Source organism: Achromobacter sp. SX5 (assembly GCF_056711425.1).
In genome coordinates this window covers 3,260,462-3,315,893 of sequence record NZ_CM160041.1, presented here as the reverse complement: position 1 = coordinate 3,315,893, position 55,432 = coordinate 3,260,462, and the positions used below count along the sequence as shown (strand labels likewise).

At 69.7% G+C, this 55,432-nt stretch carries 53 protein-coding genes (2 of these 53 cut by a window edge); 31 read left to right on the top strand and 22 right to left on the bottom strand.

Annotated elements, in window-relative coordinates; genetic code table 11:
• Positions 1–156, top strand: the 3' portion of a protein-coding gene (locus tag AC1M14_RS15575) for a hypothetical protein (RefSeq protein ID WP_102770809.1). It extends 72 nt beyond the left edge of the window; the window shows 156 of its 228 coding nt (coding positions 73–228); its start codon lies beyond the left edge, outside the window; it ends in the stop codon at positions 154–156.
• A gap of 18 nt (positions 157–174) precedes the next feature.
• Positions 175–393: a hypothetical protein gene (locus tag AC1M14_RS15570; protein ID WP_146196854.1), complete on the top strand. Its 219-nt coding sequence runs from the start codon at positions 175–177 to the stop codon at positions 391–393.
• Between the two features lie 35 nt (positions 394–428).
• On the opposite strand, the gene AC1M14_RS15565 is transcribed toward AC1M14_RS15570, so the two are convergent.
• Positions 429–1,211, bottom strand: coding sequence for a 3-oxoacyl-ACP reductase (locus AC1M14_RS15565; RefSeq protein ID WP_209166260.1), 783 nt, complete (start codon positions 1,209–1,211; stop codon positions 429–431).
• 16 nt (positions 1,212–1,227) lie between these two features.
• Positions 1,228–2,031: a FadR/GntR family transcriptional regulator gene (locus tag AC1M14_RS15560; RefSeq protein ID WP_102771794.1), complete on the bottom strand. Its 804-nt coding sequence runs from the start codon at positions 2,029–2,031 to the stop codon at positions 1,228–1,230.
• Between the two features lie 244 nt (positions 2,032–2,275).
• On the opposite strand from AC1M14_RS15560, the gene AC1M14_RS15555 reads away from it, so the two are divergent.
• Positions 2,276–3,709, top strand: coding sequence for an aldehyde dehydrogenase family protein (locus tag AC1M14_RS15555; RefSeq protein ID WP_102770812.1), 1,434 nt, complete (start codon positions 2,276–2,278; stop codon positions 3,707–3,709).
• 96 nt (positions 3,710–3,805) lie between these two features.
• Positions 3,806–4,510, top strand: coding sequence for a riboflavin synthase subunit alpha (locus AC1M14_RS15550; protein WP_479729962.1), 705 nt, complete (start codon positions 3,806–3,808; stop codon positions 4,508–4,510).
• An 11-nt stretch (positions 4,511–4,521) separates the two neighbouring features.
• On the opposite strand, the gene AC1M14_RS15545 is transcribed toward AC1M14_RS15550, so the two are convergent.
• From AC1M14_RS15545 to AC1M14_RS15535, 3 genes are read right to left on the bottom strand one after another with little or no spacing between them, the layout of a single operon-like run.
• Positions 4,522–5,043 carry a 2'-5' RNA ligase family protein gene (locus AC1M14_RS15545; RefSeq protein ID WP_479729961.1) on the bottom strand — a complete coding sequence of 174 codons (522 nt, stop codon included), beginning with the start codon at positions 5,041–5,043 and terminating at the stop codon, positions 4,522–4,524.
• 53 nt (positions 5,044–5,096) lie between these two features.
• Positions 5,097–6,590, bottom strand: a complete 1,494-nt coding sequence (locus AC1M14_RS15540) for a M81 family metallopeptidase (protein WP_102770815.1) — start codon at positions 6,588–6,590, stop codon at positions 5,097–5,099.
• Positions 6,591–6,614: 24 nt separating this feature from the next.
• Positions 6,615–7,916: an MFS transporter gene (locus AC1M14_RS15535; protein WP_479729960.1), complete on the bottom strand. Its 1,302-nt coding sequence runs from the start codon at positions 7,914–7,916 to the stop codon at positions 6,615–6,617.
• Between the two features lie 183 nt (positions 7,917–8,099).
• On the opposite strand from AC1M14_RS15535, the gene AC1M14_RS15530 reads away from it, so the two are divergent.
• Together AC1M14_RS15530 and speG are read left to right on the top strand one after the other, a co-directional pair.
• Complete coding sequence (locus tag AC1M14_RS15530) at positions 8,100–9,014, top strand: LysR family transcriptional regulator (RefSeq protein WP_102770817.1); 915 nt, start codon at positions 8,100–8,102, stop codon at positions 9,012–9,014.
• Positions 9,015–9,059: 45 nt separating this feature from the next.
• Positions 9,060–9,644 carry a spermidine N1-acetyltransferase gene (speG, locus tag AC1M14_RS15525; protein WP_102770818.1) on the top strand — a complete coding sequence of 195 codons (585 nt, stop codon included), beginning with the start codon at positions 9,060–9,062 and terminating at the stop codon, positions 9,642–9,644.
• 21 nt (positions 9,645–9,665) lie between these two features.
• On the opposite strand, the gene AC1M14_RS15520 is transcribed toward speG, so the two are convergent.
• The gene (locus AC1M14_RS15520) at positions 9,666–12,041 is read right to left on the bottom strand and encodes a heavy metal translocating P-type ATPase (protein ID WP_479729959.1); all 2,376 of its coding nucleotides are present in this window, start codon (positions 12,039–12,041) and stop codon (positions 9,666–9,668) included.
• 114 nt (positions 12,042–12,155) lie between these two features.
• Here AC1M14_RS15520 and cadR point away from each other — a divergent pair, with 114 nt between their 5' ends.
• The gene (gene cadR / locus AC1M14_RS15515; RefSeq protein ID WP_111825566.1) at positions 12,156–12,590 is read left to right on the top strand and encodes a Cd(II)/Pb(II)-responsive transcriptional regulator; all 435 of its coding nucleotides are present in this window, start codon (positions 12,156–12,158) and stop codon (positions 12,588–12,590) included.
• A 114-nt stretch (positions 12,591–12,704) separates the two neighbouring features.
• Positions 12,705–13,298, top strand: a complete 594-nt coding sequence (locus AC1M14_RS15510) for a nitroreductase family protein (RefSeq protein ID WP_111825335.1) — start codon at positions 12,705–12,707, stop codon at positions 13,296–13,298.
• Positions 13,299–13,358: 60 nt separating this feature from the next.
• Here the strand turns inward: AC1M14_RS15510 and AC1M14_RS15505 are convergent, their stop codons facing one another.
• Positions 13,359–13,952 carry a MarR family winged helix-turn-helix transcriptional regulator gene (locus tag AC1M14_RS15505; RefSeq protein WP_479729958.1) on the bottom strand — a complete coding sequence of 198 codons (594 nt, stop codon included), beginning with the start codon at positions 13,950–13,952 and terminating at the stop codon, positions 13,359–13,361.
• A gap of 203 nt (positions 13,953–14,155) precedes the next feature.
• Between AC1M14_RS15505 and AC1M14_RS15500 the strand changes: the two genes are divergently transcribed.
• From AC1M14_RS15500 to lpdA, 12 genes are all read left to right on the top strand, one after another.
• Complete coding sequence (locus tag AC1M14_RS15500) at positions 14,156–15,190, top strand: ABC transporter substrate-binding protein (RefSeq protein ID WP_102770822.1); 1,035 nt, start codon at positions 14,156–14,158, stop codon at positions 15,188–15,190.
• Positions 15,191–15,215: 25 nt separating this feature from the next.
• Positions 15,216–16,307: an ABC transporter ATP-binding protein gene (locus AC1M14_RS15495; protein ID WP_102770823.1), complete on the top strand. Its 1,092-nt coding sequence runs from the start codon at positions 15,216–15,218 to the stop codon at positions 16,305–16,307.
• Complete coding sequence (locus AC1M14_RS15490) at positions 16,304–17,212, top strand: ABC transporter permease (RefSeq protein ID WP_479729957.1); 909 nt, start codon at positions 16,304–16,306, stop codon at positions 17,210–17,212. Before AC1M14_RS15495 ends, AC1M14_RS15490 begins: the two co-directional genes overlap by 4 nt.
• Complete coding sequence (locus AC1M14_RS15485) at positions 17,209–18,000, top strand: ABC transporter permease (protein ID WP_102770825.1); 792 nt, start codon at positions 17,209–17,211, stop codon at positions 17,998–18,000. Before AC1M14_RS15490 ends, AC1M14_RS15485 begins: the two co-directional genes overlap by 4 nt.
• A 9-nt stretch (positions 18,001–18,009) precedes the next feature.
• Positions 18,010–18,828 carry a polysaccharide deacetylase family protein gene (locus AC1M14_RS15480; RefSeq protein ID WP_479729956.1) on the top strand — a complete coding sequence of 273 codons (819 nt, stop codon included), beginning with the start codon at positions 18,010–18,012 and terminating at the stop codon, positions 18,826–18,828.
• Positions 18,825–19,571, top strand: coding sequence for an SDR family NAD(P)-dependent oxidoreductase (locus AC1M14_RS15475; RefSeq protein ID WP_479729955.1), 747 nt, complete (start codon positions 18,825–18,827; stop codon positions 19,569–19,571). The genes AC1M14_RS15480 and AC1M14_RS15475 overlap by 4 nt, the downstream gene beginning before the upstream one ends.
• Positions 19,568–20,311: an SDR family NAD(P)-dependent oxidoreductase gene (locus tag AC1M14_RS15470; RefSeq protein ID WP_479729954.1), complete on the top strand. Its 744-nt coding sequence runs from the start codon at positions 19,568–19,570 to the stop codon at positions 20,309–20,311. Before AC1M14_RS15475 ends, AC1M14_RS15470 begins: the two co-directional genes overlap by 4 nt.
• Positions 20,312–20,363: 52 nt before the next feature.
• Positions 20,364–21,746, top strand: coding sequence for an amidase (locus AC1M14_RS15465; protein ID WP_479729953.1), 1,383 nt, complete (start codon positions 20,364–20,366; stop codon positions 21,744–21,746).
• Positions 21,747–21,975: 229 nt separating this feature from the next.
• Positions 21,976–23,208, top strand: coding sequence for a thiamine pyrophosphate-dependent enzyme (locus AC1M14_RS15460; protein WP_479729952.1), 1,233 nt, complete (start codon positions 21,976–21,978; stop codon positions 23,206–23,208).
• A gap of 2 nt (positions 23,209–23,210) precedes the next feature.
• Complete coding sequence (locus tag AC1M14_RS15455) at positions 23,211–24,254, top strand: alpha-ketoacid dehydrogenase subunit beta (RefSeq protein WP_102770831.1); 1,044 nt, start codon at positions 23,211–23,213, stop codon at positions 24,252–24,254.
• Positions 24,255–24,257: 3 nt separating this feature from the next.
• Complete coding sequence (locus AC1M14_RS15450; RefSeq protein WP_479729951.1) at positions 24,258–25,577, top strand: dihydrolipoamide acetyltransferase family protein; 1,320 nt, start codon at positions 24,258–24,260, stop codon at positions 25,575–25,577.
• Positions 25,578–25,579: 2 nt separating this feature from the next.
• Positions 25,580–26,980 carry a dihydrolipoyl dehydrogenase gene (gene lpdA, locus AC1M14_RS15445; RefSeq protein ID WP_479729950.1) on the top strand — a complete coding sequence of 467 codons (1,401 nt, stop codon included), beginning with the start codon at positions 25,580–25,582 and terminating at the stop codon, positions 26,978–26,980.
• Positions 26,981–26,996: 16 nt separating this feature from the next.
• Here the strand turns inward: lpdA and AC1M14_RS15440 are convergent, their stop codons facing one another.
• From AC1M14_RS15440 to AC1M14_RS15430, 3 genes are all read right to left on the bottom strand, one after another.
• Positions 26,997–28,988, bottom strand: a complete 1,992-nt coding sequence (locus AC1M14_RS15440) for a PEP/pyruvate-binding domain-containing protein (RefSeq protein WP_479729949.1) — start codon at positions 28,986–28,988, stop codon at positions 26,997–26,999.
• Positions 28,989–29,034: 46 nt separating this feature from the next.
• Complete coding sequence (locus AC1M14_RS15435; protein ID WP_479729948.1) at positions 29,035–30,204, bottom strand: CaiB/BaiF CoA transferase family protein; 1,170 nt, start codon at positions 30,202–30,204, stop codon at positions 29,035–29,037.
• Positions 30,205–30,318: 114 nt separating this feature from the next.
• Positions 30,319–31,221: a LysR family transcriptional regulator gene (locus AC1M14_RS15430; RefSeq protein WP_102770836.1), complete on the bottom strand. Its 903-nt coding sequence runs from the start codon at positions 31,219–31,221 to the stop codon at positions 30,319–30,321.
• A gap of 145 nt (positions 31,222–31,366) precedes the next feature.
• On the opposite strand from AC1M14_RS15430, the gene AC1M14_RS15425 reads away from it, so the two are divergent.
• Entirely contained in the window at positions 31,367–32,350 is a 984-nt protein-coding gene (locus tag AC1M14_RS15425) for a tripartite tricarboxylate transporter substrate binding protein (protein WP_479729947.1), read from the top strand.
• Between the two features lie 16 nt (positions 32,351–32,366).
• The gene (locus tag AC1M14_RS15420; RefSeq protein WP_102770837.1) at positions 32,367–32,831 is read left to right on the top strand and encodes a MaoC family dehydratase; all 465 of its coding nucleotides are present in this window, start codon (positions 32,367–32,369) and stop codon (positions 32,829–32,831) included.
• Positions 32,832–32,898: 67 nt separating this feature from the next.
• Here AC1M14_RS15420 and argH read toward each other — a convergent pair whose 3' ends face one another.
• Positions 32,899–34,320: an argininosuccinate lyase gene (gene argH / locus AC1M14_RS15415; RefSeq protein WP_479729946.1), complete on the bottom strand. Its 1,422-nt coding sequence runs from the start codon at positions 34,318–34,320 to the stop codon at positions 32,899–32,901.
• Positions 34,321–34,449: 129 nt separating this feature from the next.
• On the opposite strand from argH, the gene AC1M14_RS15410 reads away from it, so the two are divergent.
• From AC1M14_RS15410 to AC1M14_RS15400, 3 genes are all read left to right on the top strand, one after another.
• Positions 34,450–35,775 carry a mechanosensitive ion channel family protein gene (locus AC1M14_RS15410; protein WP_479729945.1) on the top strand — a complete coding sequence of 442 codons (1,326 nt, stop codon included), beginning with the start codon at positions 34,450–34,452 and terminating at the stop codon, positions 35,773–35,775.
• 41 nt (positions 35,776–35,816) lie between these two features.
• Positions 35,817–37,877 carry an NAD(+) synthase gene (locus AC1M14_RS15405; protein ID WP_479729944.1) on the top strand — a complete coding sequence of 687 codons (2,061 nt, stop codon included), beginning with the start codon at positions 35,817–35,819 and terminating at the stop codon, positions 37,875–37,877.
• 171 nt (positions 37,878–38,048) lie between these two features.
• A complete protein-coding gene (locus tag AC1M14_RS15400; RefSeq protein ID WP_102770840.1) occupies positions 38,049–38,387 on the top strand; it encodes a P-II family nitrogen regulator in 339 nt (112 codons plus the stop codon).
• A 23-nt stretch (positions 38,388–38,410) separates the two neighbouring features.
• Here the strand turns inward: AC1M14_RS15400 and gspF are convergent, their stop codons facing one another.
• The gene (gspF, locus tag AC1M14_RS15395) at positions 38,411–39,616 is read right to left on the bottom strand and encodes a type II secretion system inner membrane protein GspF (RefSeq protein ID WP_209166275.1); all 1,206 of its coding nucleotides are present in this window, start codon (positions 39,614–39,616) and stop codon (positions 38,411–38,413) included.
• Between the two features lie 179 nt (positions 39,617–39,795).
• Between gspF and gspD the strand changes: the two genes are divergently transcribed.
• Together gspD and gspE are read left to right on the top strand one after the other, a co-directional pair.
• A complete protein-coding gene (gene gspD / locus AC1M14_RS15390; RefSeq protein WP_479729943.1) occupies positions 39,796–42,375 on the top strand; it encodes a type II secretion system secretin GspD in 2,580 nt (859 codons plus the stop codon).
• Positions 42,372–43,799, top strand: a complete 1,428-nt coding sequence (gene gspE / locus AC1M14_RS15385; RefSeq protein ID WP_479729942.1) for a type II secretion system ATPase GspE — start codon at positions 42,372–42,374, stop codon at positions 43,797–43,799. The genes gspD and gspE overlap by 4 nt, the downstream gene beginning before the upstream one ends.
• A gap of 5 nt (positions 43,800–43,804) precedes the next feature.
• On the opposite strand, the gene gspN is transcribed toward gspE, so the two are convergent.
• The 9 genes from gspN to AC1M14_RS15340 all read right to left on the bottom strand — a co-directional run bounded on the left by gspN (position 43,805) and on the right by AC1M14_RS15340 (position 49,469).
• A complete protein-coding gene (gspN, locus tag AC1M14_RS15380) occupies positions 43,805–44,554 on the bottom strand; it encodes a type II secretion system protein N (RefSeq protein ID WP_479729941.1) in 750 nt (249 codons plus the stop codon).
• A gap of 1 nt (position 44,555) precedes the next feature.
• Complete coding sequence (gene gspM, locus AC1M14_RS15375; protein WP_209166278.1) at positions 44,556–45,149, bottom strand: type II secretion system protein GspM; 594 nt, start codon at positions 45,147–45,149, stop codon at positions 44,556–44,558.
• Positions 45,146–46,150: a GspL/Epsl periplasmic domain-containing protein gene (locus tag AC1M14_RS15370; protein WP_479729940.1), complete on the bottom strand. Its 1,005-nt coding sequence runs from the start codon at positions 46,148–46,150 to the stop codon at positions 45,146–45,148. The genes gspM and AC1M14_RS15370 overlap by 4 nt, the downstream gene beginning before the upstream one ends.
• The gene (gene gspK, locus AC1M14_RS15365) at positions 46,129–47,064 is read right to left on the bottom strand and encodes a type II secretion system minor pseudopilin GspK (protein ID WP_479729939.1); all 936 of its coding nucleotides are present in this window, start codon (positions 47,062–47,064) and stop codon (positions 46,129–46,131) included. The genes AC1M14_RS15370 and gspK overlap by 22 nt, the downstream gene beginning before the upstream one ends.
• Positions 47,061–47,666 carry a PulJ/GspJ family protein gene (locus tag AC1M14_RS15360; protein ID WP_479729938.1) on the bottom strand — a complete coding sequence of 202 codons (606 nt, stop codon included), beginning with the start codon at positions 47,664–47,666 and terminating at the stop codon, positions 47,061–47,063. The genes gspK and AC1M14_RS15360 overlap by 4 nt, the downstream gene beginning before the upstream one ends.
• A gap of 2 nt (positions 47,667–47,668) precedes the next feature.
• Complete coding sequence (gene gspI / locus AC1M14_RS15355) at positions 47,669–48,070, bottom strand: type II secretion system minor pseudopilin GspI (RefSeq protein ID WP_479729937.1); 402 nt, start codon at positions 48,068–48,070, stop codon at positions 47,669–47,671.
• Complete coding sequence (gene gspH, locus AC1M14_RS15350; protein ID WP_209166282.1) at positions 48,057–48,545, bottom strand: type II secretion system minor pseudopilin GspH; 489 nt, start codon at positions 48,543–48,545, stop codon at positions 48,057–48,059. The genes gspI and gspH overlap by 14 nt, the downstream gene beginning before the upstream one ends.
• Positions 48,517–48,888 carry a type II secretion system major pseudopilin GspG gene (gene gspG / locus AC1M14_RS15345; protein ID WP_246842432.1) on the bottom strand — a complete coding sequence of 124 codons (372 nt, stop codon included), beginning with the start codon at positions 48,886–48,888 and terminating at the stop codon, positions 48,517–48,519. Before gspG ends, gspH begins: the two co-directional genes overlap by 29 nt.
• A 131-nt stretch (positions 48,889–49,019) precedes the next feature.
• Positions 49,020–49,469, bottom strand: coding sequence for a general secretion pathway protein GspC (locus AC1M14_RS15340; RefSeq protein WP_111825316.1), 450 nt, complete (start codon positions 49,467–49,469; stop codon positions 49,020–49,022).
• Between the two features lie 171 nt (positions 49,470–49,640).
• On the opposite strand from AC1M14_RS15340, the gene AC1M14_RS15335 reads away from it, so the two are divergent.
• The 3 genes from AC1M14_RS15335 to AC1M14_RS15325 are packed head-to-tail and all read left to right on the top strand — an operon-like array spanning position 49,641 to position 54,064.
• Positions 49,641–51,641, top strand: a complete 2,001-nt coding sequence (locus AC1M14_RS15335; protein WP_479729936.1) for a LamG-like jellyroll fold domain-containing protein — start codon at positions 49,641–49,643, stop codon at positions 51,639–51,641.
• A 20-nt stretch (positions 51,642–51,661) separates the two neighbouring features.
• Positions 51,662–51,856, top strand: coding sequence for a hypothetical protein (locus AC1M14_RS15330; protein ID WP_102770853.1), 195 nt, complete (start codon positions 51,662–51,664; stop codon positions 51,854–51,856).
• 36 nt (positions 51,857–51,892) lie between these two features.
• Entirely contained in the window at positions 51,893–54,064 is a 2,172-nt protein-coding gene (locus tag AC1M14_RS15325; protein WP_479729935.1) for a phosphocholine-specific phospholipase C, read from the top strand.
• Positions 54,065–54,088: 24 nt separating this feature from the next.
• On the opposite strand, the gene AC1M14_RS15320 is transcribed toward AC1M14_RS15325, so the two are convergent.
• Positions 54,089–54,991, bottom strand: coding sequence for a LysR family transcriptional regulator (locus AC1M14_RS15320; RefSeq protein ID WP_209166287.1), 903 nt, complete (start codon positions 54,989–54,991; stop codon positions 54,089–54,091).
• Between the two features lie 105 nt (positions 54,992–55,096).
• On the opposite strand from AC1M14_RS15320, the gene ggt reads away from it, so the two are divergent.
• Positions 55,097–55,432 carry the 5' portion of a gamma-glutamyltransferase gene (gene ggt, locus AC1M14_RS15315; protein ID WP_102770856.1) on the top strand. 1,293 nt of this gene lie beyond the right edge of the window, so the window shows 336 of its 1,629 coding nt (coding positions 1–336); the start codon lies at positions 55,097–55,099; its stop codon lies beyond the right edge, outside the window.

The following is a 55,432-nucleotide window of genomic DNA, read 5'->3' as shown; positions in this document are numbered from 1 at the left end:
CCCGAGTTCACCGACGTGATCAGCATCGCGCGGCGATGGATGGTCGACGGTCAACGCGTCACAGAGGTGGTGCGGGCGGAGAATGATCCACAGGGGGCCATGGCTGCTTCGGGAACTTCCATCATGCGCGCCTGCGGCATCGCGGGCCGGAGCTGAGAGGCGGAGGAGTCGGCTATGACTACAGGTGTGATCAGGCTCAACGGCTATCGCCTCGAATACGAACTGCGGCCGCTGGCGGCGCGCCAGGGTTTCGAGGCGTGGGTACGGACCGCGCCGCATCATCAATGGACGCGCATCGGCGTGGGCGATTCGGCCTTCATTAGCGAGGACGCCGCGCTCAAGGGCATCCGCTACGCCGCCGGCGAGATCAGCGCCCGCCGGCTGCAGGCATAGCGTCCACAAGCCGGTTTCACGCGGCCGGTTCCGTTTTATCCCTTCACCAGGCCGCCGTCGACGATCAGGTTCTGGCCGGTGACGGCGCGCGACCACGGGCTGGCGAAGAACAGCACCGCGTCGGCGAACTGCGCCGGCGTGGTGACTTCGCGCAGCGGCGTGCCGGCGGCGATCATGTCGAACACCGCGTCCGGCGTGGCGGCCGAGGCGTCGGTGGTGCGCAGCAGGCCGCCCGAAACCATGTTGACCGTGATGCCGTCGGCGCCCAGTTCGTGCGACAGGGTGCGGGTGAAGGCCAGCAGCGCCGCCTTGGCGGCGGTGTAGTCGTGATAGGGCACGACCGGATTCTGGACCAGGTTGGTGCCGACGTTGATGATGCGTCCGCCGCCGGCGGCGCGCATGGCGGGCAGGACGGCCTGGGTGGTGTTGAGCGCGGCGCGCACGCTGCCTTCGAGCTGCGCGTTCATGCGGCTCCAGTCCAGCGTGTCGGCATGCGGGCGCAGGTCGCCGTCGAACTGGAAGGCGGGCAGGGCGTTGTTGACCACGGTGCTGACGGGCATGCCGAAATGTTCGCTGGCCTGGGCGACCAGGGCGGCGACGGCGGCCGGGTCGCGCACGTCGGCCTGCAGCGCCAGCGCGCGGTCGGGGGCGGCGGCGGCCAGGGCCTGGGCGCGGTCGGCGCTGTTCAGGTAGTTGATGACGACCCTGGCGCCTTCGCGCAGGAAGGCCTGGGCGATGGCGGCTCCCAGGCCGCGGCTGGCGCCGGTGACGATGACGAGTTGCTGGTCGAGGTTCAGGGGCGTGCGTTGCGATGACATGGGTGAGGCTTCCTGCTCAGTGTTCCGGGCCGCTGTTGAGCATGCGGCTGCGGGCTTTTTCGATATGGGCGCGCATGACGTTGCGCGCGCCTTCGGCGTCCTGTTCCTGGATCAGCCGGTAGATGTGGCGGTGTTCGTCGATGGCGGCGCGGGTGCGTTTCCAGGGCTCGCTGTGGACCAGGTGGCGCATGACGTTGACCGCGTGGCTGACGTCGTATTCCAGCGATTTCAGCACCTGCACGAAGCGCTGGTTGCCGGTGGCCGCGGCGATGGCGCGGTGGAATCCGTAGTCGTGGTGGTGGGCGATGGCGCCGGAGGCGTCGGCTTCTTCGTAGCCGGTCAGCATGCGGTCCATTTCGCCCAGGTCGTCGGAAGTGCGGCGCAGCGCGGCCAGGTAGGCGCATTCGGGCTCGATCACCATGCGCAGCTCCAGGCCTTCGAGGATGTGGCCGACCCGGCGGGCCGGGTCGACCGCGGGCATGCCGCCCATCAGGTCGGGCTTGGCGCGCACGTAGGAGCCCGAGCCCCGGATGGAGTCCACCAGCTGGTCTTCGCGCAGCCGGTCCAGGGCCTGGCGCACCACGGGGCGCGAGACCTCGAAGAGGGCGGCCAGTTCCAGTTCGGTGGGCAGTTTGCTGCCGGGCGCGATCTTGCCGGTGGCGATTGCGTAGAACAGGCTTTCGTAGACGCGCTCGGCGAAGCGTTCGGCGCGCACGTAGCCCAGGCCGGACGCCACTTCGGCCAGCACGTCCAGTTCGGGACGGGGGCGGTTGGCGGCTTCCAGCAGCGAGGCCAGCTGCGGGTCGCGCACGTTGCTTATCGGCACGCCGCGGGTGCGCGCCGGATCGGGTTTGTCAGTGGCCATAACAAGTTTGAGGCGGTGCTAAGCCGTTGGAATGTTAGGGATAACCCGAGATGACGGAAAAATATCCTGACTCTTGGGACAAAGGCTGTCAATTCAATTGACAAGTTTTTGGCGGCTCTCATAATGGGATCTGATCGCTCGATCCGATCGCTCACCATTTCGCAACCGGCCGTCCGGCCGCTACTTTACTCCGCACATCGTGACTCAGAAGAACTTTATCGCCAACCAATGGGTGGCGGCCGCTACCGGCGAAACCATAGATGTCCTGAACCCGTCCGATGGCAAGCCGTTCGAGGCGATTGCGCGCTCGGGCCAAGCCGACGTGGACCGCGCCGTGAAGGTGGCGCGCGAGGCTTACGAAGGCGAGTGGGGCCAGATGGCGCCCGCCGCGCGCAGCCGCCTGCTCATGCGCATCGCGTTCGCGCTGCTGGATCGCCAGGAAGAACTGGCGCAGCTGGAATCGGCCGACACCGGCAAGCCCATCAAGCAGGCGCGCGCCGACGCCGCCGCGGTGGCCCGGTACTTCGAGTTCTATGCCGGCGCGGTCGACAAGCTGCACGGCGAGACCATTCCCTACAACCCGGGCTTCACCGTGCTGACGGTGCGCGAACCGCACGGCGTCACCGGCCACATCGTGCCCTGGAACTACCCGCTGCAGATCTTCGGCCGCAGCGTGGGCGCGGCGCTGGCCGCCGGCAACGCCTGCGTGGTCAAGCCGGCCGAAGACGCCTGCCTGTCGCTGCTGAAGCTGGCGGAGATCGCCGCCGAGGCGGGCCTGCCCGCCGGCGCGCTGAACATCGTCACGGGTTACGGCCACGAGGCCGGCGCGGCGCTGTCGGCGCATCCGGGCATCGACCATATTTCCTTCACCGGCTCGCCGCAGACCGGCAAGATGGTGGCGCACGCCGCCGCCGAGAACCACGTGCCGGTCACGCTGGAACTGGGCGGCAAGTCGCCCCAGATCGTGTTCGACGACGCCGACCTGGACGCCGCGCTGCCGGTGCTGCTGGGCGCCATCATCCAGAACGCGGGCCAGACCTGCTCGGCCGGCAGCCGCGTGCTGATCCAGCGCGGCGTGTACGAAACCGTGCTCAAGCGCCTGTCCGAGGCCTTTGCGGCCACGGTCACCGGCCCGGCCGCGGCCGACCTCGACGTGGGCCCGCTGATCAACGCCCGCCAGCAGGATCGCGTGCGCGGCTTCGTGAGCGAGGCCGAAGCCGCCGGCATGAAGGTCGCCGCGCGCGGCAAGCTCAAGGAAGGCACGCCGGAGGCGGGCTTCTACCAGCCGCCGGTGCTGTTCCGCGACGTGCCGTCCGACAGCCGCCTGGCGCAGGAGGAAGTGTTCGGCCCGGTGCTGGCGGCCATGCCGTTCGACACCGAGGAAGAGGCGCTGGCCATCGCCAACGGTACGCTCTACGGCCTGGTGGCCGGCGTCTGGACCCGCGACGGCGGCCGCCAGCTGCGCCTGGCCCGCAAGCTGCGCGCCGGCCAGGTGTTCATCAACAACTACGGCGCCGGCGGCGGCGTGGAGCTGCCGTTCGGCGGTTCGCGCCAGTCCGGCTACGGCCGCGAAAAGGGCTTCGAGGCCCTGTATGGCTTCACCACGCTGAAGACCATCGCCATCAAGCACTGAGCCTGTAATCCGCAGGGCCGCCGCGGCGGTCCCTGGCAAAATATCGGTTAACGTTGATGTTTTGCCAGGGGCCGCCGCGCCCGCTTCAGGATTCACATGTTCACAGGAATAGTCCAAGGCACCGCGAAGATCGCCGAGATCTCCGACCGCGAGGGCCTGCGCACGTTTACGCTCGATTTTCCGCCCGGGTTCTGCGTGGACCTGGCGGTGGGCGCCAGCGTCTCGACCGACGGCGTCTGCCTGACGGTCACCGAGCTGCTGGGCGAGAACCGGGCCCGCTTCGACGTCATGCAGCAAAGCCTGGCCATCACCACGCTGGGCGGCCTGCGCACGGGCGACCGCGCCAACGTCGAGCGCGCGGCCAAGGACGGCGCCGAGATCGGCGGCCATCCGCTGTCGGGCCACGTGGACTTCACCTCCGAGGTGCTGACGGTGCAGTCCTCGGACACCAACCGCCTGATGCGCTTCAGCATTCCCGCCGATTTCCGCAAGTATGTTTTCGCCAAGGGCTATATCGCCATCAACGGCGCCAGCCTGACGGTATCCGAGGTCAATCGCGCCGAAGGCTGGTTCGAGGTCTGGCTGATTCCCGAAACCCGCCGCATGACGGTGTTCGAGGACAAGCAGGCCGGCGATTTCGTCAATATCGAGATCGAGCGCAGCACCCAGGTGGTGGTCGACACGGTGCGCGAAACCGTGCAGGAAAGCCTGGGCAAGCTGCAGCCGCTGCTGGAAGCCATCCTGAAGGAAAAAGGCCTGACGCTGGAGGATTTCGTCAGCCCGCAGGCCAGGCTGAAATAACCCGGGCCGCTTCAGCCGCCCAGCGGATACGAGACCAGGTCGGTCAGCACGCTGTTCTCCAGCGCCGCCACGGTCAGCCGTTCGACCGAGCCGCGGATTTCCAGGTCGCCCTGGTTCAGCTCGTCGCACAGGGATTTCATCAGGGCGCGGTTGCTCGATGAAGCGACCGCGATGTGCGGCACATAGGGAAGGTCCAGCCGCAGCGTAGGCGCCAGCAGTTGGCGGTACAGGGCGTCATGCAGGCGCGACAGCTGGCTGTAGCCTTCGTCGGGAACCAGGTAGGCATAGGCCTGCGCCGCGTCGCCGGCCAGCATGGCGTAGCGGCACGCGAAGGCGATGGGTCGCGCCGCGCGGGCGGTTTCTTCCACGTGCTTCAGGTAGGCATGTTCGTCGATGCCGGCGCTGCCGAACGCCATCGTGAAGTGCGCCTTGGCCAGCCGGTGCTGGCCGTCGTGCTGTTGGCGGAACGCTTCGATGAATTCGGCGTCCGGCCCGGACAGGCGGGGATAGGCGAGCGTGAGGATCTTCTTCATGCCGCCAGTCTGCCATCGCCGGGCGCGTACGCCAATCCGGCGGGCGTCGGCCTTCAGTAAGAGAAGGCCGGCCCCAGCGGCCGGATGCGCATGCCCGGCTGCAACCGGGTCCAGGGCAGGTCGGCGGGGTCGGCCTGCATGGGGCCGGGGGCCTTGGCCACCAGCACCTCGTGCGCGATGGGCTGGAAGTCGGCGCGGAAGTGCACCGAACTCTTGACCACCAGGATGCCCATTTCCTCGGGCTGCACGCCGCCGACGCGGAACAGGTTGCGGTCCAGCATCTGCGACTTGGTGGCGCTGACCACCACGCGCACGCCGCCGATGCGCAGGCCGGCCACGCCTTCCAGGTCCACGTCCATGCCGTTCATCATCGGGCCGTCGAAGCGCAGCTTGCCGGCCGACAGGGTCTCGACCGTGAATTCCCCTTCGAACGCGGCGTCGCCGGCCACGCCGGACTGTCCGCCCAGCTTCAGCCGGACCCGGTTGCCCAGCCCGGCCTCGGTGGCCAGGCGCACGGCCTCGGGGTCGTAGAACAGGCCCAGCGCGGCGTTCTGCGCGTCGGCCTCGACCAGCGCGCGCAGCATGCCGGTGGTGTTGGCGTCGCCGCCCGCACCGGGATTGTCCTGCGTGTCGGCGATGACCACCGGACGCGAGGCGCCGGCCGCCAGCGCTTGCGCGCGGCGCACGGCCTCGGCCGGCTCCAGGAAGTCGGGCGACCATTCGGGCTCCAGCTCCAGCACGCGCCGGTAGAGCATTTCGGTTACGCGCTCGACCGCGGCGGGGTCGGTGCCGTAGGCCCACACCACCGGGCCGCATTCCGGGAAGTCCGCGGCCGGAAAGCCCGGTGCGAACGAGATCGAGGCCACGCCCGGCGTCTGTTCCAGCTGCGCCAGCAGGTCGTAGACGCCGCGGGACGGCTCCAGCAGCGTGCACATGCCGTTGATCGGGATCAGGAAGGGCAGGCGGCGCTCGCTGCGGCACCAGGCGGGGCCGGCGGCGTTGCGGGCCTGCAGCAGCCGCGCCGCATGCGCGCCGGTGTCGGCCATGTCCACGTGCGGATAGGTACGGAACGCAGCCAGGCCGTCGGCGGCCTGCAGCATCTGCGCGGTGACGTTGGCATGCAGGTCCAGGCTGGCGATCACCGGCACGTCCGGCCCGACGATGGCGCGCATGCGGGCCAGCAGCTCGCCTTCGCCGTCGTCCAGGTGCTGCGCGACCATGGCGCCGTGCAGGTCCAGGTAGACCGCGTCGTAGCCGCCGGCGCGCGCCGCGTCCAGGATCTCGCCGGCGATACGCTCGTAGGCGTCGCGGGTCACGTGGGCCGAGGGGCTGGCGCCCGCCCAGATCACGGTCTGCACGGTATGGCCCTGGGCCAGGACCGCGTTGATGAAGCCGCCGGCGGGAATATTGACCTCGCGCAGGGCCAGCATGTCCTCGCCGCGCACCATGGCGGGGAAGCCTTCGCCGCGGACGAAGTTCTCGTACCCGGCCAGCGACGGCGCGAAGGTGTTGGTCTCGTGCTGAAAACCGGCAACCAGTATGTGCATGATGGGTTTCCTGTGGGTTGGAGCTCAGGCGCCTGCGGGCGCGGGACGGGGCGGGCGGTTCACCAGCAGCAGCAGGGCGCCGGCCACCAGCAGGGCGGAGATGACGTAGAGGCCGCCCGCCAGCGAGCCGGTGACCTGCTTGGACCAGCCGATGATCGAGGGGCTGAGGAAGCCGCCCAGGAGGCCGATGCTGTTGATGAGGGCGATGCCGCCGGCGGCCGCCTGGCCCTTCAGGTACTGCGACGGGATGGCCCAGAATACCGTGTATGCGGCCCACATGAAGCCGGTGGCCAGCGTGATCGCGGTCAGGGAAAGCGCGAATTGCGTCGGCGCGGCGGTGGCCACGCACAGCGACAGCCCGGCCATCAGGGCGGGCGCCAGGGTGTGCCAGCGCCGTTCCTGCATGCGGTCCGAGCTGTGCGCGAACCACAGCATGAACACGGCCGCGGCCACGTACGGAATGGCCGAGTACAGGCCGATCTCCATTGTGTCCTGCACGCCCGCCAGCTTCAGCAGGGTGGGCAGCCAGAAACTCACGGCGTAGATGCCGCAGATCAGGCAGAAGTAGGTCAGCGCCATGCCGTAGATGGCGGGGTCGCGCAGCACCTGCGAGAAGGCGTGCTTCTGCTGCGCGCCGCGCGTGTCCAGGTCTGCGGCGAGCAGGGCCTTTTCCTCGGCGCTGAGCCAGCGGGCCTCGGCCGGCCGGTCGTCCAGGAAATAGAAAGCCACCGCCCCGAGCGCCACACAGGGCAGGCCTTCGAGCAGGAACATCCATTGCCATCCGTCCAGGCCGTGCGCGCCCGAGAAGGCGGTCATGATCCAGGCCGACACCGGCCCGCCCACGATGCCGCCGATGGGGCCGGCCAGCATGACCACCGCCATGACGCCGGCCATGCGCGACTGCGAGTACCAGTAGGTCAGGTAGAAGATCATGCCGGGCGCGAAGCCGGCTTCGAACACGCCCAGCATGAAGCGCAGGACGTAGAAGCTCCATTCGCCCTGCACGAACAGCATCGAGGCCGAGGTCAGCCCCCACAGCACCATGATGCGGCTGATGGTGCGGCGCGCGCCGATGCGCGTGAGCAGCAGGTTGCTGGGCACCTCGAACAGTACGTAACCCAGGAAGAAGATGCCCGCGCCCAGGCCGTAGACCGCGTCGGAAATGCCCACGTCCTGCTGCATCTGCAGCTTGGCGAAGCCGATGTTGATGCGGTCCAGGTAGGCGAACACGTAGCACAGCAGCAGAAAGGGCAGCAGGCGCCAGGTGATCTTGCGGTACAGCGGGGCCAGGCGCGGGTCCGCGCCCGGCGTGGTCGGATTTGGCATTGCATGTCTCCTCGCGCGGGTCTGCGCCCGCGATGGATGGGGATGGCGCCGGAACACCGGCGCCGCCATTATTGGAAGATCACGCGTTGCAGACAATAACCGGAAAGATGAATTATCGTTGCCTGTTGGGCAACACAAGCCCGGTCATTGCGGCGCATCGCCAGCGCAGGGGAACAAGGGGATATGCAGGAAATCAACCAGGTCCGCCTGAAGTACTTCCACGAGGTCGTGGCCTGCGGTTCGATACGCGGAGCGGCCGACAAGCTGGACACGGCCGCTTCCGTCATCAGCCGCCAGATCCAGCTGCTGGAAAAGGAGCTGGGCGTACAGCTTTTCGAGCGGCGCCCGCGCGGGCTGGCGCCCACCGAGGCCGCCGACATGCTGCTGGAGTACTACCGCGGCTGCCGCGCGCAGCAGGAACACCTGAACGCGCGCCTGCAGGAATGGCGCGGCATGCAGAGCGGCAGCGTGCAGCTGATGATCAGCGAGGGTTTCATCGACAGCCTGATGGAGCACGTGGTCGGCCCGTTCTGCATCGAGCATCCGCGCATCAAGCTCAGCGTGGACGTGGGCTCGGTCAACGAGGTGGTCGAGGCGGTGGCCAGCGACGCCGCGCACATCGGCCTGGCCTACAACCCGCCGGTGGACCCGCGCTTGCGCTGCCGCGCCAGCCGCAAGCACCCGGTATGCCTGATCGCCGGGCGCGGCCACGCGCTGGCCGCGCGGCGGGCGCCGCTCACCATCAACGACATCCTGCCGTATCCGTTCGCGCTGATGGCTTCGCCCTACGGGCTGCGCCAGGCGGTGGACCTGCTGGAATTCACCGAGCGCGTGCACCTGACGCCCAGCCTGACCACCAATTCGCTGCGCGTGCTCAAGCAGTACGCCATGACCGGCGCGGGCGTGACGCTGATGCCCAATCTCGGCGTGCACCATGAACTGGCCAGCGGCGAGCTGGTCGCCATTCCCATCGAGCATCCGATCCTGAGCGCGCCCGAATGCCAGGCGCTGCTGCGCCTGGGACGCCCGCTGTCGTCGGCCGCCAACGAGGTCATGCGGCGCATCGCGCTGCGGCTGCCGGCCTTCGCGCTGCCGTGACGGCAGGGCGCGCGGCATACAATGGATCGACTTGCGGAGGTAAACATGTCGGTCACATCCGATATCCGAATTCGCCCCCTGGAGCGCGGCGATCTGCACTTTGTGCACAAAATCAACAATAACGACGTCATCATGCGTTACTGGTTCGAAGAGCCCTACGAGGCCTACGACGAACTCGTCGCACTGTACGACCGCCACCTGCACGCGCAGAACGAGCGGCGATTCATCATCGAGCACGACACCGGCCAGCCGGCCGGCCTGGTCGAACTGGTGGAAATCGACTACATCCACCGGCGCGCGGAATTCCAGATCATCATCGCGCCCTCGTACCAGGGCCGGGGCTACGCCAAGGCCGCGACCCGCATCGCGGTGGGCTATGCCTTCCGCGTGCTGAACCTGCACAAGGTCTATCTGGTGGTCGACAAGGACAATCGCGCCGCCGTCCATATCTACGAGCGCTGCGGCTTCACCATCGAAGGCCTGCTGAAGGAAGAGTTCTTCTCCAACGGCTCCTATCGGGACGCCTATCGCATGGCGTTGTTGCAGAAAGACCATCTGCGCGAGAACGGACCGGGTGCGCCGGACGCGCCGGTGTTGCGCGACTGGCCGCAGGAAGAGCAGGCGGGTTAGGCCTGCTCGTGGCGACAGCCCCTACCGCGCTCCGACAGGCGCCGCCCGCAACAGCCGCAGCCCGTTGAACACCACCAGCAGGCTGGCGCCCACGTCGGCGAACACCGCCATCCACAGCGTGGCGTTGCCGGTCATGGCCAGCGCCAGGAATACCGCCTTGATGCCCAGCGCCAGCACGATGTTCTGCACCAGCACGCTGTGCGTGGCGCGCGACAGGCGCAGGAAGGTGCCGATCTTGCGCAGGTCGTCGTCCATCAGCGCCACGTCGGCGGTCTCGATGGCGGTGCCGGTACCGGCCGCGCCCATGGCGAAGCCGATGTCGGCGCGGGCCAGGGCGGGGGCGTCGTTGATGCCGTCGCCCACCATGCCGACGCGACCGCCGGCGGCCAGCTTGCTTTCGATGGCGCTCAGCTTGTCCTCGGGCAGCTGGTCGCCGCGCGCCTCGTCGATGCCAACCTGGCGCGCGATGGCCTGGGCCGTGTGAGTGTTGTCGCCGGTCAGCATCAGCGTGCGCACGCCCAGGGCATGCAGGTCGGCGACGGCCGCGGCGCTGGTGGGCTTGACGGTGTCGGCCACGGCGGCCAGCGCCAGCACGCGGCTGCCGTCGGTCAGCGCGATCACGCTCTTGCCCTGGCGTTCCAGCTCGCCCATGCGGGTTTCCAGCGCGTCGCTGGAAACGCCGGCTTCGCGCATCAGGCGCAGGTTGCCCAGCTGGTAGGTCACGCCGTCGACCACGCCGGACACGCCACGCCCGGCCAGCGCCGTGAAGCCGTCGACGTCGAGCAGGGTCTTGCCGGCCTCGCGCGCCGCGTTGGCCACGGCCAGCGAGACCGGGTGGTCCGACCGCGCGGCCAGGCTGGCGGCGACCAGCGCGGCGGGCTGGCGGCCGGCGCCGGCGGGTTCCCAGTCCAGCAGGTCGGTCTGCACCGGCTTGCCGTGGGTCAGGGTGCCGGTCTTGTCCAGCGCCAGCCATTTGAGGTTGCGGCCTTCTTCGAGATAGACGCCGCCCTTGACCAGGATGCCGCGCCGCGACGCCGCGGTCAGGCCGCTGACGATGCTGACCGGCGTTGAGATGACCAGCGCGCAGGGGCAGGCGATGATGAGCAGCGCCAGCGCGCGGTAAATCGCGTCGAACCAGGGCTGGCTCCACAGCAGGGGCGGCACCACGGCCACCAGCAGCGCCACCACCACCACGGTGGGCGTGTAGATGCGCGAGAAGCGGTCGATGAAGCGCTGGGTGGGCGCGCGGGCGCTCTGGGCCTGTTCCACCGCGTGGATGATGCGCGCCAGCGTGGTGTTGCCGGCCGCCGCCGTGACGCGGTATTCGAACGAGCCCGAGGCGTTGACGGTGGCCGCGTAGACCGGGTCGTCCTGCGCTTTTTCCACGGGCAGGCTTTCGCCGGTGATGGGCGACTGGTCCACCGCCGAGCTGCCGCTGACGATGATGCCGTCGGCGGCGATGCGCTCGCCCGGCCGGACCCGCACGATATCGCCCGGTTGCAGGCCGGCGGCGGGCATCACGGCCCAGCTGCCGTCGGCCTGGCGCACCGTCGCCGTTTCCGGCGCCAGGTCCAGCAGTCCGCGGATGGCGTTGCGCGCCCGGTCCAGCGAGCGGGCTTCGATCAGTTCGGCCACATTGAACAGGAACATCACCATGGCCGCCTCGGGCCACTGGCCGATGAGCACGGCGCCGGTCACGGCCAGGCTCATCAGCGCGTTGATGTTGAGGTTGCCGTTGCGCACGGCGATCCAGCCCTTGCGGTAGGTGCCGATGCCGCAGGCGATGATGGCGGCCACGGCCAGGCCGGCGGTGACGGCCAGCGGCCAGCTGGCGAAATGCGAAATCTCGGACATCGCCGCCAGCAGGCCGGCGCCGCCGATCTGCCACCAGTTGACCGGCTTGGCCGCGGGCGCGGCTTGCTGCGGCGCGTCCGCGGCCAGCGGCTCGGGGGTCATGTCCAGCGAACGGATGGCGGCCATGATGCGGTCCAGCGCGCCTTCGGCGTGTACCACCGTCAGGACGCGCTGCATCAGGTTGAAATCCAGCGCGTGCACGCCGTCCATGCCGCCCAGCTTCTTGCGGATCAGCGTTTCCTCGGTGGGGCAGTCCATCTGCCCGATGCGCAGGCGCGCCAGCGCCTGGCCGGGGCCGGCGACGAGCGTGGCCGCGCCGCCGCCAGACAGCGTGAAGGGCTGCGCCGCGTGGTCGTGGCCGCAGCAGGCGCCGGCGGCATGGTCGTGCCCGGCGTGGTCATGCCCCGGATGATCGTGGCCCGGGTGATCGTGACCGCAGTGGTCATGTCCGGCGTGATCGTGGTGCGAGTGATCGTGTCCGGCATGGTCATGGCCCGCATGGTCGTGCGCGTGGCCATGTGCATGTTCGTGTTGCTTGACCATAGGTAAAGACATCGCCTTCTGCCTTGAAATATGCTTGGTGACGCTATTGCACACCTTGGAGTTACTATAGGGTCAACCCCTCATTACGAAACGGACATGATCCAGGAGGCAACCATGCGCATAGGCGAACTGGCCACGGCCACCGGCACCACGGTCGAAACCATCAGGTACTACGAGCGCGAAGGGCTGTTGCCGGCCCCGGAACGGGGCCTGAACAACTACCGCAGCTACGGCCAGCCCCATCTGGAACGGCTGCGGCTGATCCGCAACTGCCGGGCGCTGGACATGACGCAGGACGAGATCCGCGCCATCCTGTCGCTGGCGGACAATCACCAGACTGGCTGCGGCCCCATTAATGAGCTGTTCGACGAGCACATCGCCCACGTGGACGCGCGCATCGCCGAGCTCACCCAGCTCAAGTCCCAGCTGGCCGAACTGCGCCAGCGCTGCCTGTCGGCCCGGCCCGACGCGGAGGACTGCGGCATCCTGCACGGTCTCAGCGAAATGCAGGTCGAAGAGCGCCAGGAACGGCATACGCACCTGGGCTGAAATCCGGGCCGAACCCTCCCGCCATACCCTTGCCGCGTGGCGGGGGATCGGCGCGCGCGCCGCGCCCATCGCGTACTATGAGAATATGTTTCTTTCCTATTTGCGCAGGAACCCATGACCCTTACCCAGACCGCCACGCCGCTGCACGCCCTGACCTCCCGCCGTTCCTTCAAGTTTCTGCGCGCCCCGGCGCCCAAACCCGAGGAACTCGAACAGATCCTGCAGGCCGCCATGTCGGCGCCCGACCACGGCGCGCTGCGTCCGTGGCGCTTCGTGGTGATCCGCGGCGAGGCCATCGGCAAGCTGGCCGACCTGGCGCTCGACGCCGTCAAGCGCAGCGGCGATCCCCGCATGACGCCCGAAAAGGAAAAGTCGGTGCGCGAATGGATGGCCGGCGTGCCGCTGTTCGTTGCCGTGGCGCAGAAGATCGCGCACGACAACACCAAGATTCCCGAGCAGGAGCAGCTGCTGGCCACCGGCGCGGCCACCATGAACATGCTGAACGCCGTGCACATGCTGGGCTACGCCGCGTTCTGGAGCACCGGCATCGGCACTTACGTGGAAGACGTGCAGAACGCGCTGGGCCTGGACGCGCTGGATTACCGTTTCCTGGGTTTCCTGGCCATCGGCACGCCGGCTTGCGCGGTGCCGCCGGCCAACCGCCCGGATTTCCGCGAGTTCGTCACGGAATGGAACGGCCCGGCCTGATCGGCCAGCCCGCCACGAACCGGCCCGCTGGGCCGGTTTTTTCATGCCCGCGGGCAAGCCTCAGGCCTGGGCCTCGGCCTCGGGCGCGCGGCCCAGCTCGGGAGCGTTGACCACCAGCATCCGGCTGAGCAGGCGCGCCAGCACCTCGCGCTCCTGCGGCGTGAACATGGCCAGCAGTTCCTGTTCGGCGCGCGCGTGCGCAGGCATGGCCTTGTCGGCCAGGTGCCTGCCCTTGGTGGTCAGCGTGACCAGCACGCCGCGGCGGTCGGCCTTGTCCACCTCGCGGCGCACCAGGCCCTGGCCTTCCAGCCGCTTGAGAATATTGGACAGCCCGCCCGAACTGCACAGCAGCCGCGCCTGCAATTGCGAGGGCGCCAGACAGTAGGGCGCGCCGTCCACCCGCAAGGTGGTCAGCACGGCGTACTCGATGTACTTCAGGCCGTAAGGCTCCTGCGACGCGTTGATGGCGCGCAGCACCACTTCTTCCAGCCGGATCAGCCGGCCCACGACTTCCTTGCCCGAGCTGTCGATGTCCGGCCGTTCGCGCCGCCATTGGGCAATGCCGCGGCCGATGAGGTCGTCGTCGGGGTCGAGATGGGAATAGGGCGCGGCGGTGTCGGCCGCGGTCTGCGTAGGGGTGTCGCGATGCTTCATGGATGCGTCCGGGATCGCCGGGTCTGTCCTGTCTGGAGAAGCATTTAACGCATTCCCGCCAGCCTTTGCAAGCAGCGTGAAAACCCTCATTGATGATATCTTTTCAAAAAGATAAATTCCTCGTAAGCACCAAATACCGAGGGCTGCGCTTGGCAATTTTTGTCACGACGAGGGCCCCGGCCATCTTCCCGCGAGGAGGTTTCATGGACGTCAGGATTTCCAAGGCGCTTGCATGCGCCGCCGTGGTGGGCATGTTCGCTTGGGCAGGGCAGACGCACGCGGCCGATCTGGTGGTGGGGCTTTTCGGCGGTTCGTTCCTGGACGCCTCGCGCGAATGCCAGATCAAGGCCTTCGAGAAGAAAACCGGCGCCCGGGTGCGCACCAAGCTGGGCAGCTCGGCGCAGTTCGCCGCCGCGGTCCGCGCCACCGGCGGCAAGTCGGACTTCGACGTGGTGTACCTGGACAATTCGCTGGCCACCCAGCTCAGGAACGAGAAGCTGCTCGAACCCATCGACCGCGCCCGCCTCGCCAACGCCAAGTCGGTCGCGCCGTCCGCCTTCGACGGCGAATCCCCCTACTACGTGAGCTTCATGACGGGCTCGACCGTCATCGTCTACGACACCACCCAGGTCAAGACGCCGCCCAAATCCTGGAACGACCTGGCCGATCCGGCCTATGAAGGCAAGCTCGCGATAGGCGACATCAGCGGCACGGCCGGCTCGCAGTTCCTGCTGGCGCTGAACCGGATGCGCGGCGGCACGCTGGACAATCTGGACCCCGGTTTCGCGGCCATCGCGCCGCTGGCGCGGGCCTCGGCGCTGCTCTACACCCAGGCCGACCAGATCGTGTCGCTCTTCGAGCGCAAGGAAATCGCGGTGGCGGTCTGGTATTCGGACCGCGCCGGTTCCGCCATAGACAGCGGCCTGCCGTTGGCCGTGGTCTATCCCGAAGAGGGCGCGGTGGGCATCCTGCCGTCGGTGGCGATTCCCAAGGGCAGCAAGCAGACTGAACTGGCCACGCAGTACATCGACGCGCTGCTGTCCAAAGAGGTGCAGACCTGCTTTGCCGAGAAAAAGTACGCGGGGCCGGTCAACACCGAGGTGCGGTTGTCGGAGAAGGCCTCGCGCATCGTCGCGGTGGGCAAGCATTTCGACGAGCTGTGGCTGCCCGATCCGGCGGCGGTGGCGCGCGGCATGCCGGCCTGGGTCGGCCGCTGGCAGCGCGAGGTCGCGCGCTGAAGCGCCGCAACACGGGGATCCAATCATGCCTGCATTGACACTGGAGCGCCTGGAAAAGCGCTATGAGGGCCACACGGCTGCCGCCGGCATATCGCTGTCGGTCAAGGACGGCGAGTTCGTCTCCCTGCTGGGCCCGTCGGGCTGCGGCAAGACCACCGTGCTGCGCATGGTGGCGGGCCTGATCGCGCCGACCAGCGGCCGCATCCTGGTCGACGACCGCGACATCACGCGGCTGCCGCCCAACCGGCGCCAGGTGGGGCTGGTGTTCCAGTCGTACGCGCTGTTTCCGCACATGACCGTGTTCGAGAACGTGGCCTTCGGCCTGCGCCGCCAGGGCATCGACGGAGCCGGCCTGCGCGCCCGCGTCGAACAGGCCCTGGCCAGCGTGCGCCTGTCGGGCCTGGGCGAGCGCATGCCGCGGCAGCTCTCGGGTGGCCAGCAGCAGCGCGTGGCGGTGGCGCGCTCGATCGCGCCGCGTCCCAGCATCCTGCTGTTCGACGAGCCGCTGTCCAACCTGGACGCCGTGCTGCGCGACGAGATGCAGATCGAGCTCAAACGCCTGCAGCGCGAAGTCGGCATCACGACGCTGTTCGTCACGCACGACCAGACCGAGGCCATGAGCATGTCCGACCGGGTCTGTGTGCTGGCCGGCGGCGTGGTGCAGCAGTTCGACACCCCCGAGGCCATTTACCACCGGCCCGCCACCGGCTTCGTGGCCGGCTTCATCGGCCGGCCCAACCGGTTGCAGGGCCGCCTGGCGATGGACGGCGGCGGCCCGCAGGCCGAGCTGCCCGGCGGGCACCGCCTGCCGGTGGAACGCGCCGAGGGCCTGGCGGCCGGCGATGCGCTGGACGTGGTGCTGCGCCAGGAGGACATTTCCATACAGCCCTTGAAAAACGCCGCCGGCGCCGGCCTGCCGGGCACCATCGCGCTGCGCTCGTTCGTGGGGGCGCGGGTCCAGTACGTGGTGGCGCTGCGCGGCGGCGGCGAAATCATCGCCGACACGCCGACCAACGGCCCGCAGTCCGGCCTGGAGGCCGGCGTGGAGGTATGGCTGGGCGTGCGGCCGCAGCACGTGTACGCCACGCGCCGCGCCGGCGCGGAGGCCGCGGCATGAACCTGTCCGGCCGTCTGGAGGGCGGATACCCGCAAGCGCGGCGCGAAGGCGCGGCGATCAGCCGGCGTTCGGCGGGCGCGCTGCTCGCGTCGCCCCTGCTGCTGGTGCTGCTGCTGGCCTTCGTCGGGCCCGCGCTGTTCATGCTGCCGCTCAGCCTGCGCGAATACGTCCCGGGTTCAGGCATCGGCGAGGGCTACACGCTGGGCAACTACACCCGGCTGGTCACCGACCCGTTCTACCGCGAAGTCATCCTGCGCAGCCTGGGGCTGGGCCTGGGCGTGACGGCGCTGTGCCTGCTGCTGGGCTATCCGCTGGCCTGGGTCATCGCGCATGCGCGGCCGCGCCTGAAGCTGGCCCTGACCCTGCTGGTCATCTTTCCCATGCTGCTGAACCTGGTGGTGCGCTCGTTCGGCTGGATCGCGCTGCTGTCGAACCGCGGCCTGCTGAACAACGCGCTGATCGACCTGGGGCTGATCGAGCGTCCGCTCAAGCTGATGTTCAACCTGACCGGCGTGCTGGTGGGCATGACCCATATCTTCCTGCCCTTCATGGTGCTGATGCTGGTGCCCGTGATCCAGGCCGTGCCGGGCGACCTGCGCGACGCGGCCTACACGCTGCAGGCCGGCCGGCTGCGCACCTTCGTGTCGGTGACGCTGCCGCTGACGGCGCACGGCATCCTGGCCGGCTCCATCATGGTGTTCGTGCTGACCATCAGCGCCCTGGTCACGCCCCGCATGCTGGGCGGGCCGACCTACAAGGTCATGGCCACCATGATCTACGACGATTTCCTGCTGACGCTGGACTGGCCGTCCGGCGCGGCGATGGCGTTCACGCTGACGGCGCTGACGCTGGCGGTGATAGCCGTGTCCAGCCGGATGCTCAAGCGCTGGGGAGGCGAATCATGAACGAACGCCGCGCCAGCGGGCCGGTGCTGACCGGCGTCGCCTTCCTGGTCGTGCTGTTTTTGCAGGTGCCGGTGCTGGTGGTGGTGCTGGCCGCCTTCAGCGACACGGCCTACCTGACCCTGCCGCCGAAAGGGCTGACCTTGAAATGGTTCGATGCCGCCCTGAGCGATCCCGACTACCTGGAGGCGGCCTGGACCAGCCTGTGGCTGGCGGCCGGCTCGACCGCCGCGTCGCTGGCGCTGGGCCTGGCCGGCGCCTGCGCCATCCAGCGCCGCATGGTGCCGGGCGCGGCCTGGCTGAATTCGCTGTTCATGGCCCCGCTGGTGCTTCCGTCGGTGGTGCTGGGCGTGGCGCTGCTGCAGTACTACGCGGCCGTGGGCCTGCGCGGCAGCGGCGTCGGCCTGTGGCTGGCTCACGTGGTCATCACCGCGCCCTACGTGGTGCGCGCCAGCCTCGCCAGCCTGGCGTCGGCCGACGAGGCCCTGGAGGACGCGGCCTGCGTGCTCGGCGCGGGGCGCCTGGAGGCGTTCCGGCTGGTCACGCTGCCGCTGCTCAAGCCGGGCCTGGTGGCCGGCGGCCTGTTCGCCTTCATCACCTCGCTGGACAACGTGCCGGTGTCGGTATTCCTGCTGTCGGCCAGCCAGAACACGCTGCCGGTCAAGATTTTCACGTCGGTGGAGCAGGGCGTGGACCCGTCGGTGGCGGCGGTCTCCGCGCTGCTCATCCTGGTGACGGGCGTCGCCCTGGTGCTCGCCGAGCGCTGGACGGGTTTTCACAAGCATGTGTAAGGAGCGGCAATGTCCGTGACGAGTAAGGGTTTCCCTTTGTTCCTGACGTTCGACGTGGACGCCGAGACCATGTGGACGGCGCGCGACGCCGCCTACGCCAAACGCCCCATCCTGATGTCGCAGGGGGCGTACGGCTGGAAGGTCGGCGTGCCGCGCGTGCTGGCGCTGCTGGCGCGCCACGACGTCCGCGCCACGTTCTTCGTGCCGGGCGTGGTGGCGCTGGCGCATCCGGACATGGTCCGCGCCATCGTCGACCAGGGCCACGAGGTGGCCCACCACAGCCATACGCACCGCTGGATCGTCAACCTGACGCCGCAGGAAGAGCGCGAGGAAATGGAGCGGGGCATGGACGCGCTGGTGCGCACCGCCGGCTACCGGCCGCGCGGCTGGCGCTCGCCGGCGGCCGAGTTCAGCGAAATCACGCTGGACCTGATCCGCGAGTACGGCTTCGATTATTCGTCGAACTTCTTCGACGACGATTCTCCCTACCTGCTGGAGATCGGCGGGCAGTCCACGGATATCGTGGAGCTGCCGTTTCGCTGGGTGCTGGACGATGCGCCGTTCTTTCAGTATTCGATCGTGCTGCCGGGGCGCACGATGCAGTCGCCTTCGGCGGTGCTGGAGGCCTGGAAGCGCGAGTTCGACCTGCTGTACGCCGAGGACCGCATGATGATGCTGGGCATGCATCCCGAGATCATCGGCCAGCCCTCGCGCCTGTACGTGCTGGACGAGATGATCCGCTACGCCAAGGCGCACGAGCGGGTCTGGATAGACCGCTGCGACGTGATCACCGACGACATCCGGCCGCGGCTGCGGAGCGCGGCATGAGCGCGCGGCGGCGCTACCTGGTGGCGGGCGGGGCCAGCGGCATCGGGCTGGCGTTCGCGCGCCTGGCCGCGGACCAGGGCGCGGCGGTGGCGATCCTGGACCGCGACGCCGCGGCGCTGGCCGAGGCCGGCCGCGAACTGCCCCTGGCCGCCGCGCTGGCCTGCGACGTGACCGACAGCGCGGCCGTCGAGCAGGCCGTGCGCGAGGCGGCCGGCGCGCTGGACGGCATCGACGGCGTGGTCAACTGCGCCGGCATAGACCTGCGCGCGGACCTGGAATCCATGCAGGACGCGGACTGGAACCGGGTGCTTTCCGTGAACCTCAGCGGCCCCATGCACGTGTGCCGCGCCAGCGTGCCCTACCTGAAGCAGGCGGGCGGCGGCAGCATCGTCAACGTGTCTTCGGCGGCCGGCCTCAGCCCCTTGTCCGGGCGCAGCGCCTATTGCGCCGCCAAGGCCGGGGTCAATATGTTCGGCAAGGTGCTGGCGATGGAGCTGGCCGCCTACGGCATCCGGGTCGCCACCGTCTGCCCGGGCGCGGTGGACACGCCGCTGTTCCGTTCCAGCTACGAGGACCAGCCCGATCCGCAGGCCGGCCTGGCCGCCATCCGGGCGCGCTACGCGCTGGGGCGCATCGCGCGGCCGGAAGAGCTGGCCGAGGCCATCCTGTTTCTCAGCGGAGCCGGCGCAAGCTACATCACCGGGGCGACCCTGGCGGTGGACGGCGGCCGGAGCTTCCATTGAAGCCCGGCGCGCAGTTCGAAGGCAGGACGGTCGTCGTGACCGGCGGCGGGCAGGGCATAGGCGCGGCCGCGGTCCGGCGTTTCGCGGCGCTGGGCGCGCGGGTCGCGGTGCTCGATCTCGATGTGGAAGAGGCCAGGCGGGAAGGGCGCGCCAGCCTCGCCGTCGAGGGCGACTGCACCTCGGGCGCGGTGATGGAGGACTTCTTCGCCCGCGTCGAGGCCGGGCTGGGGCCGCCGGACGTGCTGTTCAACAACGTGGGGCAAAGCGCGCGCGAGCGCTCCGGGCCGTTCGCGCAATCGGAGGAAGCGACCTGGCGCTTCGTGCTGGAGGTGTCGCTGCTGACGGCGATGCGCGCCTCGCGGCTGGTCGCCCCGGGCATGCGGGCGCGCGGCTACGGGCGCATCGTGAACATGAGCAGCGACGCCGCGTTCGCCGGCGACGCCGGCCTGGCCGACTACGCGGCCGCCAAGATGGGCGTGGTCGGATTCACGCGCTCGCTGGCGCGCGAACTGGCGCCCGCCGGCGTCACGGTCAACGCCGTGTGTCCCGGGGCGGTGCGCACGCGCGCGCACGAGCGCCTGTCGCCGGCCATCCTGGCGCGCATCGTGGCGCAGACGCCGGCGGGCTTCGTCGGCGAGCCGGGCGACGTGGCGGCGGCCGTGGCCTTCCTGGCCTCTGACGAGGCGCGCTTCATCACGGGACAGACCTTGCTGATCGACGGCGGCCGCTGGATGGTCTAGGGCCTGTGCGTGGATCCTTTTAGTGTGAACAGGCCCTAGAGGAGAGAAGGCGATGGACGAATTGACTGGCATGGACGCGGTGGCCCTGGCCGCGGCGATCCGCGGCGGGCAGGTATCCCCGGTGGAGGCCGTGACGGCGGCGCTGGACCGCATCGCGGCGCGCGCGGACCTGAACGCCTTCATCACCGTGACCGCCGAATCGGCGCTGGCCGCCGCCCGCGCGGCCGAGGCGGCGGTGCGCCGCGGCGACGCGCTGGGGCCGCTGCACGGCGTGCCGTACTCGGTCAAGGACCTGACCCTGACCGCCGGCGTGCGCACCACGATGGGCTCGGCCCTGTACGAGGAGTTCGTGCCGCGCGAAGACGCCGTGGCCGTGGCGCGCGTGAAGGCGGCGGGCGCGATCCTGATCGGCAAGACCACCACGCCGGAGTTCGGCCACAAGCAGAGCACGGACGCGCCGCTGTTCGGGCGCACGCTCAACCCCATCGACCCGCGCTACACCTGCGGCGCTTCCAGCGGCGGCGCGGCGGTGGCCGTGGCGGCCGGCATGGGGCCGCTGGCGCTGGGCACCGACGGTGGCGGCTCGATCCGGATTCCGGCCTCGTGCTGCGGCATCGTGGGCATGAAGGCCACGCTGGGCGCCATTCCCAATCTGCAGCCGGCCGACCTGTTCGGCGCGAATTCCTACGTGGGGCCGATGGCGCGCAACGTCGCCGACACCGCCTTGCTGTACGGCGTGCTGCAGGGCGCGGACCGGCGCGATCCCTATGGCCAGCTCGACCTGCCGGCAGCCGCCCCGGCGCGCGCCACGCTGGCCGGCCTGCGGGTCGCCTATCTGCCTTCCTGCGGCAATCCGGTGGCCCCGGAAGTGCTGGCGGCCACCGACGCGGCCGTGCGCCTGATGCAGGAAGACGGCGCGCACGTGGAGCCGGTGTCGCTGGATTTCGTGTCGCTGGAAAAACACTTCCTGGTCATCCTGGAGGCGGTGACGGCGTCGCGCGTGGGCGACCGGCTGGAGGCCTTCCGCGACCGCCTCGACCCCTCCCTGGTGGCGACGGTGGAGCGCGGCCGGCGGCATGGCGCGGCCGCGCTGCTGGAAGCGGTGGCGGCGCGCACCCAGGCCTTCGGCGCGCTGCAGGCCGTGTTCGAGCGGCACGACGTGCTGGTGTCGCCCACGGTGTCCGCGCCGCCGCTGCCGGTGGAGCAGGACCCCAACGGCATCGTCGAGATCGCCGGCAAGCCGGCCGGCACCATCCGCGGGGCCTGGTATCCGTACACCTATCCCATGAACCTCACGGGCCATCCGGCGCTGTCCATGCCTTGCGGCCGTTCGCCGGGCGGCTTGCCGATAGGCCTGCAGCTTTGCGGCCGCTGGCACGAAGACACCCGGCTGCTGGGCGTGGCCGCAAGGCTGGAGCGCCTGCTCGCCGGCTAGCGGAGCGCCGCCCGCCGCCGCCATTGGGTTGCGGGGCAAAAACGGCCTGCAACGCCAGTCTTCATGCGGGTCTGTCTATGGCGCGGGCGGCTGTGCTATTGTCTTTAACCGGCTGGCTGCGATCATCACTGCGCAGCCAAGCCGGCGATGACGCGGTCCGAGGCTACCTCCTTGGGCGGCGTCCGTGGCAAAAATAAACGCATGACACGATCAAGCGTGGAGACATTACATGAGCCAGTACGGGCCATTGAAGTTGCACGTCCCGGAGCCCACGGGGCGGCCGGGTTGCAAGACCGACTTTTCCTATCTACGCCTGTCGCCGGCCGGCGACGTGCCCAAACCCCCCATTGACGTTGCCGCGGTCGACACCGGCGGGCTGGCCTACAGCCTGATACGGGTCATCGACGACGAAGGCCGCGCCGTCGGTCCGTGGGCGCCGGAGGTCAGCGACGATCTGCTGCGCGCCGGCATGCGGACCATGCTGAAGACGCGCATCTTCGACGGGCGCATGCTGACCGCGCAGCGCAAGAAGAAGATCTCGTTCTACATGCAGAGCCTGGGCGAGGAGGCCATAGGCTCGGCGCATGCGCTGGCGCTGGAACAGGGCGACATGTGCTTTCCGACGTACCGCCAGCAGAGCATCCTGCTGGCGCGCGACGTCTCGCTGGTCACTATGATGTGCCAGCTCATGTCCAACGAGCGCGATCCGCTCAAGGGCCGCCAGCTGCCGGTGATGTACTCGGACCGCGAACGCGGCTTCTTCAGCATCTCGGGCAACCTGGCCACGCAGTTCATCCAGGCGGTGGGCTGGGGCATGGCCTCGGCCATCAAGGGCGACACGCGCATCGCCTCCGGCTGGATCGGCGACGGCGCCACGGCCGAGGCCGACTTCCACACCGCGCTGACCTTCGCCCATGTGTACCGCGCGCCGGTGATCCTGAACGTGGTCAACAACCAGTGGGCCATTTCCACCTTCCAGGCGATCGCCGGCGGCGAAGGCGCCACCTTCGCCGGCCGCGGCGTGGGCTGCGGCATCGCTTCGCTGCGGGTGGACGGCAACGATTTCCTGGCCGTGTATTCGGCCTCGCGCTGGGCCGCCGAACGCGCCCGCCGCAACCTGGGCCCGACCCTGATCGAATGGGTCACCTACCGGGCCGGTCCGCACTCCACTTCCGACGATCCTTCCAAGTACCGCCCCGGCGACGACTGGAGCCACTTCCCGCTGGGCGATCCGATCGAGCGCTTCAAGAAGCACCTGATCCTGCGGGGCATCTGGTCCGACGCCGAGCATGACGCCGTGCGCGTCGAACTCGACGCCGAGATCCTGGCCGCCCAGAAGGAAGCCGAAAGCTACGGCACGCTGGTCGACGGCCACGTCCCCAGCGCCGCCAGCATTTTCGAAGACGTGTACAAGGACATGCCGGAGCACCTGCGCCGGCAGCGCCAGCAGCTCGGAGTCTGACCATGGCAATCGATAACAAAATCGGTCCGGCGTCCGCGTCGATGACCATGATCCAGGCTTTGCGCTCGGCCATGGACGTCATGCTGGAGCGCGACAACAACGTGGTGGTGTTCGGCCAGGACGTGGGTTATTTCGGCGGCGTGTTCCGCTGCACCGAAGGCCTGCAGGCCAAGTACGGCAGTTCGCGCGTGTTCGACACGCCGATCTCCGAAGGCGGCATCGTCGGCGTGGCCGTGGGCATGGGCGCCTACGGCCTGCGTCCGGTCTGCGAGATCCAGTTCGCCGACTACTTCTATCCGGCTTCGGACCAGATCGTGTCCGAGGCCGCGCGCCTGCGCTACCGCTCGGTGGGCGAGTTCATCGCGCCCATGACCATCCGCATGCCCTGCGGCGGCGGGATCTACGGCGGCCAGACGCACAGCCAGAGCCCCGAGGCCATGTTCACGCAGGTCTGCGGCCTGCGCACCGTGATGCCCTCCAATCCCTACGACGCCAAGGGCCTGCTGATCGCGGCCATCGAGAACGACGATCCGGTGATCTTCCTGGAGCCCAAGCGCCTGTACAACGGCCCGTTCGACGGCCACCACGACCGTCCCGTCACGCCCTGGACCGGGCGTCCCGGCAGCGTGGTGCCCACCGGCTACTACACCGTGCCGCTGGACAGCGCCGCGGTGGTGCGCCCGGGCGCCGAACTGACGGTGCTGACCTACGGCACCACGGTGCATGTGTCGGTGGCCGCGGCCGAGGAGACCGGCATCGACGCCGAAGTGATAGACCTGCGCAGCCTGTGGCCGCTGGACCTGGACGCCATCGTCAATTCGGTGAAAAAGACCGGCCGTTGCGTGGTGGTGCACGAGGCCACGCGCACCTGCGGCTTTGGCGCCGAACTGATTTCGCTGGTGCAGGAGCACTGCTTCCATCACCTGGAGGCGCCCGTCGAGCGCGTGACCGGCTGGGACACGCCGTATCCGCACGCCCAGGAATGGGCCTACTTCCCCGGCCCGCGCCGCGTAGGGGAAGCATTCAAGCGCGCGATGGAGGGTTGAGCGATGGGTATTCATATCATCAAGATGCCCGACATCGGCGAAGGCATCGCGGAAGTCGAACTGGTGGGCTGGCACGTCAAGGTCGGCGACAGCGTCGCAGAGGACCAGCCGCTGGCCGACGTGATGACCGACAAGGCCACGGTGGAGATCCCGTCGCCGGTGGTCGGCCGCGTGGTGTCGCTGGGCGGCGAAGTCGGCCAGGTCATGGCCGTGGGCGGCGAACTGATCCGCCTGGAAGTGGAAGGCGAAGGCAACGTCAAGCCGGGCGCGGAAATGCCGCCGGCCAAACCCGCCGCGGCGCCGCAGGCGGCTGCCGCCGAGGCGCCCCGCGAAACGGCGAAACCGGCGGTTGAAACGGCGCCGGCCGCGCCCAAGCCGCCGGCCGCTCAGCCGGCCGCATCCCGGCCGGCGCGCCAGGCCGGCGCCGCCGTCGCGCGCCAGCCCGGCGAGAAGCCGCTGGCTTCGCCCGTGGTGCGCAAGCGCGCCTGGGATCTCGGCATAGAACTGCGCTACGTGCCGGGCAGCGGCCCGGCCGGCCGCATCCTGCACGAAGACCTGGACGCGTACCTGCAAGGGCAGGGCGGCGCGACCCTGGCCCGCGGGGGCGCGGCGTACGCCGAGCGCAACGACGAAGAGAACGTGCCGGTCATCGGCCTGCGCCGCAAGATCGCGCAGAAGATGGCGGAGTCCAAGCGCCGCATTCCGCATTTCAGCTACGTCGAGGAAATCGACGTGACCGAACTCGAAGACCTGCGCGCGCAGCTCAACCAGAAATGGGGCGAGTCGCGCGGCAAGCTCACGCTGCTGCCGCTATTGGCGCGCGCCATGGTGGTGGCGCTGCGCGACTTCCCGCAGATCAATGCGCGCTACGACGACGAGGCCGGCGTGGTGACCCGCTACGGCGCCGTGCACATCGGCATCGCCACGCAAAGCGACGGCGGGCTGATGGTGCCGGTCATGCGCCACGCCGAGGCGCGCGACCTGTGGTCGATGGCGGCCGAGATCGCGCGGCTGGCGCAGGCCGTGCGCGACGGCAGCGCCGGGCGCGACGAACTGTCGGGCTCGACCATCACCATCACCAGCCTGGGGCCGCTGGGCGGCATCGTGACCACGCCGGTCATCAACCATCCCGAGGTCGGCATCGTGGGCGTGAACCGCATCGTCGAACGCCCGGCCATCCGCAACGGCGCAGTGGTGGCGCGCAAGCTGATGAACCTGTCGTCGTCCTTCGACCACCGCGTGGTCGACGGCATGGACGCCGCGCGTTTCATCCAGGCCGTGCGCGCGCTGCTCGAGCAGCCCGCTATGCTTTTCGTGGAGTAAGCATGAGCCAGACAACCAAGACGACAACCCTGCTCGTGATCGGCGGCGGCCCGGGCGGCTACGTGGCCGCGATCCGCGCCGGCCAGCTCGGCGTGCCCACCATCCTGGTGGAGGGCGAGCGCCTGGGCGGCACCTGCCTGAACATCGGCTGCATTCCGTCCAAGGCGCTGATCCACGCGGCCGAGGAATACGAAAAAGCGCGCCATTACGCCGACGGCTCGGCGCTGGGCATCTCGGTCTCCAATCCGTCCATCGACGTGGCGCGCACCGTGGCGTGGAAGGACGGCATCGTCGGCAGGCTGACCGGCGGCGTGGCCGCGCTCCTGAAGAAAAACGGCGTGGAAGTGGTGCAGGGCTGGGCGCACCTGGTGGACGGCAAGACCGCCCAGGTCGAGACCGCCGCGGGCAGCGTGCGCATCCAGTGCGAACACCTGCTGCTGGCGGCCGGCTCCGAGCCCACACCGCTGCCTTCCGTGCCGTTCGGCGGCATGGTGGTCTCGTCCACCGAGGCGCTGTCGCCCGCCGACATCCCCAAGAAGCTGGTGGTGGTCGGCGGCGGCTATATCGGGCTGGAACTGGGCACCGTGTACCGCAAGCTGGGCGCGGAAGTGGCCGTGGTCGAGGCGCAGGACCGCATCCTGCCCACCTACGACGCGGAGCTCACCAAGCCCGTGGCCGCCGCGCTGGCGAAGATGGGCGTCGAACTGCACCTGGGCCGGAAGGTGCTGGGCCTGAACGGCGCGGGCAACGCCGTGCGGGTGCAGGACGCCGCCGGCGCCGAAACCCAGCTGCCGGCCGACCGCGTGCTGATCGCGGTGGGACGGCGTCCGCGCACGCAGGGCTGGGGGCTGGAAAGCCTGCAGCTCGACCGCAAGGGCAATGCGCTGCGCATCGACGACCAGTGCCGCACTTCCATGCGCGACGTCTGGGCCATCGGCGACATCGCCGGCGAGCCGATGCTGGCGCACCGCGCCATGGCGCAGGGGGAGATGGTCGCGGAAGTGATCGCGGGCAAGCGCCGCCACTTCACGCCGGCCTCGATCCCGGCCGTGTGCTTCACCGATCCCGAGGTGGTGGTGTCGGGCCTGTCGCCGGCCGAGGCCGAGCGCGCGGGGCTCGACTGTCTGTCGGCGTCGTTCCCGTTCGCCGCCAACGGCCGGGCCATGACGCTGGAATCCACCGACGGTTTCGTGCGCGTGGTGGCGCGGCGCGACAACCACCTGGTGGTGGGCTGGCAGGCCGTGGGGCGCGGCGTATCCGAACTGGCGGCGGCGTTCTCGCAGTCGCTGGAAATGGGCGCGACGCTGGAAGACGTGGCCGGCACCATCCACGCCCATCCCACCCTGGGCGAAGCGGTCCAGGAGGCGGCGCTCAAGGCCCTGGGGCACGCGCTGCACATTTAGCGGGAAGGCGCGGCGGCTAGCGGCCGCCGTCGATATACGGCCGCGCCTGCAGGACCAGGATGTCGTCGCCCACCACGGCCCATTCGATGTCCTGGTCGGCGCGGCCGCCCAGCGCCTGCTTGACCCGCCGGCCCACGGCCGCCAGGCGCGCGACCAGCGCGTCGTCCAGCACCTGGCGGTCGCCGGCCACCGGCACTTCGCGCACGCCGCCGGCGGCGTCGGCCACCAGCTTGGTGTCTTCGGCCGAACGCGTCAGCACCTGCACCGCCTTGGACCAGCTCGAATACATCACCTGTTCGGCCTGGCGCCTGCCTTCGACCACCTTGATGCCCAGCCCGCGCTTGGCGGAGATATAGGTCACGTGGCGCCTGCCGGCGTCGAACGGGTCGCGCGTGATCATCACGCCCGAGCTGTCCGAGGGCGCGGCCAATTGCACCAGCACCGCCATCGTCACCGCGTCGTCGCCGATGCCGGCGGCGCGGCGCGCCTCGTAGGCCTCGAAGTTGTAGACCGAGGCCCAGACCGCCAGCACCGCGCGCGTGAGCGCATCGGCCTGCGTCACGTTGGGCACGGTGGTGTACAGCCCCGCGCCGCTGAAGCCGGGCAGGTCTTCGGAATTGGACGAGCTGCGCACGAACACGCCGCGGCCTTGCAGGCGGGTCTGCCAGAGCTTGCGCCAGGCTTCGGCCTGCGCGGCGTCGGGCCGGGCCTGCTCGATGTATTGCCGCAGCGCGGCCAGTTCATTGCGCCGGACCTGGGCGTCGCCGGCGAAATCGGCGCGCCGTTCCAGCGCGGCGACGCGGCCGGGGACGTCCAGCTGCGCCATGAAGGCGGCGTACTGGGCATAGGGAATGCAATAGCCGTCGGGCACGCCGGCCAGGGGCGGCAGGGCTTTCTTCAGGGCGCCGAGGTTGGCCGCCTTGACGCCGCAATAACGGCTGTCGCGCGCGGCCAGCGCGTCCAGCGGCTGCGGCGCGCGCACCGTCAGGTCGGGCCTGGGCAGGGCGCGGGCCGCCCGCGGGCGCTCGACCGCGGCCGGCGCCTCGATGGGCGTGACCTGGTAGCCGTTGCCCGCCACCGTCAGTTCGACCCACTGGCCGTCGTGCTTGCGCAGCGCCGCGACGGCGTCGCGCACGTAGGCGTTGGGGATGCGCCAGCCCTTGGCCAGCAGGTTGACGTGCGAGAGCAGGGTGGAGGGCCGTTGCGTGACCAGTCCGGCCACCGGCGGCAGCGCCACGGGCACCTCGTCCAGCACCACGATGTCGGTGGGCGAGAGGTCCGTGGCCCGGTCCACCGACGCGACGATGCGCAGCCGGCCCTGCGCGCGGCCGGTGTTCAAGGGCAGGAAGGTCTGTTCGCGCAGCAGCGTTTCCTGCGTGACGTAGTCCAGGCCGGCGCGCCGGGCCGTGTCCTCGTGCAGCGTGGAATTGGTCTTGAAGCGCAGCGCCTCGTAGAAGGCCGGGCGCAGCGTGGCGTCGGCCAGGGCCAGCAGCTCGGGCGTGAGCCGGTCGCCTTCCCAGAATTCGTAGGTGTAGCCGGGCAGGTCGCGCTGCCAGCTCAGCGTGCCGAAAAGGAAACGCCGCTTCGGGTCCTTGTATTGCGCGATCAGGGTCGCCCTGTCCATACCCGGCATCAGGCCGCGCTGGCGCACGAAATTCTCGTGCAGCGCGTAGCGCGGCGTGTCGATGAAGTAGAGGCGGTTGGCGCGTTCGCGGTCGATCACGAACAGCACGTGGGGGATTTCCAGCGGCGTGCCGGGGTTGTAGACGCGGGCCAGGCCGGCGAATTCGGCCTGGTCGCCGATTCTGGCGAGCGCCGGCGGCCCGGCCCGGGGCGCCTGGACGGCCGGCGTGGGCGCGCCCTCTATGCGCAGCTGCTGCGGGTTCTCGTAGGGCGAGGGCTTGCGGGCCGTCTGGGCCTGGGCCGGCGGCAGCGGCGCGAGCAACAGGCAGGCGATGAGGGAGGTAGACAGCGGACCACGCCCGGGTCGCGCACGCGGCAAGCCCATGCTTTGCGCACCATGAATACGGAAAGCCGGGATGATAATGCAGACTTCAGCCGGCGGACTCGCCGTCGCCCAGCCCGAGCTCCGCCAGGATGGCGGCGGTGTGCTGGCCCAGGGCCGGCACGGCGCCCATCGCGGCGGCCGCGCCGGACAGCGTGGCCGGCGGCAGCAGGGCCTGGATCGGGCCGCCCGGCGTGGCCACCTCGCGCCACCGGCCGCGCGCCGCGAACTGGGGATGGTCCCAGACTTCGTGCATGGTGTTCAGGGCGGAGTTGGCGATGCCGCCGCGGTCCAGCCTGGCCAGCACTTCCTCGCGCGAAAGCGGCGCGAAGCACCGCGCGATGCGCGCGTCCAGCGCTTCGCGGTTGCGCACGCGCTGGACGTTGGTGGCGTAGCGTTCGTCGTCGGCCAGCGCCGGGTCCAGCAGCACCTCGGCGCAGAAGCTGCGCCATTCGCGGTCGTTCTGCAGGCCGAAGATCACCGGCTTGCCATCGCCCGCCAGGTATTGGCCGTAGGGCGCGATCGCGGGATGGGCCACGCCGTTGCGGGCCGGCGGCGTGCCGCCGTAGTGCGCGAAGTTCAGGGCGTAGGCGGTCCATTCGGTCAGCGCCTCCAGCATGGTGACCTCGACCCGCAGCCCCGCGCCGGTGCGCGAGCGCTGGATCAGCGCGGACAGGATGCCGGAATACGCGTACATGCCGGCGGCGATGTCGGCGATGGAGATGCCGGTGCGCGCCGGGGCCTCGGGCGTGCCGGTCAGGGAAATCAGGCCGGCGGCGGCCTGGATCAGCAGGTCGTAGGCCTTCTTGTCGCGGTAGGGGCCGTCGTCGCCGTAGCCGGAGATGTCGCACACGATCAGCCTGGGAAATTCCGCCAGCAGCGTTTCATGATCCAGGCCCATGCGGCGCGCGGCGCCGGGCGCCAGGTTCTGAATGAAGACGTCGGCCCGGGCCAGCAGCCGCCGCAGCACGTCGGGCGCGCCGGGCGCCTTGGTGTCCAGCGCCAGGCTTTCCTTGCCGCGGTTGGCCCACACGAAGAACGAGGACTGGCCGTGCACGGTGTCGTCGTAGCCGCGCGCGAAATCGCCGGCCTGCGGCCGTTCGATCTTGATGACGCGCGCGCCCAGGTCGGCCAGCTGGCGGCTGGCGAAGGGGGCGGCGATGGCGTGCTCTAGCGCGACGACGGTGATGCCGTCTAGGGGGCGGGATGCTGCGGTCATATCGTCCTGGGGAGTAGGCCGGGGCGCGTGCCGGACCCGGCGGCGGCAAAGCATTATGGGATGCCTTGCGCGCGCGCGGCCAGTCGATATTTTCAAAGCGGGATTCGAGGTTTTCTAATCGCCGTCCGGCGCGGGATCGGCCTGTGTCACGTAGCTGACGAAGGCCTGCGCGTAGCCCGGAAGCGCGTCCTGGCTGCGCATCACGACGCGCTGTTCGCGCACGGCCCAGGACTCCTCGATCTGCACGCACTCGACCTTGCCCTGCGCCAGCGCCGGGGCGGCCACCGAGCGCGGCACCAGCGAGATGCCGGCGCCTTCCTGCACGCAGCGCAGCACGGCGTCGAAGTTGGGCGCGTGCACGCGCACGCGGGGCTCCAGCCCCATCTGTTCGGCCATCTGCTGCAGGTACAGGAAATTGCTGGTCTTGCGGCCGATGGCGACCAGGTCGTGCGACAGCGCGGTTTCCAGCGAAACGCGCGGGTGCAGCGTCAGCGGATGGCGCGGCGGCACGATGAAGACCAGCTCGTCCTGGCCGTAGCTGATGTATTCCAGCCCGCGCATTTCGATCGCGCCAGCCACCAGGCCGACGTCGGCGCGGCCGTCGAGCACCGCCTTCACGGTCTCCTCGCTGAGGTGCTCTTCGAGGTTGACGTTGACGTTGGGGTAGGCGGCCAGGAAGCGGCTCAGGGCGCCGGGCAGGCTGCTCAGCGTGCTGCTGTTGGCGTAGACGCGGATATTGCCTTCGACGCCGTCGGTATGGCGGCGCATTTCCGCCTGCAGGCGTTCGACGTTGCCCAGGATGGTTTGCGCGTAGCGCAGCACGGTCATGCCGGCGGCGGTGAGCGACATGCCTTTCTGGGTGCGCACGAACAGCGGCACGCCCATGGCCTGTTCCAGGTTCTTGAGCCGGTAGCTGGCCGACGGCGCCGTCAGGTGCAGTTCGGAAGCGCCGCCGGTGAGGCTTTTGGCTTCGGCAATGGCGACAAACACGCGCAGGTCGGTCAGTTCGTAACGCAAGAGGGCACCTGGGTTGCGGGCGGCGAAAGCGCCGGGGCGGGCCGCTGTTAGAAGGACTCTAAGCCGGATAAGAAACTTTCGACTGGTCCTGGGTTCGGCCTCGTCTCTATATTGTGCCGCACACACAAGACCTATGGAGACAGGCATGAAGCATGGATTTCCCTGGCGCGCCCTGGCGGGCGCCGCCATCGCAGCGGGCATGTTGGCCGGGGCCGGCGCCGCGTCGGCGCAGGACTATCCCGCCAAACCGGTGCGCCTGGTGGTGCCGTATGCGGCGGGCGGGCCCACCGACACCTTCGCCCGCGCGCTGGCCGAGAGCTGGAGCCGCAAGCTGGGCGCGACGCTGGTGGTGGAGAATCGCACCGGCGCCGGCACGCTGGTGGGCACCGAGACCGCGGCCAAGGCCCCGGCCGACGGCTACACGCTGCTGCTGACCACGGTGGCGCACGCGGTCAATCCCAGCATCCACGCCAGCCTGCCGTACCGCACGGTGGAGGACTTCGCGCCCGTGGGCCTGGCCGCCAAGGCGCCGCTGGTGCTGGTGGTGAACAAGAACGTGCCGGCGCGCACCCTGCCGGAGTTCATGGCCTACCTCAAGGCCAACCCGGGCAAGGTCAATTACGGATCGGCCGGCATCGGCAGCGCGCCGCACCTGGGCGGCGAACTGTTGAACTACATGGCGGGCGTGCGCGCCATGCACGTGCCGTACCGCGGCAGCGCGCCGGCCATGGCGGACGTCATCGGCGGGCACCTGGAATTCATGATCGACAGCGCGCCCACGGGCCTTGCGCAAGTGCAGGCGGGCACGGTGCGGCTGCTGGCCACCTCCATGGCGCAGCGCCTGCCGCAGACGCCGGACACCCCGCCCATCGCCGACGCGGTGCCCGGCTACGAAGCCTATACCTGGAACGCCGTGTTCGCGCCCGCCGGCACGCCGGCCCCGGTCGTGGAGAAGCTCAACGCCACGCTGCGCGCCGCGCTGGCCGATCCCGACCTGAAGCGGCGCGCCTACGACATGGGCCTGGTGCTGCAGCCGGACACGACGCCGGCGGAATTGTCGGCGTTCCTGCAAAGCGAATTGAAAAAGTGGAGCGAAGTCGCCCGCGCCGCCAACATGAGCGCCAACTAGGATAAGGAAACCCGATATGCCCAAGCATCAACTGTGCGCCCAGCGCTATTTCGAGGACTTCGAGGTCGGCGAGGTCTTCGTGCTGCCTTCGCGCACCATGACCGACGCGCTGTTCGCGGCCTTCCAGCTCGCCAGCGGCGACAACCATCCGGTGCACTACGACGTCGAATACTGCCGCGCCCACGGCATGCCCCACATGCTGGCGCACGGATTCCAGGTGGCGATCCAGACGGCCGCCGGCGCCGGCCTGTTCCCGCACATGGTGGAGGATTCGCTCAAGGCCTTCCTGGAACAGAGCAGCCGCTTCCTCAAGCCGGTGTACGTCGGCGACACGCTTTATGCGTCGCTGACGGTGTCGGAGCTGGCGCCCGGGCGCAGCACCGGCGTGCTGGTCATGCAAAGCCTGGTGCGCAACCAGCGCGACGAAACCGTGATGGACGGCGTGCAGAAGTACCTGCTGCGCAAGCGCGAGGCGCAGTAGCGCCGGGTGCGGATACGACAAGGCCCCCATGATGGGGGCCATTTGCTGCAAGCAGGCGGCGGAGGAATCAGCCCGCGGCCGTTTCCTGCAGCACGCGCTGGGCTTCTTCCTTGACGCGTTCCGGTGCGGTGCCGCCCACGTGCTTGCGCGCGGCGACCGAGCCTTCCAGGGTCAGGACCTCGTGCACGTCCTCGCCGATGCTGGCGTGATAGGCCTGCAGGTCGGCCAGCGACAGGTCGGCCAGGTCGCAGCCGCGCTGTTCGCAGTCGCGCACCGCGTGCGCCACCACTTCGTGGGCGTCGCGGAACGGCACGCCGCGCTTGACCAGGTAGTCGGCCAGGTCGGTGGCGGTGGCGAAGCCCTGCAGCGCCGCGGCGCGCATGTTCTCGGCCTTGACCTTGATGCCGCCGGCCATGTCCGCGAAGATGGTGAGCGTGTCGCGCAGCGTGTCGGCCGTGTCGAACAGGCCTTCCTTGTCTTCCTGGTTGTCCTTGTTGTAGGCCAGGGGCTGGCCCTTCATCAGGGTCAGCAGGGCCACCAGGTGGCCGTTGACGCGGCCGGTCTTGCCGCGGGCCAGCTCGGGCACGTCGGGGTTCTTCTTCTGCGGCATGATCGAGCTGCCGGTGCAGAAGCGGTCGGCCAGGTCGATGAAGCCCACGCGCGGGCTCATCCACAGCACCAGCTCTTCGGACAGGCGCGAGACGTGCGTCATGATGAGCGCGCCGGCGGCGCAGAATTCGATGGCGAAGTCGCGGTCGGACACGGCGTCCAGCGAATTGCGGCACACGCCGTCAAAGTCCAGGGTCCGGGCCACGCGTTCGCGGTCGATCGGGAACGAGGTGCCGGCCAGCGCGGCGGCGCCCAGCGGCAGGCGGTTGACGCGGCGGCGGCAGTCGGCCAGGCGCTCGGCGTCGCGGCCGAACATTTCGGCGTAGGCCAGCAGATGGTGGCCGAAGGTGACCGGCTGGGCGACCTGCAGGTGCGTGAAGCCCGGCATGATGGTGGCGGCGTTCTCCAGCGCGACCGCGGCCAGGGCGTGGCGCAGCTGGCGCAGCAGGTCCTGCAGGGTGTCGATTTCGGCGCGCAGCCACAGGCGGATGTCGGTGGCGACCTGGTCGTTGCGCGAACGGCCGGTGTGCAGGCGCTTGCCCGCGTCGCCGACCAGTTCCACCAGGCGCTTCTCGATGTTCAGGTGCACGTCTTCGAGGTCGAGCAGCCACTGGAAGCTGCCGGCGTCGATTTCGGCCAGGATCTGGGTCATGCCGCGCTGGATGTCGGCCAGGTCCTGGGCGCCGATGATGCCCTGGGCGGCCAGCATGTCGGCGTGCGCCAGCGAACCCTGGATGTCGAAGCGCGCCAGGCGCTTGTCGAAATCCACGGACGCCGTATAGCGCTTGACGAGTTCGGAAACCGGTTCCGAGAACCGGGCGGACCAGGCCTGCGCCTTGTTGGCGAACTGGTTTTGATCGGGGGAGGGAGTGTTTGCCATGATGGCCCGGATTATAAAGCCTTGCGCATGGCGGCGGCCAAGGCGGCCGGGGTGAACCTCCGGCCGGCCCGGTTGTCGGATAATTCGGACTGGTTTCAAGAATAACGAGCAGGAATACAGCCTATGCCCATGGAATGGGAACAACTGGTCACCCAAATGGACGCCCATCTGCCGCGCGAGCCCTGGGCGCAGACGCTGGTCGGCATCGGGGTGCTGATCCTGACGGCGCTGTTCATCCAGTGGGTGGTGGCGCGGGTTGTGCTGCTGCTGGCGCACCGGGTGCTGGTGCTGAGCGGCAGGCGCGACTGGGACAAGGCGCTGCTGCGCCACCGCGCCTACCAGAACCTCTGGTACGCCGTGCCGTTCGCCGTGGTGTCGATGGGCATAGGCCTGGTGCCGCACGTCGAGCGGGCGGTGGAGATCGTGGGGCGGCTGGCGCATGCCGGCGCATGGATCTGCGTGTTCATCGCGCTCTCGGGGGTGCTGAGCGCCTGGCAGGACACCTATTCGGCCACCACCCGGGCGCAGACCCGCTCCATCAAGGGCTATATCCAGATCGGCAAGCTCGTCCTGATGGCGATATGCACCGTTTTGGTGCTTTCCATCCTGATCGACCGCTCGCCGCTGTGGATGATCTCCGGCCTGGGCGCGCTGTCGGCGGTGCTGCTGCTGGTGTTCAAGGACACGCTGCTGTCGCTGGTGGCCAGCACCCAGCTGACCAGCAACGACATGCTGCGCATCGGCGACTGGATCGAGATGCCGCAGGCCAACGCCGACGGCTTCGTCAAGGACATCGCGCTGCATACGGTCAAGGTGCAGAACTGGGACAACACCGTCACCACCGTGCCCACCTACAAGCTGTTCTCGGAAAGCTACCGCAACTACCGCCACATGTTCGAATCCGGCGGCCGGCGCATCAAGCGGACGCTGCGGGTGGACGCGGCCAGCGTGCGCTTCCTGACTGAGGAAGAGGCGCAGCAGCTGATGCGCTTTCGCCTGCTGCACGACTACCTGCAGGCCAAGACGCACGACATCGCCCACGCCAACCAGACCATGGGCGAGCTGGCCAGCGTGCCGGCCAACCGCCGCCGCCTGACCAATATCGGCACCCTGCGGGCCTATGCCCTGGCCTATCTGAAGCAGAATCCCGAGATCCGCCAGGACATGGCGATGATGGTGCGCATGATGGAGCCGACCTCCGAGGGCATCCCGATCGAGGTCTATTGCTTTACCGCCGTGACCGCCTGGGTGGAGTACGAGCGCATCCAGGGCGACGTGTTCGACCACCTGCTGGCGATCATGCCCGAGCTGGGGCTGCGCCTGTACCAGCAGCCCTCCGGCGCCGACATCGGCGCGATGGGCAGCAACCTGCGCGAGGGCGCGCTGCAATCGGCGCTGGCGGCCTCGGCCGAGCGCGGGCTGCCCGACGCCAGGATGCCGCAGCAGGTGAGATAATCGCTCATCCGTTCCCACAGCCGTCCATAGGCCCCTAGCTGATGTCGAACCCGTTCTTCAACCTGTATTCCCACGGCTTCGCCCGGGTCGCGGTGGGCGTGCCCGAGTGCCGCGTCGCCGATCCGGCCTTCAACGCCGCCCAGACCATTTCGCTGGCGCAGCAGGCTGCCCAGGGCGGCGCGGTGCTGGCGGCGTTCCCCGAGCTGGGCCTGTCGGCCTATACCTGCGATGACCTGTTCCACCAGAAGGCCCTGCTGGACGCCTGCGAGGCGGCCCTGGGCCAGGTGGTGGCGGCCACCGCCGAGCTCGATATCGCGATCATCGTCGGCGCGCCGCTGCGTGTGGCCCACCAGTTGTTCAACTGCGCCGTCGTGGCCGCCGGCGGCCGGGTGCTGGGCGTGGTGCCCAAGACCTACCTGCCCAATTACGGCGAGTTCTACGAGGCCCGCCAGTTCAGCGCGGCCGATTGCGCCGCCGTGTCCGAGATCCGGCTGCTGGGCCAGACGGTGCCGTTCGGCTCCGAGCTGATCTTCCAGATGGAGCAGCTGCCGCTGTTCCAGTTCCACGTCGAGATCTGCGAGGACGTCTGGGTTCCCATCCCGCCGTCCTCGTTCGCGGCGCTGGCCGGGGCCACGGTGCTGGTCAACCTGTCGGCCTCCAACATCGTGATCGGCAAGTCGGAATACCGCCACCAGCTGGTGGCGCAGCAGTCGGCGCGCTGCCTGTCGGCCTATATGTACACCTCGGCGGGGCGGGGCGAATCCTCCACCGACATGGCCTGGGACGGCCAGGCCCTGATCTACGAAAACGGCGAACTGCTGGCCGAATCCGAGCGCTTCCTGGGCCATTCCCACCTGATCTTCTCGGACGTGGACCTCGAACGCCTGTCGCGCGAGCGCATGCGCCAGACCACCTTCGGCCAGTCGGCGCGGCGCCACCAGGACGAAGTGCGCAAGTTCCGCAGCGTGCCGGTGCCGGTGCGCCCGCCGCTGGACGATTCCGAGCTGCCGCTGGAGCGGCGCGTGGCGCGCTTTCCCTACGTGCCGGCCGACCCGCGCCGCCGCGACGCCCGCTGCAAAGAGGTCTACAACATCCAGGTCCAGGCCCTGGTCCAGCGCCTGTCGGCCAGCCGCATGTCCAAGGTGGTCATCGGCATCTCCGGCGGGCTGGACTCGACCCACGCGCTGCTGGTCTGCGCCGAGGCCATGGACGCGCTGGACCTGCCGCGTTCCAACATCCTGGCCGTCACCATGCCCGGCTTCGCCACCAGCACCCGCACGCTGCAGCAGGCGCGCCGGCTGATGGCGGTGGTGGGCTGCACCGCCTCCGAAATCGACATCCGCCCCAGCTGCCTGCAGATGCTCAAGGACCTGGGCCATCCCTACGCCGAAGGCCAGCCGGTCTATGACATCACGTTCGAGAACGTCCAGGCCGGCGAGCGCACCAACCACCTGTTCCGGCTGGCGAATTTCAGCAACGCCATCGTCATCGGCACGGGCGACCTGAGCGAGCTGGCGCTGGGCTGGTGCACCTACGGGGTGGGCGACCACATGTCGCACTACAGCGTCAACGCCAGCGTGCCCAAGACGCTGATCACCCACCTGGTGCGCTGGGTGGCCGAATCCGGCCGCCTGGGCGACGAAGGCGCGGCGGTGCTGCTGGACGTGCTGGGCACCGACGTCAGCCCCGAGCTGGTGCCGGGCGGCGCCGACGACAAGCCCGGGCAGAAGAGCGAAGACGCCATCGGTCCCTACGAGCTGCAGGACTTCAACCTGTACTACACGCTGCGCTACGGCTTCGCGCCCACCAAGGTGGCGTTCCTGGCGCTGGCGGCCTGGCGCGACCGCGACGCGGGCGCCTGGCCCGAGGGCGGGCACGTGGTCCGCAACCAGTACGACCTGGCGGCCATCAAGCGCAACCTGAAGATCTTCCTGGATCGCTTCTTCCGCCTCAGCCAGTTCAAGCGCACCTGCGTGCCGAACGCCCCGAAGGTCGGTTCGGGCGGCTCGCTGTCGCCGCGCGGCGACTGGCGCGCGCCCAGCGACTCCGAGTCGGTGGTGTGGATGCGCGACGCCGAGCGCATTCCCGACCAGGAGCCCTAGGGCCTGTTCACACTAAAAGGAGCCATGCACAGGCCCTAGGCGGGCGGGTTTTCCCTCCCCGCGCAGCCCCCGCTGACGCCGGCCTGGCCGGTGGTATTCTCTTATCCATCGCGCCTGGCCGCCCCGCGGCGGCCGGGCGCCGCAACAGATCGAAAATCCAGGACGACAAACGTGAAACAAGTCACCGCCATCATCAAACCCTTCAAGCTCGACGAAGTCCGCGAAGCGCTGGCCGAAGTCGGCGTCAGCGGCCTGACCGTGACCGAAGTGAAGGGTTTCGGCCGCCAGAAAGGCCATACCGAGCTTTATCGCGGCGCCGAATACGTGGTGGACTTCCTGCCCAAGATCCGCGTCGAGGTGGTGCTGCCGGACAACCAGGTCGAGGCCGCCATCGAGGCCATCGTCAAGGCCGCCCGCACCGGCAAGATCGGTGACGGCAAGATTTTCGTCACCCCCGTGGAACAGGCCATCCGCATCCGCACCGGCGAAAGCGACGAAGCGGCGCTGTAGTTTCAGCCCGCGGCCTCGGCCCGCTACCGGATGAGCTGGTTCATCTCCAGGATCGGCATCATCACGGCCAGCACGATCAGCAGCACGAATCCCCCCATCAGCAGGATCAGCGCCGGCTCGAGCAGCGCCGTCATGGCCATGGCGCGCCGCTCCAGGTCGCGCGACAGGTTCTGCGCGCCGCGGTCCAGCAGCTCGGGCAGGCGGCCGGTCTTTTCGCCGCTGGCGATCAGGTGCACCAGCAGCGAAGGGAATACCTTCTGTGCGCCCAGCGAGGACGATAGCGCCGCGCCCTCGCGCACCCGCGCGGCGGCGTCGTCCACCGCCTGGCGCAGCACGTCGTTGCCCAATGTGCGGCGCGCGGCCTCCAGCGCCGTCAGCAGCGCCACGCCGCTGCCCGACAGGATCGCCAGCGTCGAGGCGAAGCGCGCCGCGTTCACGCCCAGCACGAAACGCCCGGCCAGCGGCATGCGCAGCACGCGCGCATGCCAGGCGCGCCGCGCCGCCGGGGCGCGCAGCGCATAGCGCCACAGCGCGATGGCCGCGGCCAGCGCCGCGCCGGTGGCCACGCCCCATTCGCGCACATAATCCGACAGCGACAGCATGATGCGCGTCAGCAGCGGCAGTTCCTGCTTGGCCTGGCTGAACGCCGACACCACCTGCGGCACCACATAGCCCAGCAGGAATATCACGATCACGACCGATACGCAGGCCACCACCGCCGGATAGATGAAGGCGGTCATGACCTTGCTGCGCAGGGCGTTGCGCTCTTCGATGTAGTCGGCCAGCTTTTCCATCACCTGCGCCAGGTCGCCGGATTCCTCGCCGGCGGCGATCAGCGCGCGGTAGATCTCGGGGAAATCGCGCGGCCGCGCGGCCAGCGCCACCGACAGCCGGTGGCCGGCGCGCACGTCGTCACGCACGCCGCCCAGGCTGGCGGCGATGTGTTTTTTCTCGGCCTGGTCCAGCGTGGCGCTCAGGGCCGCGTCCAGCGGCAGGCTGGCGGCCAGCAGGCTGGCGAGCTGACGCGTGATCCAGGCCAGGTCGGCGTCCGACAGGCGCGCGCGCAGCGAGGCGCCCAGCCCTTCGGCGCGCGCCGCCGGCGCGGTTGACAGCGGCAGCAGGCCGCGGCCGCGCAACTGGTTGCGCGCGCCGCGTTCGGTGTCTGCGTCGATGGTGCCGCGGACGATTTTTCCGAGCGCGTCGGTGGCTTCGTAACGAAAGGATGGCATGGTGGCAAAGCGTCGGCCGCGCGCGCGTCCGATCGCGCGAAAGGCCCGTATTCAAAGGGTTTCCAGGCCGTCACCTTGCCTCTGGATTATGACCGTAGTGTTGCAGTGTCACCCCGTATACTCCGACGCGCTTTCACGTTTTTTCACCCCGATTTCACGTACCAGGCACCGATCCCGTCATGCGTTACCTCGCGCCACTCAGCCTTGCGGTTCTGCTTGCCGCAAGCCAACTCGGACCCGCGGCCGGCACGGCTCACGCCCAGCAGACCGACAACCGCGTCAGCCTGAATTTCGTCGACACCGACATCCCCGCAGTGCTGCGCGCGCTGTCGCTGTTCACGCAGCGCAATTTCCTGGTGGACCCGCGCGTCAAGGGCAAGCTCACGCTGGTGTCGGACCGTCCGGTGGACAGTAAACAGGCGCTGGCGATGCTGACCGGCGCGCTGCGCCTGCAGGGCTTTGCCATCGTCGATGTCGACGGCGTGACGCGCGTGGTGCCCGAGGCAGACGCCAAGCTGCAGGGCAGCGCGGTGGTGGGCGGGACCCGGCCGGCTGCCGGCGTGCCGCCCGGGCCGGTGCCGGTGGCGGCGTTCGCCAAGAGGGCCGGCGGCGAGATGCTGACCCGGGTGTTCCCGCTCAAGTACGAGAACGCGGCCAATCTAGTGCCGGTGCTGCGGCCGATGGTGCCGCCGAACAACCCCATCAACGCCTATCCCGGCAACAACACGCTGGTCGTGACCGACTATGCCGACAACCTGGAGCGCATCGCGGCCGTCATCGCCCGCATCGACGTGCCCAGCTCCATCGACACCGACGTGGTGCCGATCCGCTCCGGGATCGCGTCCGATATTGCCGTGCTGGCTTCGCAATTGCTGGATACGCAAAGCAGCGATCCGACGCAGCGCATCGCCATCGTGGCCGACCCGCGCAGCAACAGCGTGCTGGTGCGCGCCGGCAGCCCGGCGCGCACGCGGCTGGCGCGCGACCTGATCGAAAAGCTCGACGCGCAGCAGAACCGCGCCGGCAATCTGCACGTGGTGTACATGCGCAACGCGCAGGCCACGCGCATCGCCGAGGTGCTGGGCGGCCTGCTGGCGGGGCAGGCCAATTCCGCGCCGGGCGCGGCCGGCGGCGCGGGTGCGGCGGGGCAGTCCGGCGCGCGCGCGCAGAACGTTTCGGCCACGAGCGCGCCGCAGTCCGGCCTGGGCATGTCCGGCGGATCGAACTCGGGCAAGGGCGGCCTGTCGGGCGAGCAGGAGCGCATCGCGCGCGAGGACACCGGCACGCAGGCCGTGTCGTATTCGGCCGGCGGCGCCACCATCCAGGCCGATCCCGCCACCAATTCCCTCATCATCTCCGCGCCCGAACCGCTGTACCGCAGCCTGCGCGAAGTCATCGACCAGCTCGACCAGCGCCGCGCGCAGGTCCTGGTGGAAAGCCTGATCGTGGAGGTCAGCGCGGAAAAGGCCGCCGAGTTCGGCATCCAGTGGATGACCGGCGGCGGCAGCATCAGCAACGGCGGCAGCAGCTTCATCGGCGGCACCAACCTGGGCGGCAGCGGCATCACCGGCGGCGGCCCCACCACCATCGACGCGCTGGCCAACGGCCTGAGCCTGGGCGTGGTCAAGGGCACGGTGGACGTGCTCGGCAACGAGATCATCAACCTCGGCGTGCTGGCCCGCGCCATGCAGAACACGGGCGAGGCCAACATCCTGTCCACGCCCAACCTGATGACGTTGGACAATCAATCGGCCAGCATCCTGGTGGGCAAAACGGTGCCCTTCGTGACGGGCCAGTACGTGACCTCGGGCAGCAACGGCAGCAGCAACCCGTTCCAGACCATCGAACGCGAGGACGTGGGGCTCAAGCTCAACATCCGGCCGCAGATCTCGGAGGGCGGGGCGGTCAAGCTGGACATCTACCAGGAAGTCAGCAGCATCGACGAGGCCCGCTCCTCGGCCACCACCGGCATCGTGACCAACAAGCGCGCCATCGACACCAGCGTGCTGATCGACGACGGCCAGATCATCGTGCTGGGCGGCCTGCTGGAAGACAGCGTCTCGCTGTCGTCGGACAGCGTGCCGGGGCTGGGCTCGATTCCCGTGCTGGGCGCGCTGTTCCGCTACGACACCCGCAAGCGCACCAAGACCAACCTGATGGTGTTCCTGCGGCCCTACGTGGTGCGCGACGCGCGCCGCAGCGCCAGCGTCACCATGGACCGCTACGACTACATGCGCCGCGCCCAGGCCGGCGCGCAGCCGGGCAAGCACTGGCTGCTGCCCGACATGCAGGCGCCGCTGCTGCCGTCGCCGGGCTCGGCGCCGTCGGTGTCTAACAACGCCTACGACATGCGCCCGGAGCAGCTGGCCGAGACCATGCGCCGCCCGCCGCCCGTGACGGTCGAGTCCTTCGCGGTGCGCCAGTACCCCACGCCGGCGCAGCCCACGGACCCGTCGCTGCCGATCCGCGTGAACCTGCCGCGCGGGGTCAGCGTGGCGGTGGACCCCGAGTCGCTCTACGCCGAGGCCGACCGCAGCAGCGCCACGTTGCAGTTCGCCTCGGTCGAGGCGCGCAGCGACGCCGACAAGATCGTGCAGCGGGTGCGGGCCAGCGGCCTGCAGGCCTACGTGCAGGTCGGCCCGGGCGGCATGGGCTACGTGGTGCGCAGCCAGGTGGCCAAGGACCCGGGCACCATTTCCACGGCCACCGCGCTGCTGCGCGAACTGGGATTCAAGAGCGAAGTGGTTTCGCAATTATGAGCGCGCATCCCTTGCCCTACGCCTGGGCCCGCGCGCAGCGCGCGGTGCTGTCGCTGCGGGGCGGGCGGGCGCAGCTGACTGTCAGCCCGCGCACGCCCGAATGGGCCGTGCGCGAGATCCGGCGCTGCCACGGCGATATCGCCGTGGCCGAGGTCGACGACGAGGCGCTGGAGACGCTGCTGACGGCGGCCTACAGCCATTCCGAGGACGCCGCCTCGGTCATGGGCGTGGCCGAAAACGAGATCGACCTGGACCGGCTGCTGCAGGACATGCCCGAGGTCGCGGACCTGCTGGAGGCGCAGGACGACGCGCCGGTGATCCGCATGATCAACGCGCTGTTCGCGCAGGCCGCGCGCGACGGCGCCAGCGACATCCACATCGAGCCGTTCGAGACCCATTCGGTGGTGCGCTACCGCGTCGACGGCACGCTGCGCGACGTGGTCTCGCCGCGCAAGGCGCTGCACGCGGCGCTGATCTCGCGCATCAAGATCATGGCGCATCTGGACATCGCCGAAAAACGCCTGCCGCAGGACGGCCGCATCGCGCTGCGCGTGGGCGGGCGGCCCATCGACGTGCGCGTCTCGACCCTGCCCACCGGCCACGGCGAGCGCGCCGTGCTGCGGCTGCTGGACAAGGAAGCCGGGCGGCTGCAGCTGGAGCGCCTGGGCATGGCCCAGGGCGTGCTGGCGCAGCTCGACCGCCTGATCCGCCAGCCTCACGGCATCGTGCTGGTGACCGGACCCACCGGCAGCGGCAAGACCACCACGCTGTACGCGGCGCTGAGCCGGCTGGACGCGGCCACCAGCAACATCCTGACGGTGGAAGACCCGATCGAATACGATCTGCCCGGCATCAGCCAGACCCAGGTCAACGCCAAGATCGACATGAGCTTCGCGCTGGCGCTGCGCGCCATCCTGCGGCAGGACCCCGACGTCATCATGATCGGCGAAATCCGGGACCTGGAAACCGCCCAGATCGCGGTGCAGGCTTCGCTGACCGGCCACCTGGTGCTGGCCACGCTGCACACCAACGATTCGGTCTCGGCCGTGACCCGCCTGACCGACATGGGCGTGGAGCCGTTCCTGCTGGCCTCGTCGCTGCTCGGCGTGCTGGCCCAGCGCCTGGTGCGCAAGCTGTGCCCGGAATGCAAGCGGCCGACGACGCAGGACGGCGCGCGCGTGTTCCATCCGGTGGGGTGCGCGGCCTGCAACCACACCGGCTACAGCGGCCGTTCCGGCATCCACGAACTCTTCACCGTCGACGACGAGGCGCGCCGCCTGATCCACGAAGGCAGCGACGAACGCGAGCTGCGGCGGGCGGCGGCGGCCGCAGGAATGCGGACCATGCGCGAGGACGGCCAGCGCTGGGTCGACGGCGGGCAGACCTCGCCCGAGGAAATCCTGCGGGTCACGCGCGACGCGTGAGGCAGTTACACCCCGAAACTCACCACATCCCCCGAGCGCCGTCCCAGCATCGACATAAAGCCCTCCAGCGCGGCCCGGTCCGCCTCACCCGCCGAAGCCGCGTAGCGCGCCTGCCCCTGGAAGCGCAGCCCGCCGCCAGTGGCGCTGCCCTGGCCGGTCACGTCCAGCAGGCCGTTCTCGGTGCTGAGCGTCAGCGCGGCGCCGTTCTTGCCTCCCTGTACGCGCAGCACGTAGGTGCCGACGCTGGCGACCGGCGCGAGCGCGGTGGCGGCGTTGCGCCAGCGCACTTCGGCCAGCGGGCCGGCGGGCAGCGCCGCGCCCAGGCGCAGCGGCTGCCAGGCGATTTCCAGCGTGCCCTGGGGCGCCATGGTGTTCCACGGCGCGCCCAGCGCGGCCAGGGTCGAGGCGGGCGCGCGCAGCGACTGGGCCGACAGCGATAGGCCGTTCCAGGCCGGACGCGCCTGCAGCGCGCCTTGCAGCCAGGGATGGGAAATTTCCAGCGCCAGCGTGTCCCAGCGCCAGCGCCATTGCAGCGGCTGGGGCAGCATGCGGCGCGCGCCGGGCGGGCCCAGCGCGATCCAGGCGCTGCCGCGCCACAGCGTGCCGGCGGCGTCGGCCAGCGCGAGCGGCGCATCGTGGGGCAGCACGGCCAGCAGCCAGCGCGCGGGCAAGACCGCGGCGCCGGCGGCGGCCGCGCAGACGGCGGATGCGCACAGCAGCGCGGCGTTCCGGCGGGAAAAGCGCGGTGCGGCCATGTCAGTTCCCGCCTTTCGCCGCCGCGGGCAAGACCAGCACCACCTTGCCATTGACCAGGCCCGGCAGCGGACGTCCGTAGGCATTGGCCGCGCGCGTGAGTTCCACCTGATGCACCGCCAGGCCCCAGTCGCGGGCGCCGCCGTCCAGCCATCGCAGCAGCGCCGAGGCGGGCGCTTCTTTCAGGGTCAGCAGCACGCCGGGCCCGGCTTCGGGTTCGCCCAGCGTCCATTGCGCGGCGGGCAGGCCGGCGCGTTCCAGCGACGCGCCCAGTTCGGCGGGCGCGGGCAGGGCGGCGGCCGGGGCCGCGGCGCGCCGCCGCAGCGCCTGGGCCTGAGCGGTCAGGTCGGCGACGGTGGCGGCCTGCGCGCGCAGCGCGGGCAGTTCGGCGTGGAGCTTGCGCATCGTGTTCAACGGCGGCTCTATCAGGGTGACGAACACCAGCGCCGCGCCCAGCAGCAGCGCAGCGCCCGCCAGCAGCCGGCGTTCGCGCGGGGCCAGCGCCTGGTAGCGCTGGCGCGCGCGCGCCAGCAAGGGGTCCACGGGTTTGCGGGCGGATTGCCAGGCGGCATGCAGGCGGTGCGAGAACGTATTCATGGCTGGGCGCGCAGGATGCGCCAGGTGTGGTCGGAGTCGGTGCGTTCCAGCTTCAGGCCCAGGGCGGCGGCCTGCTGGATCAGCGCGGGAGTTTCGGCGACGCGTTGCGACTGCTCGCCGGCGTCGGCCAGCTGCAGCGTGAGCGCCTGGTCGGCGTAGCCCAGGCGCGCCACCTTGTCGGCCGCGAAAGGCAGCGCCTGGGCCGCGGCCCGGGCCAGCGGCAGGAAGTCGGCGGCGTTGTGCGCGCCGCGGTCGGCCTGTAGCGCGTCCAGGCCTTGCCGCGCCTGGCGCGCCGGGTCCAGCAGCACGGGCAGCTCCGGGAAGGCGGCCAGCACCTGCCGGCGCATGCCTTCGTCCAGCGCGTCGGCTTCGGCGCGCAGTTGCGACGCATAAAGATTGAGGCCGCCTATCCATACCGCGGCGGCCGCCGCGCCCCAGCGCCAGACGCCGCGCCAGCGCGAGGCGCGCGCCGGCGCCAACTGCGGCATAGCCAGCGACCACGAAGGCGAGGGCGCCTGCCAGCGCGGATCGGCCGGTTCGCGCAGCGGCCCCGCGTCGGCGCCCAGCGTCTGCGGCGCGATCAGCGCCTGCACGCGCAGGCCCTGGGCGTTCAACAGGCTCCACGCGCGGCGCACGGGTTCGCGCGCCGCCCAGGCCAGTTCGACGCGGCCGTCCGCGGCGCGCGGGCCAAAGCCGATCGCCAGGGCGTCCAGGTCGCTGAGCACCAGCGGCTCCAGCGCGGCGTGGACCGCGGCGGCGTAGCGCGCGCGCGGCACGGCCGGGATCTGCACGCTGGTGGCGATCACGTCCGCCGGATGCAGCACGGCTTCGCAGGCGTGCGGATAGGCGTGGCCCAGCGCGTGCAAAGCGAGTTCGCCCTGCCGCGCGCAGCGGCCGCGCCGGTCGAACCAGGCGTAGGGCAGGGGCGAGTCCTCGCCGAACTCGGCCAGGGCGGGCAGCGCGATGCGCAGCATGTTCTTCAAGGGTTTTCTCTTGTCCATAGGGTGTCGGGCGCGGCCGGCGGGGCGCTGCGCATCAGGGCCTGCATGGAGATCCGCGCGCGTTCGTAGGCGACGGTGCCGCTGGCCATGAACCAGTCGCTCTTGGTGGCCACCGTCGGCGCGGCGGTCTCGACGCCGGTGCCGGCCAGGCGGTTGGCGAAGTCGCCGGCATTGTTGAACCAGTTGCCGCGGTCGCGCTCGCCGGCCAGGGACTGCGCCTGGCTGAGCGACATGCCCTGCACCAGCGCGGCGATGACCTCGGGCGGCGCTGTGTTGACGTTGACCGGCGTAGCCGCCGGCAGCACCGTCATCGTGCGGCGCAGCGCCGTGCGCGCCGGTGGGTCCAGCGCCAGCAGCGCCGCGATCTCGTCCACGCCGCGCGGCAGGGGCGCGCGGGCATAGGGCGCCGCGGCGGGCGCGCCGGCGGCGTCGGGCGCCGGGGCCGGCGGTTGCGCGGCCGCGATGATGTCCATGATCTGCGCGGCCAGCGCGTCGGGCAGCTGCAGCAGCTTGAGCAGGCGGCGCAGCACCTCTTCCTGCTGCGGCTGCGGCACGCCGTTGCTGGCCAGGTTGTAGAGGTTGTACTTGCCCTGTTCGTCCTCGATGCGGCCGGCGAACACCGCCACACGCTCGTCGCCGGGGCGTTCGATGCGCGTGTCCAGGATGGGCGTGGCCCAGATCTGGTCGCCGCGCGTGACCGCTTCGCGCCGGCCGTGGTCGCGCAGCACCAGCCTGGCCCAGTCGATGCCGCCGGCCAGCATGGCGCGGGCCTGCACGCGGGCAAGCTCGTTCTCGACCCGCCGCGTGCTGGCGGTCTGGCGCTGGAACAGGCTGGTGGTCAGCGCCGCCACGATGGCGACGATGATGAGCGCGCTGATGACCGCCGCGCCCCGTTCGCGGGCGGACGGGCTCATGGCAGCTCCAGGATGCGGCTGAAGCGCTGCGGCGCCTGGGGCGCGCCGCGTTCCAGCGTGATCTCGATGCCGGCCGGCGGCGACGCCAGGCTGGCGTTGCTGTCGACCCAGCCCGTGCCCGGTACCCACGCGCGCAGTTCCAGCGCGCGCACGCCCGGCAGCAGCAGGACGCCGGCGTCCGGCGCGGGCAGGGGGCCGCGCGCCGCGGACGGCCCGCTGGCGCGCCACAGGCCGTCCTTGCGGACCTGCCAGTGCACGCGCTGCCACAGGCCGTTGCCGTCGGGGTCGGTGCGCAGCAGCTCCAGCGTCTGGCCGCCGCTTGCGCGGCGCAGCAGGCGCAGGCCGGCGGTGTAGGACTGCGCGTCTTGGCCGGCCGGCTCGAACGCAGGCCCGGTATAGGACAGCTCCACGTCGCGCGCGATCTGGCCCAGCGCGCGCACGATGGCGTCGATGTCCTGCGTCTGTTCCTCGATCCGGTCGCGGGCGTTGGATACGTTGGCCAGGCCGCGCCAGGCCATCAGGCTGACCAGCGCCATCAGCGCCAGCGCCACCAGCACTTCCATCAGCGTGAAGCCGGCCTGGGATCGCAGCGGTCTACGCATGGCTAGCGCACGCCGGACAACAGGCCGTCGAGCTGCAGCAGGACGGCGTCGGGCCGCGGCGAGGACGCGTCGCGCACGCGGATGGCCACCTGGCGGAAGCTGCGGTTCATCGAATTGGTGAACTCCAGTTCGCATTGCAGCGCGCGGCCGCCCTGGGCGCACGGCATGCTGCGCGTGCCGGCGCGCGGCAGCGTCTGCTCCAGGCGCAGCTGGGCCAGCGCGTTCTGCGCCGCCAGCAGCGCCAGCGTCTTGTCCTGCAGGTTGCGGTTGTTGGCCGCCATGACGCCGGTCGCGCGCAGCGCGGCGGCCATCGCGACGGCGATGATGGCCAGCGCCACCAGCACCTCGATGAGCGTGAAGCCGCGTTCGCGGCCCGGGCGGTGGGGCGGTTCAGCGGATCTCATAGCGTCCGGCGGCGTCGCGCTCGAGCACGACCTGCGCGCCTGCCGCGCGCAAGGTCAGCGTCATGGGCGCGGCGACCCATTCCGTGTTGAAGACCAGCGGCCGGTCCGGCGCGAGCTGCAGCTGCACCGGGCCGGCCGACCAGGCGCGCGGGCGCAGCACTGCGTCGCGCTCCAGCCGGTCCACGGGCAGGGGCGCGTCTTCCTCGGCGCTGATGTTTTCGGAACGTCCGCGGCGCTCGAAGGCCCAGCCTTCGGCGCTGGCCAGCCAGCGTATCGGGCGGCCGTCGCTGCGCGCCTCGCTCTGGGCCACCGAGAAGGCGTCGGCCAGGCGTTGGGCGTCGTTGCGCAGCGGGTTCTCGCCGCGGCCGACGGACAGGCTCACCATGCTGGCCGCGATGGCGACGATCACCAGCACGACCAGGACTTCGACCAGCGTGAAGCCGCGTTCAGAGTTCCCAGGAGCCGATGTCGGCATCGCCGTTCTCTCCGCCGGGCTTGTTGTCGGCGCCGAACGAGAACACGTCGATATCGCCTTTGACGCCGGGGCTCAGGTATTGATAGGGATGGCCCCAGGGGTCGTTGGGCAGCTTGTCGAGGTAGCCGCGCCAGTTGTTGGCGCCCTCGGGCTTTTCGACCAGCGCGCGCAGGCCCTGGGCGGTGGTGGGATAGCGGCCGTTGTCCAGGCGGTAGAGCTTGAGCGCCTGCATCACGCCGGCGATGTCCTGGCGCGCGGCGACCTGGCGGGCCTGGTCGGGACGGTCGAGCACGCGGGGAACGATCAACGCCGCAAGAATCCCCATGATCACGATCACCACCATGATCTCGATGAGGGTGAAACCCTGCTGGCGGGCTGGCCCGCGCGGAAACTGACGCACTTTGAACTCCGGTCTTCAGTAGAAGCGGAGGATTGTGGTCATGAAATATGACAGCAATATTGGCGGGCGGGTTTTCAGCCGTTGGCCCGCACGATGCCTGCGGGCGCGGGCGGCGCCGCAGGGGCCGGCAGGCGGCTGGCGCGCCCGGCCTGCTCGACGGTGATCGTTTCGGCCGCGACCTCGCGCAGCACGATGCCGGGCGCGACTTCGTCGCCGACGCGCCAGGCCAGCGGCGGGCCGCCGTCGATGCTGAGCACGGCCGCGCCGTCCGGCCCCGCCGCGATCACGCCCAGCACGCTGATCTGCGTGCGCATCGCCTCGTCCTTGCCGAACCAGAGCGCGACGGGGCCGTTGTCGACGGCGCGCGGCGCGGCGGCGGCCGAAACGGCCGGCGGCAGCGAGGCCGGCCGCGGCGCGAGCAGGATGGACGCCCACACGCCGATGCCGGCGGCCAGCGCCAGGATGGCGGCGATACGTAGCGCCGCGGGCGCGGCGGGCAGGGCGAAACGCAGGGACAGGGGCATGGGTGATGGCGAGGCCATGAATCGATGCGCCGACTATAGCGGGGTTTCATGACACAAAAAAAATCCTGATCCGTCGATCAGCCTTTCTCCTGCTTGCTTAACGGCCGGTTCACGTTCGCCGGCCACCATGTGCGGCAACACAAACCCCGTTCATGAGGCAAGAAGAAGAGCATGCAGATACGCGATTGGAGAAGATGGTGCGCCACGCTGCTGGCGACCAGTGTCCTGGCCGGCTGTGGCGGCAGCGACGACGACAGCGAAGAGACCACCGCGCAGCCCACTCCGCCGACACAGCCGCCGGTGACCGAGCCCGACCAGACCCGCGCCGACAAGGTGCTGTTCATCGGCGTGGACGGCCTGACCTATGACGCGATGCGCCGCGGCGTGGCCGACCGGTCGCTGTCCAACATCGGCCAGCTCACCGTCACCCGCGCCTGGACCGGCGGCGTGACCGGCGCGCCCACGCAGCAGCCCACGCTGCCCGCGCCCGGCTGGGCCACGCTGCTGACCGGCCAGTGGGCCGACCAGCACGGCGTGCGCTTCTCCGAACAGGCCCAGCCCATCAAGACGCCCACGCTGTTCCAGCGCGTGAAGTCGGCAAGGCCCGAGGCGCGCACCGCCGCGGCGTTCAATTCCAGCGTGGTCGCCGGGCTGCTCGCCCAGGACCGCGACGACGGCAGCCTGCAGGCCCTGACCGATTGCGCGGGCGGCGACGATTGCGTGGCCACGCAAGCGCGCGACCGCATCGCCGAAGGCTATGACGTGGTGGTGGCGCAGTTCGGCGCGCCGGCGCGCGTGGCCTCGGAATCCGGATTCGGCGGCGCTTACGACACGGCCATCCGCCAGGCCGATAGCGCCATCGGCGACCTGACCCGGCAGATCGCCGACCGCAAGGCCGAGCATCCCGGCGAGAACTGGCTGGTGGTCGTGGCCTCCAGCTACGGCCTGACCCAGAACGGCGTCGTCGACAGCCGTCCGTTCTCATCGACCAAGACCATCGTGCTGGCGGCCAACCAGCCGTCGCTGCTGGGCGGCAACGCCGACGACGCCGTCGTCGACGGCCTGTGGGACAACAACTGGTATGCGCTGCCCAGCGCGGCCGACGTGGCGCCCACGGTGCTGGAGCACCTGGGCGCGCTGCCGCCTGCGGCCGGCTACGACATGGCGGGCACGTCGCTTTCCGACACGCTGGTACTGCGCAACCTGTCTGCGCGCACGGCCATCAACAACAAGAGCGTCACGCTCAACTGGACACGCGTGGGCGAACCTACCGCAGACGCCGTGATCCGCCGCGACGGCGTCGAGATCGCGCGCGTGGCGGGCGCGGACACCGGGTACGTGGACGAAAACCTGGTCTTCGACGCATCGGGCCTGCACGAGGTGACCTACAGCGTGACCCTGGGCGAGTCCACGACCGCGGCGCGCACCACGGTGAACTACGTCAAGCCGCCCGAGCTGCTGGCCTCGCTGCGTACCGAGCTGTCCATGTTGTTCCCGTTCGAAGGCAATCTTACCGACGTGGCCGCCGGCGGCGGCGCCATCACGCCGTTCGACGGCACCCAGGCGCCGGCTTATGCCAACGTGGGCGTGTTCGGCAAGATGTTCAAGAACGAGCGCAGCGCGGCGCCGATGGGCGCCTTCAAGCTGGACTATCCGGCCGGCTTGCTGGACGCGGCCCAGGCCTTCACCATCGGCTTCTGGTACCAGTCCGACGGCGCCGCCAATGACCGCTCCATCGTGGGCAACAAGGACTACAACTCCGGCGGCAATCCCGGCATCACCATCGCGCAATGGTCCGGCCCGGTGCTGTATTTCAACCTGGCCGGCGGCGGCCGGCGGGTCGACATCAACGGCGTGAAGTTCACGCCCAACAAGCCGGTCTACATCGCGATGACGATCGACAAGACGGCCCGCACCATGACCGCGTCGGTCTACGACAGCGAGCTGGGTTTTTCCTCTCGCACCATCAGCACGGGCGCGGTGGACCTCGGCCAGATCGCCGGCGTCTACGGCCCGCACCTGGGCCTGAACGAAGACGGCCGCGGCACGTATTCCAACGGCCCTTACACGATGTATTTCGACGACCTGGCCTTCTGGTCGCGGGCGCTCACGGAAGACGAAGTGAAGTCCCTGGCCATGTCCGGCAAGTCCGTCTCCGAACTGTTTCCCTGATGTTCCAAGGATAGAAAACGATGAACCAATCCACGATGTTGCGCGGGTTCCTGCGCCTGGGCGCGGTGCTGATGCTGAGCGCCACGCTGGCCGCCTGCGGCGGCGATGACGGCGATAGCGGCGGCAGCGAGCCTCCCGGCACCGGCGGCCAGCCGGAAACGCCGACCCCCGTGCCGCCCACGCCGGCCAAGCCCGAATTGCGTTGCGCGCCCTGAGCCGCGCCAGCCCACCCAACACATAGGAAAAAAACCGTGACGTCCGACAAAGACCAGGTCCACGCCGGCAAGCGCCGCTTTCTGCGCACCGCCGCCGCCTCGACCGCCGGCCTGACCGCGCTGTCCATGTTCCCGCCGGCCATCCGCCGCGCACTGGCCATCCCGGCCAACAACCGCACCGGCACCATCAACGACGTCGAGCACGTGGTGATCCTGATGCAGGAAAACCGCTCCTTCGACATGTACTTCGGTACGTTCAAGGGCGTGCGCGGCTTCGGCGACCGCATCACCATTCCGCTGCCCGAGAACCGCTCGGTCTGGGAGCAGAGCAACGGCGCGCGCGTGGTGATGCCGTATCACCTGGACAGCACGCAGGGCAACGCCCAGCGCGTGGCCGGCACCCCGCACGACTACCTGGACGCCCAGATGGCCTGGGACGCCGGCCGCATGGACCAATGGCCGCGCTACAAGCAGAACCAGTCCATGGGCTACTACCGCAAGCAAGAGGTGCAGTTCCAGTTCGCGCTGGCCGAGGCCTTCACGCTGTGCGACGCCTATCACTGCTCCTCGCACGGCGGCACCAACACCAACCGCCTGTTCTTCTGGACCGGCACCAACGATCCGCTGGCCCAGGGCAACGGCCCCTCCACCCGCAACCAATGGGATTCGCTGGGCGCCTCGTCCACCGGCTGGAACTGGAAAACCTATCCCGAGCGCCTGCAGGAAGCGGGCGTGAGCTGGAAGGTCTACCAAAACCTGCCCGACAACTTCACCGACAACTCGCTGGCGGGTTTTCGCAATTTCCGCCGCGCCAACGAACTGGCCGGCAACAACGCCAACGGCTCGCCTTACCCGGCCTGGGCGCCGTCGGACGACGCGGCCAATCCGCTCTACAAGGGCGTGGCCAACACCATGCCGGACGGCGGCTTCCTGCAGGCGCTGCGCGAGGACGCGGCCAACGGCACGCTGCCGCAGGTGTCCTGGATCGTGGCGCCGGCCACCTATTCGGAGCACCCCGGCCCGTCCAGCCCGATCCAGGGCGCCTGGTACATCCAGGAGACGCTGGACGCGCTGACCGCCAATCCGGAGGTCTGGAGCAAGACCGTGCTGCTCATCAACTTCGACGAGAACGACGGCTACTTCGACCACGTGCCGCCGCCGGCCGCGCCTTCGCTGAACCCGGACGGCTCCATGGCCGGCGCCTCCACCGTCAATACCGACCTCGACCGCCACACGCGTCCCTCGGCCCAGGACGCGGCCGACGGCCGGGTCTACGGTCCCGGCCCGCGCGTGCCGATGTATGTGGTGTCGCCGTGGAGCCGCGGCGGCTGGGTCAACTCCCAGGCCTTCGACCACACCTCGGTGCTGCGTTTTCTGGAAGCGCGCTTCGGCGTGGCCGAAGACAACATCAGCCCGTGGCGCCGCGCGGTGCTGGGCGACCTGACCTCGGCCTTCAACTTCGTCAACCCCAATGACGAGAAGCTGCCCAACCTGAACCTGCAGACCCGTTCCGAGTCCGACGACAAGCGCCGCGCGCAGGAAGCCCTGAACGCCGTGCCGCTGCCGGACCCCAGCACCCAGGCCAGGCCGGTGCAGGAGCCGGGCATGCGCCATTCGCGCCCCTTGCCCTACGAGCTGCACACCAGCGCCCGCGCGCAGCCCGACATGGGCGCCATGCGCCTGGTGTTCGCCAATACCGGCAAGCAGGCGGCGGTGTTCCACGTCTATGACCGCCTGCACCTGGACCGCCTGCCGCGCCGCTACACGGTGGAGCCGGGCAAGCAGCTCGAAGGCAGCTGGGACGCGGCGGCCGATGGCGGCAAGTACGACCTGTGGGTGCTCGGGCCTAACGGCTACCACCGCCACTTCGCCGGCGACCTGGCCCTGGCCCGCACGTCCGAGCTGGCCGCCGAGATCCGCGTCTGCTACGACGTGGCCAACGGCGACGTCTACGTCAGCTTCATCAACGGCGGCAAGAACGCCTGCACCTTCGAAGTCGCGCCCAACGCCTACTACGCCAACCACGAGCGCTGGAAGTTCACCGTGCCCGCCGGCGGCGAGGTCGAGCAGCACTGGGCGCTGGCGGACAGCCACAGCTGGTACGACTTCACGGCGCGCCTGGCCGAAGACCCGGCCTACCTGCGCCGCTTCGCCGGCCGCGTGGAAACCGGCAGGCCGTCGGTGACCGATCCGGCGATGGCGCTGTAGGGGTTGCCAGGCGCGGGGCCGTCGTCAGGCGGCCGTCGGCCCCGCACTCCCGCGAAACGCCGTCGCGCATCCCGCGCAGATCGCCGCCGTAATCCCCTGGCGGGCGTGTTCGCGCCGCTCCAGCATGCCGATCGCCCGCGCCATCGGGCCCAGGTCCGGCGGCAGCCGCAGGATCCGCAGTTCCGGGCTTTGCTGCCAGTTGGAGCCGTGGATCAGGGGCAGCAGGGTGACGCCGACCTCCTGGCGCACCAGTTCCACCAGCGTCTCGATCGCGTTCAGTTCCAGGAATTCGTTCAGCGGCACCGCCAGGCGCCGCAGCAGCCGGTCGATCTGCAGGCCGGTGCGCTGGGTCCGGTCGAAACGCAGGAAGGGGTTGGCCGCCAGCACCTGGCGCGCGTCGGCGCCGCGCGCCGAGCGCGGCGCGATGACGACCAGTTCTTCTTCATATAGCGGGGTCCAGCGGGTGCTGGCCATCTTGCGGCCGGCCTCGACCAGGAAGGCGGCGTCCAGTTCGCCGTCCTCGACCTTGCCGGCCAGCTCGCTGGCCTTGCCCGACAGGATGCGCACGTCCAGCTTGGGATGAACCTTCTTCAGGCCCGACACCACCTTGGACAAGGTGCCCATGCAGGACACGATGCTGCCCACCGCGACCGAGCCGGCCAGTTCGCCCGGCACGGTGGGCGGGCGCCGCATGCGGTCGTACAGATCCAGCAAATGCTTGATTTCGGGTAGCAATTCGCGGCCGGCTGCGTTAAGAATGGCAAGACGGCCGCTGCGGTCGAACAATTCGCGGCCGAGTTCCGCCTCCAGCGAGCGCATCTGGAAGCTGACGGCCGCCTGGGTCAGGGCCACCTGCTCGGCGGCTTCGGAGAAAGAGCCGTGGTGCGCCACCGCCAGGAACGTCCGTAGGAAGCGGATCGTACTCATAAAAAAACTTTTTATGACGGAACAAAAAATCAAATTGATTTAATTAGATCACAAGAGTACTTTCGCCTGGGTCCATGCACACCAACCCGTTATGAGATTCGCACCATGAAAGCCTTCGACTGGGGCAACCCGTATCCTTCCGTCCGCATCCCGCTGTTCGCCCGCAACGTGGTCTCCACGTCGCATCCGCTGGCGGCGCAGGCCGGCTTGCGCATGCTGCTCAAGGGCGGCAACGCCGTGGACGCCGCGATCGCGGCGGCCGCCACCATCGTCCTGGTCGAACCCGTGTCCTGCGGCCTGGGCGGCGACTGTTTCGCCATCGTCTGGGACGGCAAGGAGCTGCACGGCCTGAACTCCTCCGGCGTGGCGCCGGCCGCCTGGAACGTGGAGTACTTCAAGCGCAGGCACGGCGTGGGCCCCAACGGCCTGGCCGTCCAGCCC

Coding starts and splice junctions, on each gene's coding strand:
- AC1M14_RS15435 (WP_479729948.1), bottom strand. CDS start 30,204: ATGACCGCAGCATCCCGCCCCCTAGACGGCATCACCGTCGTCGCGCTA.
- AC1M14_RS15480 (WP_479729956.1), top strand. CDS start 18,010: ATGTCCGTGACGAGTAAGGGTTTCCCTTTGTTCCTGACGTTCGACGTG.
- AC1M14_RS15540 (WP_102770815.1), bottom strand. CDS start 6,590: ATGCACATACTGGTTGCCGGTTTTCAGCACGAGACCAACACCTTCGCG.
- AC1M14_RS15370 (WP_479729940.1), bottom strand. CDS start 46,150: ATGGACAAGAGAAAACCCTTGAAGAACATGCTGCGCATCGCGCTGCCC.
- AC1M14_RS15520 (WP_479729959.1), bottom strand. CDS start 12,041: ATGGTCAAGCAACACGAACATGCACATGGCCACGCGCACGACCATGCG.
- AC1M14_RS15550 (WP_479729962.1), top strand. CDS start 3,806: ATGTTCACAGGAATAGTCCAAGGCACCGCGAAGATCGCCGAGATCTCC.
- argH (WP_479729946.1), bottom strand. CDS start 34,320: ATGGCAAACACTCCCTCCCCCGATCAAAACCAGTTCGCCAACAAGGCG.
- AC1M14_RS15360 (WP_479729938.1), bottom strand. CDS start 47,666: ATGCGTAGACCGCTGCGATCCCAGGCCGGCTTCACGCTGATGGAAGTG.
- cadR (WP_111825566.1), top strand. CDS start 12,156: ATGCGCATAGGCGAACTGGCCACGGCCACCGGCACCACGGTCGAAACC.
- AC1M14_RS15410 (WP_479729945.1), top strand. CDS start 34,450: ATGGAATGGGAACAACTGGTCACCCAAATGGACGCCCATCTGCCGCGC.
- lpdA (WP_479729950.1), top strand. CDS start 25,580: ATGAGCCAGACAACCAAGACGACAACCCTGCTCGTGATCGGCGGCGGC.
- AC1M14_RS15570 (WP_146196854.1), top strand. CDS start 175: ATGACTACAGGTGTGATCAGGCTCAACGGCTATCGCCTCGAATACGAA.
- AC1M14_RS15495 (WP_102770823.1), top strand. CDS start 15,216: ATGCCTGCATTGACACTGGAGCGCCTGGAAAAGCGCTATGAGGGCCAC.
- AC1M14_RS15340 (WP_111825316.1), bottom strand. CDS start 49,469: ATGCCCCTGTCCCTGCGTTTCGCCCTGCCCGCCGCGCCCGCGGCGCTA.
- gspI (WP_479729937.1), bottom strand. CDS start 48,070: ATGAGATCCGCTGAACCGCCCCACCGCCCGGGCCGCGAACGCGGCTTC.
- AC1M14_RS15490 (WP_479729957.1), top strand. CDS start 16,304: ATGAACCTGTCCGGCCGTCTGGAGGGCGGATACCCGCAAGCGCGGCGC.
- AC1M14_RS15510 (WP_111825335.1), top strand. CDS start 12,705: ATGACCCTTACCCAGACCGCCACGCCGCTGCACGCCCTGACCTCCCGC.
- AC1M14_RS15565 (WP_209166260.1), bottom strand. CDS start 1,211: ATGTCATCGCAACGCACGCCCCTGAACCTCGACCAGCAACTCGTCATC.
- speG (WP_102770818.1), top strand. CDS start 9,060: ATGTCGGTCACATCCGATATCCGAATTCGCCCCCTGGAGCGCGGCGAT.
- AC1M14_RS15460 (WP_479729952.1), top strand. CDS start 21,976: ATGAGCCAGTACGGGCCATTGAAGTTGCACGTCCCGGAGCCCACGGGG.
- AC1M14_RS15500 (WP_102770822.1), top strand. CDS start 14,156: ATGGACGTCAGGATTTCCAAGGCGCTTGCATGCGCCGCCGTGGTGGGC.
- gspG (WP_246842432.1), bottom strand. CDS start 48,888: ATGGTGGTGATCGTGATCATGGGGATTCTTGCGGCGTTGATCGTTCCC.
- gspN (WP_479729941.1), bottom strand. CDS start 44,554: ATGGCCGCACCGCGCTTTTCCCGCCGGAACGCCGCGCTGCTGTGCGCA.
- AC1M14_RS15475 (WP_479729955.1), top strand. CDS start 18,825: ATGAGCGCGCGGCGGCGCTACCTGGTGGCGGGCGGGGCCAGCGGCATC.
- AC1M14_RS15320 (WP_209166287.1), bottom strand. CDS start 54,991: ATGAGTACGATCCGCTTCCTACGGACGTTCCTGGCGGTGGCGCACCAC.
- gspE (WP_479729942.1), top strand. CDS start 42,372: ATGAGCGCGCATCCCTTGCCCTACGCCTGGGCCCGCGCGCAGCGCGCG.
- gspM (WP_209166278.1), bottom strand. CDS start 45,149: ATGAATACGTTCTCGCACCGCCTGCATGCCGCCTGGCAATCCGCCCGC.
- AC1M14_RS15545 (WP_479729961.1), bottom strand. CDS start 5,043: ATGAAGAAGATCCTCACGCTCGCCTATCCCCGCCTGTCCGGGCCGGAC.
- gspH (WP_209166282.1), bottom strand. CDS start 48,545: ATGCCGACATCGGCTCCTGGGAACTCTGAACGCGGCTTCACGCTGGTC.
- AC1M14_RS15465 (WP_479729953.1), top strand. CDS start 20,364: ATGGACGAATTGACTGGCATGGACGCGGTGGCCCTGGCCGCGGCGATC.
- gspF (WP_209166275.1), bottom strand. CDS start 39,616: ATGCCATCCTTTCGTTACGAAGCCACCGACGCGCTCGGAAAAATCGTC.
- AC1M14_RS15420 (WP_102770837.1), top strand. CDS start 32,367: ATGCCCAAGCATCAACTGTGCGCCCAGCGCTATTTCGAGGACTTCGAG.
- AC1M14_RS15330 (WP_102770853.1), top strand. CDS start 51,662: ATGAACCAATCCACGATGTTGCGCGGGTTCCTGCGCCTGGGCGCGGTG.
- AC1M14_RS15530 (WP_102770817.1), top strand. CDS start 8,100: ATGCAGGAAATCAACCAGGTCCGCCTGAAGTACTTCCACGAGGTCGTG.
- gspK (WP_479729939.1), bottom strand. CDS start 47,064: ATGAGCCCGTCCGCCCGCGAACGGGGCGCGGCGGTCATCAGCGCGCTC.
- AC1M14_RS15450 (WP_479729951.1), top strand. CDS start 24,258: ATGGGTATTCATATCATCAAGATGCCCGACATCGGCGAAGGCATCGCG.
- AC1M14_RS15485 (WP_102770825.1), top strand. CDS start 17,209: ATGAACGAACGCCGCGCCAGCGGGCCGGTGCTGACCGGCGTCGCCTTC.
- AC1M14_RS15405 (WP_479729944.1), top strand. CDS start 35,817: ATGTCGAACCCGTTCTTCAACCTGTATTCCCACGGCTTCGCCCGGGTC.
- gspD (WP_479729943.1), top strand. CDS start 39,796: ATGCGTTACCTCGCGCCACTCAGCCTTGCGGTTCTGCTTGCCGCAAGC.
- AC1M14_RS15425 (WP_479729947.1), top strand. CDS start 31,367: ATGAAGCATGGATTTCCCTGGCGCGCCCTGGCGGGCGCCGCCATCGCA.
- AC1M14_RS15505 (WP_479729958.1), bottom strand. CDS start 13,952: ATGAAGCATCGCGACACCCCTACGCAGACCGCGGCCGACACCGCCGCG.
- AC1M14_RS15335 (WP_479729936.1), top strand. CDS start 49,641: ATGCAGATACGCGATTGGAGAAGATGGTGCGCCACGCTGCTGGCGACC.
- AC1M14_RS15440 (WP_479729949.1), bottom strand. CDS start 28,988: ATGGGCTTGCCGCGTGCGCGACCCGGGCGTGGTCCGCTGTCTACCTCC.
- AC1M14_RS15455 (WP_102770831.1), top strand. CDS start 23,211: ATGGCAATCGATAACAAAATCGGTCCGGCGTCCGCGTCGATGACCATG.
- AC1M14_RS15535 (WP_479729960.1), bottom strand. CDS start 7,916: ATGCCAAATCCGACCACGCCGGGCGCGGACCCGCGCCTGGCCCCGCTG.